Below are 57,394 nucleotides of genomic sequence, written 5' to 3'. Positions count from 1 at the left end.
TTGCATCTCGAATTAACAGCTCAAAACGTAGATCGATAAGATGAATACGGTCAAAAATCTCTTCAAGTTTGGTTGCCTTATCAACTACTGATTCAGGTATGCTGATTTTTCCACAATCGTGTAACCATGCGGAGACCTCTAACTCGTAGAGTTCATCTTCAGTCATTGTAAACTCTTTTAATGGACCTTTATCCACTTCGCAAGCTGCTTTAGCGAGTAGAAGGGTAATCACAGGTACTCTTCTGCAATGTTGGCCCGTATAAGGAGATTTTTCATCGATGGCTTTTGCAATCAGTTGAATTAATGAATTAAACAGTTCTTTTTCGGCATTAATTAGAGCTCGGTTGGTTATTGTAACAGCGGCTTGTGAAGCTAAAGATTCCACAATAGTTTGGTTTAATTTCGAAAAAGAAGAGACTTTATTTGTTAAGGGATCAATCGCATTGATTAGCTGTAGCACTCCGATGACTTCATTAAGGTGGTTGGTCATGGGTACAGTAAGGAAGGATTGTGATTTGTAACCTGTTTTTTTATCGAATTGCTTTGTTCCCGATAAATCAAACTTTCTTGTTGTGTAAGCATCTTTAAGATTTATGGTCTGTCGATTGATGGCAGACCATGGTGCCAACATATGAAAGTTAGGATCTCCGTGTTCATCGTATAAAGGGAGTTCGCTAAAACCAATGGGCGTTTTGCTGGTTCCACCCATATGAATGCCTAGCGATTTGTTGATCATGATTTCAAATTTTAAGGTTTTATTGTCCGTTTTTGTGTATAAAGTTCCACCATCGGCATTTGTAATTTCTAATGCCTTCATAAGAATCAACTCAAGTAAACGAGAATGATTCTTCTCAGTCGAAAGCGCTATCCCAATCTGGGTAAGACTTTGTATTAGACTACTAAATTGGGCTTCATTCGATTTCATGGCTTGAAAACTGAAGAGAACCGTATTCAAATTATAGACAATATTTAGTGAAGACTAGCGATTAAAGACTCGGAGACAAAGGCTCTTTTAGAACCCCTGCTGTGTCAATGGCTTCTTACATTTTCTTGCGGAGACTATCTTCAACTACCTTTTCTGGCCTTTCTTTGTCTTCAAGGAATGCACGTACGTCAGCTATTGAAACATAACGTACTCCTTTCTGTCTGTTTTGTGGGAGCGACTCATTTTATTTCCTAATAATGCTATTATTTAATAAAGGATTTATGTTGAGAGGGAATATGACAAAAATCAGAAGTGGGATCATCCGATTGGTTTTTCTCTTATTGATTGTCTCACCTTGTTATGCAGTAATTAATGTTGGAACAGTTGAGTTTGATCCCCCTTACGTCATTTCTTTGAATCAAGGGTTTGAAATTGAATTAGTAAAATCCATTTGTCATCAGTTAAATCAAGAATGTATCTTTAAGAGAATGGATTATAATAAACTATTCTCAGCATTGGACTCTGGCAGCATAGACCTTGCTATGGACAATATTGATTTTTATGTATCGCCCAATGCATTAAACGGTGATTATCTTTATTCTTTTCCTTATTTGTTAAGTAAGGGGCAATTTTTAGTATTGAAAAGCAGTGGGATTAAATCCGTACATGACTTACCAGCAGGAAGCAAAATAGGGTTGGTACGAGAACAGGCACAACAAAACCAAGGTATTTTTTATAATTTTTTTCTCAATAAATATAAATCTCAATTTAAAGTAGTTATCTTCGATGATTTGGATAGCTTACTGACCAATTTAACTTCAGGCAATATTGATGCTGCATTTTTAGATAGAGGTGAAGTCAATTATTGGGTGCTTGATGAAAGCAAGCAATTTAAGGCGCTTGGAAATCCTATGAAAGTTGCTGATGGGATTGGCTTAATGTCCTTGCCGTCAAATGCTTCCTTGATGGCACAAGTCAATCAAGCATTAGAACAACTAGAGCAGAGTGGGGAGTATTCAGCGTTGTATACTACTTATTTTGGGATAAGTAACTACTAAGTCTAGTCCTAATGCAAAGAAACAAACTTTGGTACAGCGTAAGCCATAACCAAGGATTTCATTGCGTGCAAAGATTGCAAACCTTGTTTATGGCTTCGCCTCCATCTAGGCCACGTTTGCTTGTCTAAGGATTGGTAAATTGATTAATAGATCTTGTTAATCGTACAACCAATTCGTCAATCTCTTCCTCATTAATGATAAGAGGAGGCAATAATCTTACCACAGTTTCAGCAGTTACATTGAATAAAACCTTATTTTGCAAACCAATCGCTCTGATGTCACTAGCAGGCCTATCAAGTTCTATTCCAATCATAAACCCCTTTCCTCGAATTGCTTTTACATGGGGGTGCTTTCCAAGGTTGCTAATGAGTTTATCCATTAGTAGCGCACTGTTTTTAGCCACTTTTTCACAAAGTTTATCCCGTTCAATGACATTCAAAACGGTTAAAGCCGTAGCACAAGCCAAAGAGTTCCCGCCAAAGGTAGAACCATGGTTCCCGGGTTTAAATAGATTAGTAGCCCTTTTGCTCATTAAACATGCTCCAATTGGCATGCCGTTACCAAGTCCTTTGGCGGTAGTTAATACATCGGGTTTGATGTTGTAATGCATGCAAGAAAAAAGTTTCCCTGTTCTTCCATTTCCTGTTTGAATTTCATCGAGTATTAGCATCCAATCATTTTGCTCGCATAGGGTCGCTAAAGCGCGTAAGTAGCTCTCATCAGCGGGGAATATCCCGCCCTCTCCTTGAATGGGCTCAACCATAACAGCAACTACGTCTTCTCTATTGGCAGCAATAGTATGAATAGCCTCAATATCATTAAAAGGTGCTCGAATAAATCCAGGGACTAGAGGTTCAAAACCAGCTTGAACTTTTCTGCTTCCTGACGCAGTGAGTGTAGCCATGGTTCGGCCGTGAAACGCTTTTTCCATGACAATGATTGATGGAGTGTCAATTCCTTTTTTATGTCCGTAGAGACGAGTTAGCTTAATGGCAGCCTCATTTGCTTCAGCCCCTGAGTTTGCAAAGAACACTTGTTCCATGTTGGCCATGGATGTTAATTTTTCTGCAAGAAGCTCTTGTTCTTTAATATGAAAAACATTGGAGGTGTGAATTAGTTTTGCTGATTGCTCTTGTATGGTGCGAGTCACATCGGGGTGTGCGTGACCTAATCCACAAACGGCAATGCCACTTAATCCATCGAGGTATTTATTCCCCTGTTCATCATAAAGCCATACTCCCTCTCCATGGGTAAAGGTTATCGGTAGTGGGTTATAGCTGGTTATTAAAGCCATGACATCTCCTTAAAATATATGCATACCTTATTCAAGTGCTCTTTAAATCCTTTTTACTTAAGATTGCTGTTGGCGAATTCCCAATTGACTAAAGACCAAAATCCTTCGATGTAATCAGGGCGGCGATTTCGGTAGTCGATATAATAGGCATGCTCCCAAACATCACACGTTAAAAGGGCTTTTAAACCTTCAGTCATTGGGGTTCCTGCATTGCTTGTGCTGGTGATTTTTAAATCCCCAGACTGGTCTTGAACTAGCCAAGCCCAACCAGAACCAAAAGTAGTCGCCGCGGCTTGTGTGAATTGTTCTTTGAATGCAGAAAATGATCCGAAGTGTTTGTTGATGGCCTCCGCTATCTTTCCTTTAGGCTCACCGCCGCCATTAGGACTCATGCTATGCCAGTAAAAGGTATGGTTCCATACTTGTGCGGCATTATTAAAGATCCCGCCCTTAGACTTTAGAATAATATCTTCTAGGGACATGGATTCAAACTCTGTTCCTGGGATTAATTTATTTAAGTTAGTCACGTAGGCGTTATGGTGCTTCCCATAGTGGTACTCAAGCGTTTCTTTTGATATATGCGGTTCTAGATCATTTAATTCATAAGGCAATTGTGGGAGGGTAAATGTCATAATTATCTCCAGGTTTTATAACAGGTATTAGTAAATTGGGTAGTTTAGCAGGATAAGTATGATATTCAATGTCGTTTTTGTTACAATGTAAACGTTTTGAGTGTATAATATTAGACCATTAGTGTTAATTCGATGCTTTACTAAGTTGCGGCATTAGGAGGTTTTCTCCATAATGACAGTTTTATTTTAGAGTTAAGGTGCAGACGTGGATACAATTGAAAAAATTAAAAAACAGATTGCGGATAATGTAATAATTCTTTATATGAAAGGCACTCCTAAAATGCCTCAGTGTGGCTTCTCAGCTCGTGCAGTACAATGTATTGAAGCTTGCGGTGTTGATTTCGCATACGTTGATGTATTGGCTAATCCGGATGTGCGCCAAACGTTACCACAAGTCTCTGATTGGCCAACGTTTCCTCAGCTCTATGTGAAGGGAGAGCTGGTTGGTGGTTCGGACATCATTGCTGAAATGTTCCAACAAGGTGAATTAGAGCCTATGCTCCGTGATGCAATTGCTGCATAATAGCTTCTGTTGACAAATTTTACGTATGTTTGTATTTGTACCTACTTTTAAGTAATGGAGAGCATAGAATGAGTGTATTAGTTGGTCGTAAAGCACCTGATTTTACAGTGGCTGCTGTATTAGGAAATGGTGAAATAGTTGATAAATTTAATTTGCATGAGAACATCAAAGGCAAATATGGTTTGGTGTTTTTCTACCCACTAGACTTTACTTTTGTTTGCCCTTCTGAATTAATCGCTTTAGATCATCGTATGGAAGAGTTCAAACATCGTAATGTAGAAGTGGTTGCTGTATCCATTGATTCTCATTTCACACACAATGCTTATCGAAATACATCCGTTAAGAACGGTGGAATTGGTCCGGTTCGCTATACTCTTGCAGCTGATATGACCCATAGTATTTGCCAGTCTTATGGAGTTGAACATCCTGCTGCAGGCGTCGCTTTCAGAGGTGCATTTGTGATTGATACAAACGGTGTTGTGCGCTCACAAATCGTAAATGATTTACCAATAGGCAGAAATATTGATGAATTGTTACGTATTATTGATGCCGTTCAATACTTTGAAGAGAAAGGTGAAGTGTGTCCAGCTGGCTGGAAAAAAGGACAAGCGGGTATGATTGCCTCTCCTAAAGGTGTTGCTGACTACTTGGCCGAACATTCAGACGCTTTATAACAGTCAGGGGACGGACCCATTGTGGTCCGTCCTCACGTTCATCCGCACCTCTCTCCTCTTTTGAACTATTTAAGAGCTAATCCTCTCCATCTATTCACCATCTCACAAAACAAGTCGGCTGTTTTTTCTGCGTCATAAATTGCAGAATGTGCTTCATTCGGGTCAAAGGAAATCCCCGCTGCTTTAGCTGCTTTTGCTAGCACCGTTTCACCAAAGATTAAGCCGGCTAAAGTCGCTGTGTCGAAACAAGTAAATGCGTGGAAAGGCGATTTTACATCGGACCTTTGTATGGCGGCTTTCAAAAACAAGAGGTCAAACCAGGCGTTATGCCCTACTAAAACAGCTCGCTGACAGTGATTTTGCTTTAATGCCACATGAATAGGTTTGAATAATTTCTCTAAGGCTGTGCGTTCTTCAACTGCAAAACGAAGCGGTTGAAATGGGTCAATCTGATTAAATTCAAGTGATTTTGGATCCAGTTCAGCGCCAGGGAAAGGCAAAACATGCTCAAAGTAACTTTCTGTTCTTTTTAGAATCCCCTCGGCATCCATCTGAACAATGACAATACAAATTTCTAAAAGCGCATTTTTTTGGGGATCAATTCCAGCGGTTTCAATATCAACGACTATGGGCAAGAAACCACGAAAGCGCTCTTTCATGGTTTGGGGTATCGCCTTATTTGGTTTGCTCATTGATACTCCATTCGATGGTTTCTCCTGCAGCCATAGGAACTACTTGCGTGGAGCCAAACGGTAGGTGCTGGGGGATTGTTTGTTTAGATTTGATAAGTTCTAACGTTTGCTTGTTGGCCGGTAATTGATAAAACCCACAGCCAAAATGGCTTAAGAAATCATTCAGTCTAGGTAGTTGTCCTAAATGATCAAACACTTGAGCGTATAGCGCTACTGCATAAGGTGCTGAATAAATCCCCGCGCAGCCACAGGCATTTTCTTTGGTGTGAATTTCATGAGGAGCACTGTCTGTACCTGCAAAAAATTTAGGATTACCACTGGCTACCGCATCTTGTAGCGCTTTTTGGTCATTCTCATGCTTTAAAATTGGCAGGCAGTAATAATGAGGGCGAACACCACCCACGAGAAGTTTATTTCGATTGTACAATAAGTGGTGTGGGGTTATGCTGGCTGCCACTTGAGAAGGTGCTTGGCGGATATACTCCACAGCTGCTTGCGTGGAAATATGTTCTAGGACTATTCGTAACTTAGGAAAATTAGCAACAATAGGTTTTAAATACTCATCAATAAATAGAGCTTCTCTCTCGAAGATATCGCTGTGAGTTACCTCTCCGTGAATTTGAAGCACTTTATTGTTCGCTTGCAATGTTTCTAGAAGAGGGTATAAGGCTTTTAACGATTTTGCTCCGGCTTCAGAATTCGTGGTAGCTCCCGCTGGATAAAGCTTGGCCCCAAGGATATAAGGGGTGGTTGCTGATAATTCAATCTCATCACTGGTAACCGATTCATTCAAATAAAACGTCATGTAGGGTTCAAACGAGACACTTTTAGGAATGCAGTCAAGAATTCGAGATCGATATTCATCAATAGCCTTAACCGTGGTTAAAGCGGGTTTAAGATTTGGCATTACCAAAGCCCGAGCAAAATGATGTGCTGTAGCGGAAACAGTATGTGGTAAAAATTCGCCGTCACGCAGATGAACATGCCAATCATCAGGTTGAGTAATGACCAGAGTTTTCATGTAAAGATTCCTATGAATTTGCCGATAAGGAAGAATAACACGAAATAGCATCCCAGGATGAACAAAAAATGACAATTGGTCATGGGTTCAACAGAATAATACTAACAACAAGTGTGTGTTTATGCATTGGGATGAGTATTGGCCGAGCAGCACCACAAATTCACTATGCAAGTCCCATGGGCGACGAAAATTGGCGCGTGAATGGAACGCAGCTACGTTGTGGTCTTGCTTTAACAATACCTAACTATGGCATTGGATATTTTGAACAATATGCCACTAAAAAGCCACATTTTATTTTGCGAAAATGGGATCAAGTAGAAAGAACTCTTCCCGCACAAGTGATTGCAGCTCCTCCTGTCTGGAAACCTGGTCAAAGGCAATCCTATGCAGTGAGTCGAGTTTATATAAAACCAGGTGAGTTCGGGCTATTTTTGGACAGGGAGCCGACCTTAAAGCTATTAACCTTTTTGTCTCAAGGTTACCAAATTAATGTTAACTACATGTCTGAGCAAGGATTTGGTACCAGTGTATCTTTGTCGCCAATTCACTTTCGAAAGGTCTATTCAGCGTATCAAAAATGCGTTGGTAATTTACTGACGTTTGAATATGCTGACGTTAAAGAAAGCGTGTTTCACTTTGGCATAGACGGTAGAACATTAAGCGATGCCGATAAAAATCAGCTCAGAAGAATAGCAAAATACGTCGAAGTAGATGCTCAAATTGATAAAATTGAGGTAATAGGTTATGCGGATGAAAGTGGTCGCAAAGGCTATAACAATGCGATTTCTGAATACAGAGCAAAAGCCGTTAAAAACTATTTATTGTGGTTAGGTGTGCCTCAATCAAAACTAAATGTGACATGGGTTGGTGCTAAATTTCCTGTAGGGAGAAATGATACTGAAGATGGTCGAGCAGCAAACCGACGCGTCACCATCACACTGATTAAAAAATAGCCCCGCTGTGCAAAATAGCATATATCTTAATGAAAATATTCAGTTTTTCAATAAATTTTCTTGACTTATACAAAATCCCTGCAGATACTTTAAGCGTTGCATGCTTCGACCCTAAGCGACGATGCGTGCTATTGACAACTCCAAATGGTGGGTTATCAATAAAATGGAAACTCAATAATAAACAAGTGGAGACAAGGCATGTTTAGTTTGAAAAAAACAGCAGTGGCAGTACTCGCTTTAGGAAGCAGTGCAGTGTTCGCTGGTACCATGGGTCCAGTTTGCACACCAGGTAATGTAACTGTTCCTTGCGAAAGAACCGCATGGGATGTTGGAATCACTGCTCTATATTTGCAACCAATTTATGACGCTGACTGGGGATACCGTGGGTCACATGTAAGCGGTAACTCTGAGTGGTATCACGATGTTGATTTAGATTGGGACTGGGGCTTTAAGCTAGAAGGTTCTTATCACTTCAACACTGGAAACGACATCAACATTAACTGGTACCATTTTGATGGTGATACAAACCACTGGTACTCTACAACTAGATACCATGACATCAACAACAAATGGGATGCAGTGAATGGTGAGTTGGGTCAATTCGTTGACTTCAGTGCTAACAAGAAAATGCGTTTCCACGGTGGTGTTCAATACGCTCGAATCAGCCATGATACAAACGTATACTTAAACAACGCTCACGAAGGTTACCACAACTCTGAGTTCACCGGTTTCGGTCCACGTACTGGTTTAGACATGATGTACGTGTTTGGCAATGGTTTTGGTATTTATGCTAAAGCAGCTGCTGCAATTTTGGTTGGAAGCAGTGACTTTACATATTACAGAACTAACCCAACTTGGGTTCATGGTTCTAAGAACTCTATGGTTCCTGAGTTAGAAGCTAAGTTAGGTGCTGATTACACTTATGCTATGGCACAAGGTGATTTGACTCTAGATGTAGGTTACATGTGGTTCAACTACTTCAATGCATTGCATAACTTCAACATCAATAACGGTAACGCAGGTCTTGCTGAAACTGACTTCGCTGCTTCTGGTCCATACATTGGTTTGAAGTACGTTGGTAACGTTTAATTTGCTAGACAGTTAAACTGATTAAAGCCCATCAACTTTGGTGGGCTTTTTTATTTAGGGAGACAGTATGTTAAATAGGAAATCAACCATTTTACTCAGTTTGATAGCAAGTAATCTAGGATTTGCCGGAACCATGGGGCCAGTATGTACCCCAGGCAGTGTAACAGTTCCTTGTGAAGCAAAAATGTGGGATTTAGGGGTTCAGGGGCTTTACTTGCAACGAGTAACTACCGCCGCACAATCCTACCGCTTACTAGAAAACTCAACCAATGGAGTGCATGATGCACTAGAAGATTGGGATTGGGCATATCGTTTGGAAGGCTCTTATCATTTTAATACAGGGAATGACATAACCATAAATTGGACTCATTTTGATGATTACATAGGTCGAGGATATTTTAGTGGTGTTTATCCTGCCATTAATGGAGCTAATCAACCCTTTACAGAAATTAATACCAGTAATTTCGACCAAGTTAATTTGGTCATGGGGCAACACGCGGATTTCGGTCGCGTAAAAAAGATGCGCTTCTACGCAGGCGTACAATACGCTTCAATAGAAATTAACGTAAATGACTCTTTTGCAAACACCTTGGTTGTTCCATTTCCACCTCCAGTGGGTAACCAATCCGTATCAGGACAACGATTTGATAACACCGACTTTAAGGGCATTGGTCCAGTTTTGGGATTGGATTACTCTTATGATCTGAGTAGTAGTTGGAGTCTTACCGCTAATGCAGCGGCTTCCATCCTCCTTGGGCACTCAAGATACAACATAGGAAATTTGGCCACCCTCCCTGGCTCATCGCCTTTTGTGATAGCAGGTGTATACGGTTCTAAAAGCAGCATTGTTCCTAGTCTAGAAACAAAGCTCGGTGTAAATTATGCTTATCCTTTGTCGCAGGGGGTTCTAAACGTACAAGGTGGTTATGAGGCAATGAACTACTTTAATGCTGTTCAAGGCCAATATAGACAAGTAGTTGGTGGAGTTCGAAGTGGAGATTATGGACTGTATGGACCTTACTTTGGTATTAACTACGTAGGAAACGTCTAACAACAAAATGAATGGTTCGGTAAGTGCTGTAAACACTTACTGCACACTAAACCACAGTCCAAGGCTGGCGGTTAACAAGTAACTGCCAGCATTAGTAGGTCAGCAAACCGAATTTAAAAGAGATAATAAAGTACCTCAAAGCACTATAGCCAGCTCACAAATCCCAAGCTATAATCCTCAAGCTTAGTTGTGGAAGTAAAAATAATAATCAGGAGTACCCCGCATGAAGTTAAATAAAATTCTATTGGCTCTAGCCTGTATCTCAACGCCATTGTATGCGGACCAAGATCAAGACTTAAAACAAGAAATTCGTCTACTAAAGCGTCAAGCAGAAGACCTACAAACTCAGCTTGACCGATTGCAAAGACAATTAGCTTCACACCAGACAGCAATTGAGTCACATAAACATCAAGTTATTGCTAAAAAATCCGTGAAGCCTGAAACGACTCCAGAGGTTAAACAAGCACCCGTTAAAAAAGAAAAATACCATGAGTCACATGTCACAGTGCATTCCATTGATGCTCATCCAGAGTCATTTAGTTTCTACCCGACGGCATTAGTGGCAGATAATCGTGTTGTCACTTATATTGCTGGGACTCCTGTGGTTAGTTCGCCCTATCTGGGTGATAGACCGGCGTTTGATGGTTCTGATTACATAGTCAATATCTCAAGTATTAACCGAGATATTCGCTTGATGCAGCAGAGACGAGCCCTATACCGTGCTTATCAGAAAATAGGGTATCCAGTGCCACAGATGCCAATTATTTCGATAAGTGGTAAAACTGAACCAGTTGCTACAATAAACAACCCATTCCACTCCAAAGGAGATGATGGTGATGTAACACTGGGCTCAAGTGAGTTAGACATAGCCGCAGCACTGAACCAAAATGTAGAGGCCTATATCGCTATCGCTTATGACGAAAGTCCCCCTGCTGCTGGACCACGAGTCGCTAACTCAGCCTTTAATTTAAATTTAGGCTTTGTAAATATCGGTAATTTGGATAGAACGCCTTGGTATTTCACCGCTGGCCAAGTTTATGCCCCATTCGGACGCTACTCTAGCTCGATGATTAGCGCTCCTTTGCCTTTAGTGTTAGCCAGAACTAAAACAAGGCCTGTGATTTTCGGTTATAAATCTCAGGAAGACACTGGGCCATTTGCAGCTGTATATGGGTATAAAAGCGACACCACTTTCGGAAAATCTGGGGTTGGAGGTGTTAATTTAGGATATATTTACGGATTTGGTGAAGTCAACGGAGAAATTGGCGCAAGCTACATTAGCTCCATTGACGATGCTGGTGGCATGCAAAGCACGGGTTCAGCTGTAGGCACAACGTTTGGTGGATTTGGATCCATTACTAATGGTAACGAAAACGTTCGAAAAACTCAGGCTGTCGATGTTCATGCCAACTTGGGCTATGACCGCTACAATTTAACCGCAGAATGGGTCGGTACTACACAGGCTTTTAGGGTGCAAGATTTGAGTTTTAACGGGAGAGGAGCAAAACCTCAAGCGTTACAAACGGAAGCGGGTGTCACTTTTATTGCTTTCAATCGACCGGCATCCCTAGGCGTTGGATATCAATGGTCTAAAGATGCTCTAGCACTTAACCTCCCCAAACAAAGGTACTTAGGTGTATTTAACATATCAATATGGAAAGACACCGTTGAAAGCTTAGAGTATAGGCATGATATAGATTATGGACTCACACAATTTGCGAATGGTGCTGCTCCAGTGGGTGCAGTGAATATGCCAACATTAGGTACAGGTCAAAGTGCTGATACTGTATCTGCACAGATTGGCGTGTATTTCTAAAAGAAAAATGAGGATTTAACGTGTCAATTAAATCAGATAGATGGATAGAGAAAATGGCGGTAGAACATGGGATGATCTCGCCATTTCAACCAGGTCAAGTTCGTGAGAACGAAAACGGTCGGATCATTTCTTATGGAGTCTCTAGCTACGGGTATGACGTTCGATGTTCAAATGAATTTAAAATATTTACAAACATAAATTCAGCGATTGTTGATCCAAAAGCGTTTGACGAGAATAGCTTTGTAGATGTTCAATCCGATGTTTGTATCATACCCCCGAATTCTTTTGCACTTGCAAGAACGGTGGAATACTTCCGTATTCCTCGCAATATACTAACGATTTGCCTTGGTAAATCAACTTACGCTCGATGTGGAATTATAGTCAATGTAACTCCTCTAGAGCCTGAGTGGGAGGGGCATGTTACTTTAGAGTTTTCTAATACAACAACTCTACCCGCTAAAATATATGCCTATGAAGGTGTTGCGCAAATGCTGTTCTTGGAGGCAAGTGAAGTTTGCGCGGTTTCTTACAGAGACCGTGGAGGCAAATACCAGGGCCAAACAGGAGTTACTTTGCCGCGAACCTAGATACATCGAGTAATTACTCGTCTTTAGGTAGAGGGTGTTTCGCGCGAGAAGAATTTACTCGTTCACGAAGCTCTTTGCCTGGCTTGAAGTGGGGGCTGTATTTTGCCTCAGTTACCACTTTTTCACCTGTTTTAGGATTATGAGCATTACGTGGTGGTCGGTAGTGCAGTGAAAAACTACCAAAGCCACGAATTTCAATTCGTTGCTGATTAATCAGTGCGTCGCTCATAAGCTCTAACATTTTATTGATGCAATCTGCCACTTGCTTTTCAGTAAGATGCGTCATTCGAGCAGCGATCTGTTCAATGAGTTCGGATTTAATCATATACCCACCTCGATTATTCGCTTGTTCTAATGTCTGCTACCAAGACACATCAGGCGCTGACAATTACCCTTTTGATTTTATAAGTATAGATCGGGTAAAAAATTATTCAATGTTTTCATACAAGTTAGTATAAATTACTTAGGGCCTATGATGAATATAGGCATTTACAACTCCCCAACTCATTTCTACACAAGTGGCATTAACCATGGTGAAAACCCCAGATTTTAGGGGCTTTGTCGTAGTAATGACAGTGTTAATTGAGCTGGTGCTTTCTAGGCGTTTAATTAAGGAGTTCCAAGAGTTACCGATCAAGGTACTTGCATTTATAAAAACCAAGGTTGCATCAGATATATTAATGTCTAAAAAATTCCCTTGTATAAAGGATATTTTATCCTGAATGCACTGGTATCCATCAATAACCTCTAGCTTAGCAGTCCTATCCCAAGAGGCTTCATGAAGCAATGGAAAGAGTTCAATACCTACGGCTCTTTTAATAGGAAAAACCATTGCACATGCAATAACGGCTTTACCAGTTCCTGAACCCAAATCATAGAAGACAGTATCGGTATTAGGTTTAACCAAAGACAATAAAGAAATAAAAGGCAAAAACTCAATTTCTCCATAGATGTAGTCAATGGCATTACAATTCTGTTTAGAGATCTGAGACAACTGAAATCCATTGACTTCACTAAAGATAGATTCAAAAATAGGTGCGTGTTTATCCAGTTGAAGTTTTGATTTCCATCGGCTTATACGATGTCTATTTTTAATAGGAACACTATAAATTGCAATAAAGCCAAAACTAATTACAAGAATTAATGCAATTAATGTGTTAAATGTCAAAGGTAGTGTCAGTTTATCCTTCCTCAAAAATAGGCTCGTCTAGAATTTTAGCTTTTTCATCTTGAGTCAATTTAGGCCAAGCACGTAATAATACTTTACCAGCTTGTCTTTCATGCATCACCTGCTGATGAGCTTCCCATGGTAATTCATCATTTAGATAAAGAGAATAAAAGAAAGCAGATAGAATGGTGGTACACACCAGCAATAGTCCCAATTTAAGCTTAAAGGTTCTAAGAATTTTTGTACTCTTATAGACGGCATCGCTTGCAACCCGATCAACATGATCGCAACTTTCCGAAGCAATCCGATGAAATTGGTGGGCGTCATACTTCGACAATTGAGCATTCATAGAATGCAGAGTATCACTGCTGTGTTTATCAATTTTAACCAAACATTCCTCAGTTAAATGACTGATCTGTGCTTGGTGTTGTTGGGCTATTGTTGTTAATTGTTGGCACGTTTTTTCTATACCTCGCAGGTGAGCCTCGCCCTGTGATAAAGCGGCTTCGGTAGTCTTCTTAAATTGAACGAGATTCGCTTGTGACAAATTAGTTTGAATGGATGAGAGTTCCCTTTTTATCGATTGAAATTGTGACTCTAATCGAATCGCGTGTTGCTCGATATTTTGCTTCCAGTCTATCATTTTGGCTTCAACTAATTCAAAATAAGCGATGAATTCACTGGAGTGCCTGAGTAATTCTTTGATGCGAGCCAACTCATCTTCTTGATAGTCTTCCATGATCGCTCCAAAAGAAGTCTGTTCAATTAGCCTAACAGTTTATTTGATTATCGGCAATTTTTGCACGCATGCTAAGGAGATACGCAAGGAATTATTGAACAAAATTGACATTAACTATAAATTTGGCACTGAACATGCTTGTAAACATTGGCTTATGCTATAATTGAAAAAACTATGCTTGCTTTAAGTTCAATATGGCCTTATAGTTTTCTGGAAAGAGTACATGCAAGCAACAATTTGTAAAAAATTGGTTAATATTTCCTTAATCTGAATTAGGTAGAATTAAAATATAAACTGGGGTAGGAGAAAGAAATGCCGAGGACTGGTTTTTTTACAGTTGAGAGCACGAATAGAGCAGAAACCAAGCCTACTCATATCAATGTGGGTGGTGGGCAATATCAAGCCCTTGCAGTCGCTTTACTTGATTATTTTAAAAGAACTTCCCGAGTAAATGACGATACTCTAAAAAAAATTCTAGAACGCTTTTACTATCATTTTCCCAAGTTCATTAGCACCCAGCCTTATTTAACAGCGACTGAGCGCATGAACATGTTGGTAAATGGCAATCGAAAATCAGAAATAGTTGAGTGTATGGCCTACGTTTTGCAGCAAATGATGATTGATGAAATTTATGCAAATCCACTGCGATACAAAGAAGTGTTTGCTGATTTGCCTCCTACCACAACGCAAGCTAGTTTACGTCAGCCAAATGTGGGTATTCCAGTCAGTGCACTAGAGGCCTTTACCAAGGTTACTGGAATTAATCTGACTTTATCGATTGTAGAGCATGAAAAAGAGCTAAGAAAACGAGTTACATTTGTTGGTAATCCCAATAATCCACATTCAGGAATTGTCATTCAGTCAAATCAAGGGAGGTATCATCCCTCCGTTAAAAGTAAATCAGACTTTATGTACGTTGGGCAACTAGCAATAAGTCCTGCGAAACCAGTGGAGAAACCTTGCCCTGAAGGGCTTACCATTTCAGAAATGGTCAGTGTAATCCAAGAAGACAATAAGCGCTTGCGTCAAATGCATAACAAGTGGCAACAAAATTTACTGAACATGCTTGAATTAAACGAAATCACTTATGATGATTTACTGACTATGTATACAAATAATCTGCCTAGCGGTCAAAATATGGCAGTTAGTCCTGGGCAGACCTTTGCCAGAATCATGCAGTCTGAGAGCGAAGTGCTCGATGTGAGTGATTCTGTTGACCAGTCAGTGAAAGCGAAATCATTAACTTCTGCTTTAGCGCAATGGATCAGTTTGGGTTATGTCTCACCCGATGATCTCTTTGAGCAAGTTGAAAATAGACCTCCTGCGAAATCTATAACTGCTTAAATCAATTACATCAATAGAACTTATCCGCTCCCTGATGTCTGAGGGATCGACTCATTTTTTAAAATGGGGCATTTATACCAAAGGTCGGGTGTTTCGCCTAATGGTGCTGCCTCAAGCAGCGTCATTAGGTTCTTCTATACGGCCAACATCGCTCCGCTTGCTGACGCGCGCGGCTCGGTTCCTTCTTTGCTGTCTGAATCAAATCCTAGTCACAGCGGGGAAGGAACCGAGTCGCGCGCGTCAGCAAGCGGATACGAAACTATCCGTTTTAACGAATGACCCTGCTTATGGCAGCACCATTTGGCGAAGCGCCGGACCTACGCTTACTAACCATCATAGAAGAGATTAGTTGAGGCAATATAATTTGAGTCGATTCCTCAGCCCTGACGGTCTCGGCTCGGTTTGCTTCCATACGGATCCGAGGCGCGACCGTCAGGGAGCGGATAATAAACAAGGCCTTAAACTATAAAAAACCTTCTTGTTTCATCCATTCATCATGAGGAAATTTGGACATGTAATTACGAATTGAGTCAGGTAAAATAACCAGGCATTTTTGCCCCTTTTTTAACGATTTGGCCGCTTGTAATGCAGCACACATCGCTGATCCACTGGAGCCTCCAACCAATAAACCCTCGTAACGCATAAGCTCACGAGCGAGCCTGAAAGAATCTGCGTCATTGGTTTTTACGTAGGCGTCAATTAAGTGATTATCCAGCACTTCGGGGAAAAAATCATAGCCAATCCCTTCAACCAAATAAGGCTTTACTTCAGTCCCACCACCCAGAATAGAACCCTCAGGATCAGCGCCTATGATTTTAATGGACGGGTTGAATTCTTTTAAGCGACGAGCTGTACCTGTAATGGTGCCTCCTGTACCAACTCCTGCGACGACCATATGTAGATCTTTACCAAAATCATCGATGATTTCCTGGGCTGTACCGTAATAATGGGCATTTGGATTATTCGGATTTGCGTATTGATCAAGAATATGGGAGTTGGGTATCTCTGCTTGTAAGCGCTTTGCTAAAGAAATATGGCTCTCTGGATCATGAGATGCCGCTTCCGTTGGTGTTCTATAAATTGTTGCCCCTAAACGTTCAAGCACTGATTGCTTCTCCTGACTCATTTTTTCAGGCATGGTGATAATGACTTTATATCCTAACACTGCACCTGCTAGAGCAATTCCAATGCCTGTGTTTCCAGAAGTAGGCTCAATCAAGGTATCGCCAGGTTTAATTCTACCTTCCAACTCCGCTTTCATAACCATTTCATAGCCAATTCGATCCTTAATCGAGCCCCCTGGATTAAAAAACTCGCATTTTACGTAGAGTTCACACTCCAGGTCTTTACCAATACGGTTTATCTTTACCACTGGGGTGTGGCCAATCGTGCTTAAGATATTAGGGTATATCATTTGCTTCCTTAGTTTATTCTCTAATCATTCATTATTGTCTGATACCTATAAAAGGGATTAGTCAGTTACCGTTAAATCAAATGATGCTGGTTCGGTATTGCTCCCTCTAATAAATGCTGTCTCTTTACTGTGCGTCAAACCCTCTGTGGCATGTATAACAACAACGCAAGTGTCTCCAGGTAGCAATTCTGCACAAAAGGAATCTTCTACAACATTATCCCACCCCGCTGGTGGGTAAGCATGAATGTCATAGGCAGTAGCTCCCTGGGTAGAGGTATTTTTAATGGTAATGGTTCCAAAATTTCCATCCGAAATACTTAATGAAATACTGCATGTTGCAAGGCGACTGCTACAAGCAATAAACTGCCCTAAAGAGCTTGCAGACTGTTGCGAAGTAAACGTGGCGCTGATCGTCGCGGTATTATTCGAATTAGCCGGTGATTTTGCATAGGTGCAAGATAAAAAAACGATTGAAAAAAATAATGCTAGGCGCTTAAAGGTTTTTAGAGTACACATTGTTCCATCCTTAGTTTTAATATGCTTGAAACGAAGCCGATACGACCATTATTCAACCATTTGATTTGACTTTAACAATATATGGCAACAATATCTAGAACCAACTTAGTTGTCAAATAGGTAGATTGGTCCTTGCATAGGTATGAAAATTCATGTAAAAAATGCAAAAAAAGGAATTTTGAGGAGTTATACAATCAATGAAGTCTATCATTTTTCATGCAATTAAACCGCTAATGGTTTTATGTTTTATAGCATCAATAAGTGCTTGTGCTTCGACACAAACCAAACCAGAAAGCCCAGGTGGAACAGGCACTCCAGGTACTTCTAGTGGTGCCCAGACTCCTGCACAAGCAAATATTGTAGCTGTTGGTGAGGCTGGTGGAGCTGTCGTGCCTAGGGCAATTATAGACATTATTTCCTGTTGAATGTAAAAAATCACCAACAAGTTAAAAAGGAAGTTCCAATGAATAAACTAGTTGTTTTCTGCATGACTTTAATGTGTTCTTCAATCGCTTTTTCAAAAGCCCAATTGAATACAATGAGCGAAGAAAATAGTAATAAAGCTGTTTTACAACAAATGGCTCAAAACTATTTAAAACCTAGGGGAATACTCGCTACTTCTTATGATGAATTTAAGTTTAACTCTCAGCAGGGTACCCTTTTTTATAATTATTCGGGTAACACCAATTTCACGGCAGTTGGAGGAGACCTTTTGCCGTGGAGACAGTTTTATTGGGGAGTTAATGGATACAATATAACGACCGACATGAATTCCTCTCAAAACTTAAACAATTCCTTGACCCTCAGTCACTCTGACATTGAAGACACTGGCATCTATGCTCATGTCATGAAAGACATTGTGTTTCCATTTTATATCGACGTATTTGCTTCTTATGCCCGGGATCGTTATAAAACAACCAATACAGTGCTAACCAATGGCCAAGCGAGCACTGGATTTACAAAATACTATGGCAATGACAAATCAATAGGTGTTCGCACCTTTTTTGGCTATCCATTTAAAAAGTTTTTGCTCCAAGGTAATCTGACGTATTTTCACAGCGAGTTTTATCAACCTACGTACATCATACCATCCCCAGCACAAAATTTGATTGTACCTGAACTAGTTACCAAACTCGGAACAACTCTTGAAAATGCACGCTTGTATTATCAAGTGAATGATCATTTCTCTCCTTTTATTACCGGAGGGTTGATTCAATTACTCTCACGTTCATTCAACCGGCCTTTGATCGCTATGAATACTGCACCGGTTGCTGTTCAACCCCAGATATTATTGGCTAAAACCGGATTTAATGTGGGTGCAGGGCTGGATTATCAATATAAAACGGTGCGAGTGACACCCATGTACGTGTATTCAGAACGAGGATCCACGTTTAAGGATAACTACGTTGGAGTAACGGTTGAACTAACAGGCTTGGCATAATTCGCACCAGGGCCTATGCATTTATTACGTTTTACTCTATATTATCTTGGAGTAGTTTTGTTAATCGACTCTAAATTTAATTTTGCAGGAAGCTAAAAATGAAGAATGATAAGATATTGATGTGGGGAGTTGTTGGTGTTTTAGCTCTAGGGCTTTCTGGATGTAATTTAGATGGTTCAAGCCCACAAGAACAAGGTTACTCCTCCCAAGAGTACTCTGTGCAAATGGATCCAAATGCTACGGTGAATACTCCAAAGAAATCATCTGCCGCTGCAGACTCTGTACAAAAATCACCAGGTCCAAAAAGAACAGCTGCACCCCAGCTACCTGTCATTCAATAGGTGATTTAGTCGATGTGCTGCAATGAGCAGGGCAATGAGCAGGGACGGACCCCACTGGGGTCCGTCCCTATGCCTATTAATTGGGCGAAATCATTTCCTCAGGCTTCACGTATTGAGCAAACTGCTCAGCAGTTAAAATGCCTAATTTGACAGCTGCCTCTTGAAGAGAGATATTTTCATGGTGGGCTGTTTTTGCAATTTTAGCCGCCTTATCATAACCAATATGCTGATTTAAGGCCGTAACCAGCATCAATGAATTGTGCAAATAGTAATTGATCACCGGGAGATTAGGCTCAATTCCTTCAGCGCAAAACTCTTGAAAGGATCGACAGCTGTCTGAAATTAGATTTAACGAATGCAGAACATTCATGATAATGACTGGTTTAAACACGTTTAGTTCAAAATTACCTTGGCTGTCAGCTACTCCTACAGCGGTATCATTCCCTAGCACCTGAGCACAAACCATGGTCATTGCTTCGCACTGAGTTGGATTCACTTTGCCTGGCATAATGGATGAACCTGGTTCATTTTCAGGGATCAAGAGTTCACCAATACCACATCGAGGACCTGATGCTAACCAACGCACATCATTAGCAATTTTCATTAAGGCACAAGCTAACGTTTTCATGGCCCCATGTGCAAACACTAAAGGTTCATGAGAAGCCAAAGCCGCGAATTTATTCGGTGCGGTAACGAAAGGAAGTTGAGTGATTTTAGCAATATGCTCAGCGACTTTAACCGCAAATTGTGGGTGGGTATTTAAACCAGTTCCTACTGCAGTGCCTCCTGCTGCTAGTTCGTAGAGCTCAGGTAAAACTTCTTCTAAACGCTTAATGCAGGCATCCAACTGAGCAACATAACCAGAAAACTCTTGGCCTAAAGTAATTGGGACAGCATCTTGTAAGTGAGTTCTTCCAATTTTAATGATGTCTTTAAATGCTTTAGATTTCGCTGCAAACACCTCCCGTAAGCTTTTTACAGCGGGTAATAACTTTTGATTAAAAGCGATAGCAGCTGCTATGTGCATGGCTGTTGGGAAGGTGTCGTTGGATGATTGAGACATATTGACATGATCATTGGGGTGAATAGGTGATTTGCTGCCCATTACTCCACCTGCCAACTCAATAGCACGATTAGAGATCACTTCATTTGCATTCATGTTGGATTGAGTGCCGCTGCCAGTTTGCCAAACATGCAAAGGAAAGTGTTCATCGAGTAATCCTTGGCTGACTTCCTCCGCCGCTTTGACGATCAAATCGGCTTTGTCTTTTGGAAGCTTGCCTAACTCCAAATTCGTTAATGCAGCTGCCTTTTTTAGGATACCAAATGCATGAGTAACTTCTTTTGGCATGATGTCTTGGCCAATATTGAAGTGATGCAGAGAGCGCTCACTTTGGGCCCCCCAGTATTTGTTGGCGGGAACTTCAATTTCACCCATGCTATCGGTTTCTATTCTTGTTTTTGCCATTTTGCTTGCGTTCCTTATAAAAAATAGGTCAAATTTGAATTCTAGCATAGCAGACGCTCAAACGTCATTTTATGGTATTCAATAGAAGGTGAAAGCAGTGCGAGAAGTTAGAATCTATCAAGCCGGTGATTATCAATCAGGCCAAGTGATCGAATTATCCAGTGAGGCCGGACAGCATGTCGCAGTCGTTTTACGAATGCAGCCAGGATCAAAATTGACTTTGTTTTCAGGAAATAATCAAGAATTCGAGGCCGTAATTCAACAGGTGAAAAAGAAACAGGTTTTTGTCACTATAGGGGAGGCTAAAGAGGCAAATAGAGAGTCTCCGCTCCTGATTCACTTGGCACAAGCAATTTCAAAAGGCGATCGAATGGAGATGGTGATGCAAAAAGCGGTGGAGTTAGGGGTTGCCTGTATTACTCCTATAATCACTGAACGATGCCAAGTGAAGCTGGATCATGATAGAATGATGAAAAAAATGCAGCAATGGCAAAACATTATTATCAGTGCGTGTGAACAGTGCGGTAGAAACAGAGTGCCAGAAGTGCAATTTCCAATGAGTCTGGAGCGATTTCTGAAAGAATCCTCAGCGAAGTTAAAATTGGTTTTACATCCTAATGAACGTAAAACGTGGCGGGACTATACGTTCAGTCATCAGGATATTGCTTTGCTGATAGGTCCTGAAGGTGGTTTGAGTGAAGAAGAAGTGAAGCAAGCCAGTGGGCATGGGTTTTTACCTTTATCATTAGGTCCAAGAATTTTAAGAACAGAAACTGCAGCAATTACCGCATTAACTGTGTTGCAAGCTGTAGCGGGTGATTTATAATTAATTGAATTCATTTTTAATAACAGAGGTTAATTCATGAGTGATCATATTAAAACAGTAACGGATGCAAGCTTTGAACAAGACGTTGTTAAATCAACAAAGCCTGTATTAATCGATTTCTGGGCTGAGTGGTGTGGTCCCTGTCGCGCGCTAACACCCATTCTTGAAGAGGTAGCTGCTGCTCATGGTAAGGATATTACGTTTGCAAAAATCAATATTGATGAAAATCCTCAAACTCCATCAAAATTTGGAGTAATGAGTATTCCAACATTGATGATTTTCAAAAATGGGCAAGTGGAGGCCGTAAAAATGGGGCTATTATCAAAATCGCAACTAAGTGCTTTTGTTGAAAGCCATTTGTAATCACAAACAAGGTTCCCAAAAATATCTTTATTTTTTAGTATAAAACTATTGGATCTTGATATAAAGCTGTGGTAGCCTTTTAAAAAATATGTGGTATACTTTAAATCAAGGATACCACATAGGCAGCAGATTCCTTAGCTGCTATTCCCTAACTTAATTTTTCTTCGGATATTCAATTCGTTTAAACAATAAATCAAGTGAGAAGTATGAATCTTAGTGAACTTAAGCAATTACCTATTGCCGATCTCGTTAACATTGCACAAGAGATGGGTGTAGAAAATACCTCCAGAATGCGTAAGCAGGACATCATTTTCGCAATTCTTAAAGCCCATGCCTTAAAGGGTGAAGACATTCATGGCGATGGTGTTTTAGAAGTATTAACTGATGGCTTTGGTTTTCTGCGCTCGGCCGATGGATCTTATTTGGCAGGACCAGACGACATTTACGTTTCACCCAGCCAAATTAGACGCTTTGGGCTTCGTTCTGGTGATACCATTTCTGGGAAAATACGTCCTCCCAAAGACAGTGAGCGTTATTTTGCTCTACTAAAGGTTGATCAGATAAACTACGACACCCCAGACAGTGCTAAGCGTAAGATTTTATTTGAGAACTTAACACCCTTGTTTGCAACAGAGCGCTTGGTGATGGAGCAAGGAAATGGTAGTACGGAAGATTTAACCGCTAGGGTAGTTGATCTTTGTGCTCCATTTGGTCGAGGACAGCGAGGATTGATTGTATCTCCTCCGAAGGCTGGTAAAACCTTAATGCTGCAAAACATAGCCCGCTCTATAGAAAAAAATTATCCTGAGTGTTATCTAATTGTTCTTCTTATTGACGAACGTCCGGAAGAAGTGACCGAGATGCAGCGCTCTGTAAAAGGAGAGGTGGTTGCTAGTACCTTTGATGAACCTGCTAACCGCCATGTTCAAGTTGCTGAAATGGTCATTGAAAAGGCAAAACGTTTAGTAGAGCACAAGCGAGATGTGGTTATTCTATTGGATTCGATCACTCGCTTAGCAAGAGCTTACAACACGGTAGTACCTGCTTCAGGTAAAGTACTCACAGGCGGTGTGGATGCAAATGCTTTGCAAAGACCTAAGAGATTATACGGAGCAGCACGAAATATTGAAGAAGGCGGTAGCCTAACAATTATTGCTACAGCCTTAGTTGATACGGGTTCTAAAATGGATGAGGTTATCTATGAAGAATTCAAGGGTACCGGTAATATGGAAATTCATTTGAGTCGAAATATTGCTGAGCGACGAGTGTTCCCTGCCATTAATATCAATCGTTCTGGAACCCGTCGTGAAGATCTCCTATTAAGTCCTGAAGAATTACAACGTACTTGGATATTACGTAAGATTCTACAGTCTATGGATGAGTGTGATGCCATCGAGTTCTTATTGGAGCGAATGAAAAATCATAAGACCAATGCCGAGTTTTTTGATGCCATGAAAAGGCAAGAGTAATTCATAGATAAAGGATAAACATACGAGCCGCGCGTGTAAGCAAGCTGAAAATAGATACAGAAAACTCCGCTCTCTCACGGTCGCGGCTCGGATCAATAGTAACATCTATAAAAAGCGAGAAGAATTATCGATGAAGTATTCCGATCTCAGAGATTTTATAGACCAATTAGAGTCTCGCAATTTACTCAAGCGAATAGACTACCCAGTATCCCCTTCCCTCGAAATGACAGTTGTAAGCGATAAAGTGCTTCGTTCCGGCGGACCTGCATTACTATTCACAAATACCCCGAATTACGAGATGCCTGTACTAACCAATTTATTTGGTACAGTAGAGCGCGTAGCAATGGGGATGGGTGAGGAATCGATAGCAGCATTGCGAGAAATAGGATTGCTTTTAGCTGCTTTAAAAGAGCCAGAGCCACCGAAAGGAATTAAGGATGCTTTCAGTAAACTACCCTTATTAAAGCAAGCATTAAATATGGCTCCTAAATACGTCAGTGGGGCGGAGTGTCAAACTCATGTTTGGGAGCATGAAGAGGTTGATTTAACGCTTCTTCCCATTCAAACGTGCTGGCCCGGGGATGTTGCCCCTTTAATTACTTGGGGATTAGTGACCACCAAAGGTCCGAATCAAACTCGTGAGAACATGGGAATTTATCGCCAGCAACTCTTAAATAAAAATCAATTGATTATGCGATGGTTATCTCATCGAGGGGGAGCTTTAGATTATCAAGCCTGGCAACAAGCCTATCCAGGTGAACGCTTCCCAATTGCGGTTACTTTGGGTGCAGATCCTGCAACCATCTTAGCAGCCGTTACACCAATACCTGATACTTTATCCGAATATGCTTTTGCAGGCTTATTAAGAGGACAACGAACTCGCCTAACTCAATGTTTAGGAAATGAACTGCATGTACCAGCCAGTGCGGAAATCATTTTAGAGGGCTACTTAGAACCCGGCGTAGAGGCACCTGAAGGGCCTTATGGCGATCACACAGGGTATTACAATGAGGTGCAATCCTTTCCCGTCTTTACTGTCCAACGAATGACTCATCGAGACAAACCAATTTACCACAGTACGTATACTGGTAGACCACCCGATGAGCCAGCGATTTTGGGGCTTGCTTTAAATGAAGTCTTTATACCCTTGTTGCAAAAGCAGTTTCCTGAAATTGTGGATTTTTATTTACCACCTGAGGGATGCTCTTATCGCTTAGCGGTAGTTACTATGAAGAAACAATACCCGGGTCATGCAAAACGGATCATGATGGCTGTTTGGTCTTTCTTGAGACAGTTCATGTACACTAAATTTGTTATCGTTTGCGACGACGATGTGGATGCAAGGAATTGGCAAGATGTGATCTGGGCAATAACCACTCGCATGGATCCGTCACGAGATACTGTCATGGTGGAAAATACCCCCATTGACTATTTAGATTTTGCTTCCCCTGTGTCTGGCTTAGGTTCAAAAATGGGCCTGGATGCAACCAGTAAATGGCCTGGAGAAACGCAAAGAGAATGGGGTCGACCTATTGAAATGGATGAGGAAATCCTTAAAAAAGTGAATGGATATTGGTCCTTGCTAGGATTAGACGCATGAAGGAATTAAAAACTCAGGCAAAAGTGGTTGAAGTGACCCCTTTGACGGATAGTATTTTACAGCTAGTCTTGGATCCTGTTGATTATGTTGACTATCAGGCAGGACAGTATTTGCAGATTCTGTTGAATAACGAGTCGTTGAGCTATTCAATTGCCAATGCTCCTCTGGGATCACATCGCTACGAGTTGCATATTCGCCATAGCGAGACAAATCCGTACAATCAGTTACTGTTTGCTCAAATTAAACAACAGGGCGTGGTGCAACTTAAACTGCCAATAGGCGAATGCAGCATCAATCATTTGCACCCTGAAAAACCCATTTTGTTTATTGCCGGTGGGACTGGCTTTGCCCCAATTAAAGCAATGATCGAGCAACTTTTGGCCAGCTCTGATAAGAGACCTTTTGAATTATTCTGGGGAGCTAGGTCCCAAAGCGATTTATACATGGATGAAAAAGTAAATAATTGGCAATCTCATGTAAGCCATTTTAAGTATTTTACATTGTGTTCTAATCAAGGTGATGATTCATTGGCTTCATTAGTCCTGTCCAGACATAAAGAAGACATTAAAGACTGGCAAATAGTGATCAGTGGTCCTTTTGATATGGTGTATAGTGTTCGTGATGTGCTTGTTGCATCGGGCGTGTCAAAAAAGGACCTTTATTCAGATGCATTTAGCTTTGAAAGCAAAGGGAGTCAATAAATGGAAACGTTGTATCAAATTCTAGGCCTAATTGGCGCAGGGATGATCATTTTTGTCCTCTATCGATTTATCAAAGGTAGTCCTGGTCAATTTAGTAAAGAAAACATGAGCAAAAGCTTCCTGACAATGGGGCTATTAGCAGTTGTATTGATTGCGTTTGTTGCACTATTGATATTAATGGTAAGAACCACATAGCTGTGTCAACGATGTGGGGATAAGACCCCACCTGAATTTACAGCGTGTTGAGCCCCAACTCATTTGTTGAACGACAAGGTTCTTTGTTTCTGTCGATCAAAATGAGGTTTGTGCGACAAATTCTAGTGGCATTTTTTTGTGGTTTGGAAATTCCCCTCTTTTTCTTTTAGATAAGACCTAATATTTGGATTGTTAATTGGTTCATGACTGGAGTCAGGGATTAACATGCACTCTTCTACGTAGGTGATTTGAGAACTATCATCGACCAATAGACGATACCAAGGGTTGCGTGTAGCAAATTCATGTTGGGGTGCTTGAGGGTTGTATTTTCCTGATGCTTGGAATATAGGGTCAACATCCACGATAATTGCTCTATATCGTATGCGTTTGTGAAGAACTATGTCACCAATATTAAATTTAGCCATTTTATCCATCATCCGCCCCTTTTATTGAGCATCTTGATGGTTATATCGGTTGCTTTTGAGTTAGCTTGAGTTTTGTTAAGTAAGTGCGTTTCCGTCCCTGCTCCTATACAACCGAGCCACGAACCCTGAGGGTTGAGGAAGCGGATAAATTTCAAGCACTAACCCTTAAAGCAAATAAACCGCCAATAGAATCCCTGTCTCATACAATAAACATAAAGGCAGAGCCAACGTGATTTGAGAAAAAACATCGGGAGGGGTAAGTAGCATACCAACTATAAATGCGCCCACGATAACATAGGGCCTGATCTTTTTTAGGGTAGTTACATCTACAAGTTGAGTTTTGACGAGTGTTACGCAGACTAAAGGCACTTGAAAAGACAATCCGAACACAATCAACATATGCGTTATAAAGTCCAGGGCATAGGTCATGTCTGGCATATAGCGTACACCCTCAGGAAGCGCTTTAGCAAAAAATTGAAACATATAGGGAAGCACTAAATAGAAGCAAAAAAGCGCGCCTATTGTAAATAGCAGTGGGATTAATAGCAGAGCGCCACGGAATTTTTGTTGTTCGGCTTTATACAGCCCTGGGCGAATAAATTGCCATAATTGAAAGATTGCAAATGGGGTCGTAAGTAACATTGCTCCATTGGCAGCAAGTTTTAAGGGGGTGAACAAAGGAGAGGTAATTTGTGTTGCCACTAAGCCCTCATGATTGGGTAGTGAGTTCAGTAAAGGCTTTACCAGAGCATGAAATAGATCACCCGCAATGAAAAAAAACACTAAAAACAAGCCACCAAACCACATTAATGTGAAAATGGCACGACGTCGTATTTCAATCAGATGAACTAACATAGAATCCATTAGGATTAAGACGGTTAAACTTATATTAACTCATTCTTAGACGTTGGGCACTAAGCAGATGCAGCTTCTTTTCCTTTGACACCTACTCGTTCTGGTCTTATTTCTTTCAGGCGATTGAATTGATCAACAAAGAGAACGATAGGCTCATGGTTTTGGCATTCTTCTTCCTGTAGTTGGAAGAAAGAAGCAATGATGACAAGGTCTCCTGGAGTGACTAGATGCGCAGCAGCACCATTCACGCAAATATCTGTAGAACCTTTTTCACCAGTGATGGCATAGGTTTCGAATCGAGTCCCAGCGGTAACATTCCAAACGTTGACAGATTCATAAGGTAGTATATCTGCCGCTTTAAGAAGTTCTGGGGATATAGTAATACTGCCTTCATATTCCAAATCAGCCTGCGTTACGCAAGCACGATGAATTTTTGATTTTAACATTTTTCTAAACGACATTGAGTTATTCCTAAAATACGAAAACTGCCCATCGACCTTGGCCACTGTGCTTGAATTTTACCCCAAATTAAAGAAAATGATCTAGATCATTTTCTAAATTAGTAATCATTGACTAATCAAGATATAATTGGCGATTTACTCTTTAAAGGGTGAGATAAAGATTGAAGCACAACCCACGTAAAAGGTTTGGACAAAACTTTTTAAGCAGCCAACCTATTATTCATCAAATTATTCAAGCTATTCATCCATTGAAACAAGATAATATGCTAGAAATCGGGCCTGGCATGGGTGCTTTAACAAAGCCATTACTGAATGCCGTAGATACATTGAATGCGATAGAGATTGATCGAGACTTGTATGAGTATTTGGGGCATTTAGAGAATGCCAAAAACAAATTGCATCTGATTTCAGCGGATGCTTTAACTATTGATTACAGTAGTTTTGGTCAGCATTTAAGGGTAGTAGGCAACCTTCCTTATAATATTTCTACCCCATTACTTATCCATTTACTTCAGTACATCTCATCCATCGATGATATGCATTTTATGTTGCAAAAAGAAGTGGTTGAGCGCATGGCCGCAACTCCGGGAACTAAAGATTACGGGCGTTTAAGTGTCATCTTGCAATTTCATTGCGAAGTGGAGCACTTATTTGATGTGCCACCCGAAGCATTTGAACCCAAGCCCAAGGTCGTTTCCGCGGTAGTTCGCTTAACCCCTTTTCAGTCATCGCCGTACGAGGAAATTGACTGGAGGAGCTTAGAAAAAATTGTTGCAAAGGCTTTTGCCATGAGGCGTAAAACCTTAATAAACAACCTTAAAGGGCTTGTATCTGCTTCACAGCTGCAAGATTTAGGCATAGATGGGGCCAAAAGACCGGAGCAAATATCGGTGTCTGAATATGTTCAACTAGCGAAATTTATTTCCAATTAGTGTAAAATTATAAGATAGGATCTGTGGAGGTTATTTTGTTTCATCGCCAGCGTAAAAAATCGGGGTCTAATCAATCCAAGTCATTGAAAGACTTAACTCAAATGGTTATGCCAGAGCAGTTTCTTGCCCAGGACAAGAGGCAGAGTTTATTAAAAAGAATGAAAGAGTTAAGTGGATTAGAGGCTCCAAGGTATGAGAGCTTATGTTCTGTTCTTGTTGAGAGTATGGTTCGCTATTGCCAAAATCTTCCAGAAACGGCCAATAGTTATTATTCGCAACTTGGCGGTGTAATGGACTATGCATTAAATAGAACCGAAGCCGCGCTGAGCCTATTTAAAGAGTTTACAGTCCAAGAGCAGCCAGATTTGTTATCTGAAGAACAAAAACTATGGCAATATGCTCTATACTCAGCGGCTATGCTGCAAGGGATTGGGAAATTATTTGTTGATTACCGCGTAAACTTATACGATTCAAATGGGATGCTATTAAGCGCATGGAATCCATTATTAGAACCTCTGGCTGATGCAGGCAGTTATTATGAGTTTGATTACCAGAAAGAAGTGGAAGTAGATTTTCGTCGACGTTTAAATTTATTGCTTGCAAAATCGTTGGTCCCTGCGAGCGGTTTCGCTTGGATTGCTTCAAATGCACAGGTATTGGCTGTTTGGTTGGCCCTTTTGAATGAAGACTATCGTTCCGCAGGCACCTTAGGCGCCATTTTAATCCGCGCGGATGCGATTGCAATTCAACGATATTTGTTGGAATTTATGGCTAAAAGTGGAGCTAAACAGGGCGGTCGCTATGGTAGAGCAGTTACCTTTACTGGGGGTGTTCCCGCTAGCGTGGGCGAAAAAGAGCAATCTATTGGTGTTGAATTTATTCAATGGTTAATGAAATCGTTGGATGAAGGCCGAATTATGATCAACAAAGCACCGTTATTTATGGTACCAGGCGGCATGTTAATGTGTGCTGAGATGTACCAATTATTTGTTAGAGAGCATCCGGAGTATAAAAATTGGCAAGCCATTCAAAATGCCTTCTTATCGCTAGGTTTACATGCACGAGGTGCTGATGGCAATGTTATTGGGCGGTTTGAGCAGGCAAATACTCATCAAATGCATACTGGCGTGGTGTTTTCAGAATATGGTGTTGTACTCCCCGACTCGGTTAAAGTCCATAATTTAAATACGGGTAAAGTGGACACGATATCTGCAACAGAGCTGACTCATCGGGCACAATTCACTAGCCATTTCACGCAACAACAAAATGCAGTTGTGGTAGCACCATTGCAAAAATTAACGTCGAATGGGCATTGGCAAAACATAGAAAGCGAGGTGACCCAATTAGTCCCAGGAGCAAAGCGTAGTGTCTGATTATGCTATTGGTGATGTTCAGGGTTGCTATGAACCGTTACAACGTTTATTGGAGTTGATTGACTTTAACGAACGTGAAGATAAGTTATGGTTTGTAGGGGATCTAGTCAATCGTGGGCCAGATTCTCTTCAAGTTTTGCGATTTATTAAAGGCCTACCTTTAAAACCCAACATCACTCTAGGTAATCACGATTTACATTTATTAGGGTCATTGTTTGGACAAAAGCCTTGGAAAGGGCATGATGATACAATTGAACAAGTCATGCAAGCTGACGATGGTGCTGAAATTGGTCATTGGCTAAGGAAGCAATCCATTCTGTGTTTTTCATCCGAGTTCAATTTGGTCATGTGCCATGCAGGCATAGCGCCTATCTGGGATTTAGATCAAGCTACATCCTTAGCTCGTGAGTTGGAGGATGTTCTTTCTGGGGATGATTTCGAAAAATTTCTAGGAAGTATGTATGGAAATAATCCGAATGAATGGTCTAATGAACTCCATGGGGTGGATAGACTTAGACTGATTACCAATTATTTCACCCGTATGCGTTTTTGTGACGCACTGGGACGTTTAAACTTAGACTATAAAGGGGAAATAGCAGGCGCACCACCAAATTTATATCCTTGGTTTAGTGTTCCAGGGCGGAAAGAGATTGAGGTGGATATTGTGTTTGGACATTGGGCTGCCTTGTTGGGTAAAAGTCCCAATCCTCATATACATGCAATTGATACAGGCTGTCTTTGGGGCGGTCAATTAACGGCTTTGCGTTTACAGGATAAGAGACGATTTAGCGTTCCAGGATTAAATGAACTATAGGCGATAATTTTGGTGAACTTGATCAATAAAAACATACGTTCTCTTGGAATTCTAAGTATCCTATGTTTAGGTTGCTTTTATTATGGACCAACGTATTCTGATTCAACAAACAATATAGGATTGTACACTTGGGTCGATGACCCTATTGGTGAAGCACAGCGCGTGGATTTAGCAGGAGCTCGATTAAGGGAAGCGATCAACGATCCTGAGTATATGCTAAAAAATTGGATAGAGTTGCCAACCTCCCCAGAATCAAAAAAGAAAACCATACAGCACTTAAGCATAAGGGAGGCCATACTTCTCGCACTCCGATACAATGCTAATATTCAAAATGCGGAGTTGGATCGGATCATTCAACGATACCAGTTACGCATTGCTAACAATGAATTTGAATTGCAATACGCACTAGCCGCTTCTGGTAATGCGCAAAAAAGCACATTCCAAGGGGTCGGAAGTTCGACTACTCATACATTCTTAGCTAGTCCAGAGCTGGACCTAAAAACAAAATTAGGTACAAAAGCATCTGTTTCTATTGATAATAATGTGTCAGTGAACAACAGTTATAACCCTGTTTTGAATTTTTCCATAACCCAACCCTTATTACGAGGATTTGGCAAATCAGCAAATGAAGCCAATTTATTGAATTCAATTGATAAAGAGTGGTTGAATAAACTAAATTTGCAACAATCAGTCATTGACCAAATTACCCAAGTCATTTCTGCTTACAGGTCTTTAATTTTAAGCGGCAATAATGTACAAAATCAGCGCCTGCAATTAAAAGAGGCGAAAAAGTCCTATCGCATTAACGAAAAAAAGATTGACGCCGGACAGTTAGAACCCACAGCAAACATTCAACAATCCTATCAAATCGAGTCATTAAGTTTGTTGGTTGAACAGGGAGAAAACGACTTTAAGATTGCTACTCAGGATTTGCTGCAGATCATTGGGCTAGATCCAGAAATGCGCTTATCCGTACCCAATGATGTTGCAATTAAAAAGATCATCATTCCAGATCTCAAGGAGTCCATTGAATTGGCTCTCAATCACAATACGCAATATTTAGCCCAACAGATGGCATTACGCGCAGACGAAAGAGCTTATAATGTGGCAAAAAACCAACAACTCTGGCAATTGGACCTTGCTGGAAACGTGCAAGGTGGAACAGCCAATGATTTAACGGGAACTGGGAATGGTTTAAGTGGCATTTACAATGGGAATAATATTACAGAATCGGCGAGAGTAACATTAACTGTCCCTTTGAATGATCTCAATCGACGCAGTCAATTAATTAATGCCAAAGTGCAATTGGAAAAAGACAGGATTAATTTGATAGCGGCTAAAAGAGCACTCATTACCAACATTACTAACACCATTAACAATATTCAAAGCTTGGCAAAACGCTATGAATTAGCACAAAAACAGGTGAAATTAGCTGAGCAATCTTATGCATTGGAAAAGAAAAAACAACAAGCCGGTTTTTCTAGTGCTCTGGATGTGAGCAATACACAGAACCAATTAATTCAGGCTCAGTCAGGGTTAATAGGCGCAAAGATTGCCTATCTTAATCAGCTCTCGGCACTACAACGAACATTAGGAACCACGCTGGATTATTGGCAAATACAATTAAGGTATGGTGGATGAACAACTATTTGAAGATCAGCTCTATAATTATTTTGCTATGCACATTGGCTTCCTGTGGCGGCCAAGATAAATCAGTATCAAGCTCGCAAAATACCTTCAAGGTAAAGGCGCAGCCGATACACAAAACATTGCATTTTACAGGTACAGTACAACCATTGCATGAAAATAGCTTAACCAGTCCCATCGAAGCCGTTGTCGAAAGCATGAATTTCCATTACGGACAGATGGTAAAGAAAGGGGATGTGGTTTTAACTTTAAATTCAACGGAATTACAAAAACAGTACAATGATACTTTGACAGACTATTTAAAAGCCAAAGACAGTTACTCCATTTCAAAAGCTAAATTTGTGGGGACTAAAGAGCTTTGGGAAGCTGGATTAATCTCCAAAAACAATTACTTAAGTGAAAAATCTGGATTAGATACTGCAAGAATGACCCTAATGCAGTCTACTCGAAAATTGACTGAAATGTTGGAAAAGTTGGATGATAAAAGTTCACAAAACCTGTCGAATCTAAGTTTATCAGATTTTGAAAAAGTCAGAAAAATACTAACTACAAGCCATAATTTAATTCAATTAAAAGCACCCAACGATGGAATAATGCTGTATCCACCTAAATCAGGAGAAGAAAAAACAAACCGCATAACCGTTGGATCAGCTGTTAAATCAGGGCAGGTTATTGCTCTAATCGGTGATTTAAGTGGGATTAGCGTTGAAATTGATGTTCCTGAAATTGACATTGATAAGATTAAACCCGGCATGTCAGCGAACATCAGTGGAGTTGCCTTCGGAAAGCAGCAGTTAAAAGGCAAATTAGTAGCAGTAAATGCTCAAGCATCCAACACAAACAACGGAGGCTTACCTTCCTTTTCTGCAGTCGTAGAAGTAAGCTCTTTAACGAAAGAACAGCAATCCTGGATTAAGGTAGGAATGAGTGCCTCAATTGAGCTCAATGCAGATTCAAATGATCAATTAGTGATCCCAATAGCGGCTGTAAAACGAGAAAAAGGAAACAGTGTCGTTCAGGTTCAGTTGGCTCAGGGCGACCTACAAAAACGAGTAATCACTACGGGGCCTGCTCAGGCTGATTCTGTTGTTGTTGAGAGTGGCCTGCATGCAGGTGATGTGGTGGTGTATGACTGATGCCCCGCTGATCCAGCTAAAGGAACTTGTAAAAACGTATCATCTGGAAGGAATTAGTACTACTGTATTAAAGCAAGTTTCATTGGATGTGTATGAGGGGGATTTGCTGGCAATCGTAGGAGCCTCTGGGTCAGGAAAATCAACTTTAATGAATATCATTGGCTTATTGGATAAACCGGATCAAGGCCATTATATTTTAAAGAGCAAGCCTGTTGCGGGTCTAAGTTCTGATGAGGCAGCAGAACTGAGAAACAAGCACATCGGTTTTGTGTTTCAACAATTTAATTTACTTCCTCGATTAACCGCGATGCAAAATGTGGCGTTACCATTGACCTATCGAGGAGTTAGTCAAACTGAAATCAAGGAGAAAGTGAGTAGTGCATTAGATAAAGTCGGCATGTCTAAGTTTCTTCAGCACCGCCCCACGCAATTATCAGGCGGGCAGCAGCAGCGAGTAGCTATAGCTAGGGCCTTAGTCACTGATCCACAAGTTATTTTGGCCGATGAACCGACTGGTGCTTTAGATTCAAAGACTGGGACGGAAGTCATGAATTTATTTTTGGGACTAAATGCTGAAGGTAGAACCATTATTATGGTAACGCATGACGAACAGGTAGCTGCTCAATGCAAGCGAAGAATAACACTTGCTGATGGAGCTGTTGTCTCGGAGAGCAGGCAATGAATTTCTTTAGCCACTGTCAACAAGCGCTCGTTAATCTAACCTCCTCTAAACTACGTTCTGTACTGGCTGTATTAGGTATTTTAGTGGGCACAGCTGCCGTTGTTGCTTTGGTAAGTTGTGGGCAATTAGCTACTGAAAAAGCGCTAGAGCAATTTAAAGCCTTAGGCACTGATTTATTAGCGGTGTCTGTCTATCAAAAAACGCCCAATAAATCGCATAGTGAATCTGATTCTTTATCGATTTCACAATGGCAGCTTGTTGGGGATAGCATTCCCTATGTATTAAATTTGGCGCCCTATAGTACAGCCTATCAGCCCATCAGTTTTAATGGCAGGGTCATGCAGGGAGCTGTTATTGGGGCAGATGAAAGTTTAGCCAGCATTATTCATATTGATCTTGAACGAGGACATTTTGTTTCCTATTTGGATTCTTATGAGCACTACTGCGTGATTGGAAATGGGTTAGCCAATCAAATTAAAGAAATCAGTCAAGATGATCCAATTGGAAAGCAATTGCGCATAGGACAGTCCCTATATACCATCATAGGTGTGGCTGAGCGTTGGAAGGAAAATGGATTTTTTAATGAGGACATTAACCAAGCGGTCATCATTCCTCTTGCAGGAATGAGCCTTGTGAGTAAAGATGCAAAAATCAACAACGCCGTTTTATTATTAAAACCAGACAGTCCGATCGATGAAGTGATTGAGGACATAAAACAAATCATAGGCTCTCAGGCACCCAAATTGAGTGTGTTTCCACGAAGTGCTAAACAAATTATAGCCAGTATGGAAAGTCAAGGGCGCATCTTCACACTGTTATTGGCTGTTATTGGTGGTATTTCTCTCATTGTTGGAGGGATTGGCGTCATGAATGTAATGCTTGTGTCTGTGAGTGAGCGTAAGAAAGAAATAGGGATTCGCAAAGCGGTTGGGGCCAAAAACAAGGAAATTCAGTCTTTATTTTTAGCGGAGTCTGTCATGCTCTCTTTACTAGGGGGCGTGTTTGGAGTTGCCCTTGGATTACTATTTACCAGGATAGTTGCCTATTTTAGTGATTGGACTTTTTCAATTTATTTACTCCCACCCATTGCCGGATTTTTGGTATCAGCAGCCACGGGAATTTTCTTTGGATATTACCCTGCGAAACGAGCGGCTAGATTAGAGCCAATTGTTTCTTTACGAAGCGAATAAGCGAGGATTGAGGGGGCGTAAGCCCTAGCTCTATTCCAGCATGACAGCCAACCCTATCCCCCCCTTCCCAGCATGAAGACCAAGCGCTGTTGAGACGTGTTCTATAAACAGGGGCTCTTTGTTAAAGGACTCTGAAGTAAGCTTAGCAAATTGCTGAATTTTATCGGGAACCCCTGCATGTACAAGCGCATAGTTGTCAATTGCACCGTCTGGTCTTCGTGTTTTTGCATGCTGAATTATTTTATCCCAAGCTTTTAGTTCACTGAATGCTTTATCGAATACGACTGCTTTACCAAGTTCATCAAGAGTAATTATCGGCTTAAGATTGGCAAATTGCGCGATTTTTCCACTTAGCCTGCTGATGCGCCCACTGCGGATTAGAGATTCAAATTGATCCACATACACATAGACGTTGATGTTAGGAATTTTTCGCAGTAGTTGCTGTTTAATGTTGTTTATGTCTAAGCCAGAATCAATCAATTGGGCGGCATGAGACACTAAAAATCCCAGGCCAACTGAGGTAAGGCGTGAGTTTATGACATGAACATTCTTCATCCCTTCCGATGCTTTAACGATTGCATCGTGAGTGCCACTTAGTGATTGTGCGATTGGTAAAACCAATACCTCTTGGTAATGCTTGGCTAAATGACTTATTTGCGTCTTAATGAGTGCGGGTGAAGGAAATGAGGTTTTGGGGTAACTTTTTAGCTTGGGTAGATTGTTGTAAAATGTCTCCTGATTCACGCAAATGCGATCAATTAAATGATGCTCATCAAGATGCATGTTGAGTTGAATGATATGAATTTGATAGTGATCAAGAATGCTCTGTGGAATATCAGCACTGGAATCGGTGACCAAAGCAATGGGATATTTTGCTTGGTGTATAATCTGGAACTGCCTCAACATATCTTCTGCTTTAGCTTGAGTAATTGTTCCTTTCTTCATCAGCGCTTCAAAAACAAGAGAGGGTTGTTTGCAGTGCACATGCACTCTACAGAGAGTGGAGTTACCACTACTCACTACACTGTCACCGAATTGTTCTAAATTTTTGGCAATATCGGTTCTATTAAGATCGTTACCACTGAGCAATATTTCAGTGCAGTAACGTTGGGTTGGTTGTATGCCGTTAGAAGGCGGCTCATGAAGTGTTTCAGTTTGCCCAACTTGCAGGTGTTCTTTGTTAATTTCACGAGGATTATTTAAATAGTCAACAAATCCATTGATAAAGTGATAAAATCCTAAGGCGCCAGAGTCAACGACTTTTGCGTCTTTTAGAACGGGTAAAGTGATGGCTGTACTCTGCAAAGCAAGAGCGACTTCAGACAAAGTTGCAGACAGCATTTTTTTAAAACAATTGAACTCTTTTACTAATTTGTTGATACTGGCTGACCAAGCGTCGATAACCGTTATTATTGTACCCTCTACGGGGTTTAATATAGAGGAGCGGACACTTGCACTCGCTTTTGAGATTAATTGTGCGAAAGTTGGTGGGTCAATCTTTTCTGCACTTACTTCAGCTTCTGTCAGTCCGTTGAAGAACTGAGAAAAGATCATCCCGGAGTTTCCTCGAGCTCCTAAAAGAGCCGAATGGGCAAGTGATTGCAATGTTTCTTTTAAGGATGATTTGCTGCAAGAGTGGGTTATAATAGCCAAGGCAGTTGAGGACATGTTATCTCCGGTGTCCCCATCCGCTACTGGAAATAAATTAATGGCATTCAGGTTTTCGCGGTTGATTATAATTGCTTCACAAGCAGTTAAAAACGCACCATGAATCGTGGAGACATCCAAGTGTTTCATTTCCATATTAGGCTAATTGAGAAGATATGGTCTATCTTATTAGAATACACGGATGAGAATATTTTAAAATAGTGATTTATATAAAAAAAATAAAGTAGTATGGAAGTTGTTCTAAAATTGTAACATTCAAGAGTAAGCAAAATAGTAGAGAATTATAATTATAAAATTAGGGGAAGAGCGATGAAAAAGTGGGGCCTCCTTATTGTTATTAGTTTGTTGTTCAGTGGAATGACTTTTGCGAGTCAAGATTGGGATCAATGGGTTGCTGACGTAAGAGTAGAAGCCTTAAAACAAGGCATCTCTCCAGCTGTTTTTGATCAAGCTTTCGCGGGTATTCGTGAACCAAGTCGTCAAATTAAGAGTTTTTCACATTCTCAACCAGAGCATCGTCTAACATTTATGAAATACAGAACTACTCGTGCGGATAATTACCGAATAGCGATTGGTCGCAAAGAGTACAAGAAAAATAAAGAAATTCTGGATGATGTGGCGCAACATTTCGGGGTTAACCCCTGTTTTATAGTTTCATTTTGGGGCATGGAGACCAGCTACGGAACCTACATGGGCAATTTCCCAGTGATTAAAGCCCTAGCAACCTTAGCCTATGATTCAAAACGCAAAGATTTCTTTAGAAAAGAGTTATTCTTAGCCCTTCATATTTTGAATGATGGTCATGTTAGTTTAACGGATTTCAAAGGAGAGTGGGCCGGTGCTTCTGGGCAACCCCAGTTCTTACCATCCAGTTGGGTCAAATACGCGGTGGATTATGATGGTGATGGTAAAAAAGACATTTGGAGAAGTAAGCCAGATGTTTTTGCTTCCATTGCGAACTACATGAAACAAAATGGTTGGCATACTGGTGAACCCTGGGCAATTCAAGTCAAATTACCTAAAAACTTCGACATGAAGTTGGAAGGAAAGAGCATTATAAAACCAGTGAGCGAATGGAATGCATTAGGCGTGCGAACTGAGAGTGGAGAGCCATTACCTAATCAAAATTTGGAAGCGAGTATTGTTCAGCCATTTGGAGGTCCAACGTTTTTAGCGTTTCCTAATTACAAGATGATTTTGCGCTACAATAATTCCATCTATTATGCAGGCGCGATTGGTTATATGGCAGATAAAATTTGTCAAGCGCAATAAGCTGAGTAAGCCTTATCCGCCCCCTGACGCTCGTAGCTCGGTTATTGGTGTATCTTCCCAATCAAATCCGAGCCGCGACCGTCAGGGAGCGGAAAAATAAAACGTACCTTCGTGCAGGTCCACAGGACCGTAACCTGTGTTTCTCTTCCTAAAAAAGGACTTTATCTTGAACACAAAACTCGATAAAACAAGCAGCTTAACTCCTAGCGCAAAACGAATCATTTGCAATAAAGCCACCGAATACCCACATACAGGTCAGTATAATCAAGTGGTAAATAATGGAACTTACTTATGCAGGCGTTGTGGATTAGCGTTATTCAGGGGCAACAGTCAATTCAGTTCTGGTTGTGGCTGGCCGAGCTTTGACGCCGATATTTCTAATGCCGTCAAACAAGTTCCGGACGCAGATGGGCAAAGAATGGAGATCCTATGCGCTCGATGCGATGCTCATTTGGGGCATGTGTTTACAGGGGAATACTTTACTCCTAATAATTTGCGCCATTGTGTAAATTCAGCATCGTTAGATTTTGTGGCTAATGCCCAGGTAACTGACACTGAAGAGGCTATACTTGCAGGGGGGTGTTTTTGGGGAGTTGAGTATTACTTAAAGCAAATTCCAGGTGTACTAAAGGTGGAGTCTGGTTATACGGGTGGACATGTCGTGGAACCTTCTTATGAAGATGTTTGCACGGGAAATAGCGGGCATTATGAAGCCGTTCGTGTAGTCTATGACCCTTCTAAAACGAACTATCATGATGTGCTGAAGTGCTTTTTTGAAACTCATGATCCGACACAAGTTGATGGTCAAGGGCCTGATATTGGTTATCAATACAAGAGTGCAGTGTTTTATTATAATGAGGATCAAAAGAAAGAGGCTCTGAGTTTAATAAAGGAGCTTACAAACAGAGGGTATCAAGTAGCAACAAAGCTATTAGAAGTCCAGACCTTTTGGCCAGCTGAAGACTACCATCAAGATTATTACTTCAAGCATCAAAAGACTCCCTATTGCCATAAGCCGATAAAGAGATTTGGAGATTGAGTTGTATGAACGATCTAGTCTCTAGTTGGGGACGGACCCCACTGGGGTCCGTCCCCGTGATTCTGCAAACATCAAAAGGCTCCCTATTGCCATAAGCGGATAAAGAGATTTGAGATTGATTTGTATGAACGAAATAGTCTCTAGTTGGTGACGGACCCCACTGGGGTCCGTCACCGTGATTCCTCTATCCTCACAGTTATCCTAACTACACTTGATCGTTATCCTTAATGGAGTATTTCTTATCCCCTTCTTCAGCTTTGCGCTTATTTTCGTGCAATTGAATTTGATTGACTTGCTCTTGCCATAGAGTAGACAGTTGGTCTTTAAACTGATTGATTTTCCTAAATAAAATACCTAGATGGGTTGCTAACATGGGGAGTTTTGTTGGTCCAAACACTATTAATGCTACAATAAGTATCAGAATTAACTCCCCGCTGCTCATGATGGCTTTTGCTCGTCATTTTGCTTTTCACTGCTGCCCTCATCACTCATCGCCTTGCGAAAGTTTTTAATGGCTTCACCTAAATCGGAGCCAATAGTCTTCAACTTCGATGTGCCGAACAGGGCAATAATTATGGCAAGAATGAGTAATAATGATAAAGGACTTATTCCACTTAAACCCATATTAATTATTCCTTATTTTTTTAGTGATGAGTACATATAAACCTGCTAATACAGTACCAGTAATGCTTAAAGATGTTAAATGATTAGAATCCAGTAAGTCAAAATAGTTGATTAGTCCTAATGATAAACTGGTGAGAAATACACCGATACCAAGGCTTCTCCATTGAATGGTTTGACTTTCAAGTTCAGCGTTTAATTTATCTTTTTCTTTCTGAGACAATAGCTGTTCCTTTTTGAACTCAAGTAGTTCGAACAACAGTCTAGGCATGTGTGGAAGTTGTTCTGCAAAAAAAGGTAAGTTTAGCTTTAATTGCTCCATGAAGGATTTAGGTCCAATTTGGTCTTTTAGCCATTGTTCAAGAAAAGGCTTTGCGGTTGCCCACAAATCAAGATCAGGGTAGAGTTGTCTTCCTAAGCCCTCGATAGCGAGTAGTGTTTTCTGCAAAAGGATTAATTGAGGCTGGACTTCCATATGAAATCGCCGAGCGACTTGAAATAGCCGTAATACCACTTGTGCAAATGAAATATCTTTTAGGGGCTTTTCAAAAATAGGCTCACACACTGTTCTTATCGCGCTTTCAAAGTCAGTGATACGTGTATTTCTTGATACCCATCCTGATTCGACATGCAGCTCAGCAACTCGCTTATAATCTCGATTGAAAAAGGCTAGAAGGTTTTCAGCCAAATAGCGTTTATCGCTGTCAGTTAAGGTTCCAATGATGCCGAAATCAATACAAATGTATTGTGGATCGCTAGGATGTTTATAGGAAACAAATATATTGCCAGGATGCATATCTGCATGAAAAAAACAATCGCGGAAAACTTGAGTGAAAAAAATTTCCACACCACGTTCAGCGAGTTTTTTAATGTCTATATTATGATCTTTTAAGCTACTTATGTCCGTAACGGGAATTCCATGAATACGCTCCATGACCATGAGATTTGTACTGCAATAGTCCCAATAAATTTCTGGTATGTACAATAACGGAGAGTTGAGGAAATTCCGTCTTAGTTGGGCGCCATTGGCTGCCTCACGCAATAGATCGAGTTCATCCAGCAATGTCGTTTCAAACTCATCCACAATTTCTTTAGGTTTGAATCGTTTGCTTTCAGACCAGTATCGATGAGCTAAGTTAGCAATGGTGTGCATAATACTTAAGTCTTGTTGTATAATTCGACGCATGTTGGGTCTAAGGATTTTAACAACCACATCTTCACCCGTTTTTAAAGTCGCCGCGTGCACTTGAGCCATTGAAGCAGATGCTAGGGGAACTGGGTCAAATTGAGCAAAGATGTCGTAAGCAGATTGGCCATAAGTCTGCTCAATGATGTTTAAGGCCTTTTCACTGGAAAAAGGAGGTACTTTGTCTTGAAGTTTACTCAACTCTCTTGCTATGTCATCGGGCAATATATCGGGTCTAGTGGATAAAGCCTGGCCAAATTTGATGAAAATTGGCCCTAGTTGTTCGAGGGTTTTACGAAGAGCTTCTCCATTAGAAAGTTTCTCCTTGCGAAACCAATTCCAGGGATTGAGATACACCATAAAACGCAAAGGAGCAAATAATCTCAGCGATACCACGACGTTATCAAGACCATTTTTTGCTAAAATGTAATTGATATAAATAAGTCGAATTAATTGCCTAATTGATTTCATAACAGTTCATCAGTTGTTGAATATGGCCTTCAAGTCGCGTAATTTCTAATGATAAATCATCTAAATCGTGATTAAAATGAGTTAATTGAGCTTGCGTAGCAAATGGCTGTTGAACAATCGGTTCAGCTTCAATGATTCTTGAGCCACTTGAATCTAATCCTAAGCCTTCATTCAGAATCGAATGCAGTTGGTTTGCCATGTTATGAAACTCATGGTCGATTATTTTAGGGTTGGTTTTATCTTCTTTCCTTTGAACACCTTGCTGGATTTTAGTAATCACAGAAGACAATTTGTCATGCAGCAGATCAGGAGATGACATTACTCTATCGATTTCTTGAATAATTGGTTTTAATGAATCAAGAGATTTATGAAGGTGACCGTTATCTTTTTTAAACGAATGAACTTTTGTACGAATAAACCAAAATCCTTGAATTGCTTTTAGCAAAGTTCTAATCAGGTTAATACTTTTCCTTAGAATGACTACACCAATAGAAATTGGCTTTAAGAGTAATTTAATTTTTTTCATGCTGTTTTCTAAACCAAGATACTTGGGCGTCTAGGCGTTCAACTTGCATTGCCAGCTCATCAACGTCATTGTAAAAATCAACCAGTTCATTTCTTGGTGGAAATGCACGCAGCTCTTCTTGCAGATACTCGGTGACATTTTGTTGCATTGATTGAGTCAATTTTTTCTGAAACTCCCATCCTCTTCGCAAAAAACTTCCGATTTGATGGGCAACCACATCCCCAGTAAATTGAGCTAAATGACCTTCCCAATCGATATCGATTTCATCAAATAGCTTCTTTACCGCTTGGCCAAGTTCAATATCACCTGACATGCGAATTTTATCATTAAACAAGGAGCGCGCTTTCGACGCAGGTAGCACACTAAGGCGAATTAAGCCGAGAGGATTGCTATGAATGGTGGTGTTTGCTGACCCATCAAACTCATCCAGAAGGAGTAGTTTTCCATGATGGAAGTGAATATAAAATCGCACATTTAATGGAGAAACCACCATTTCAATTACTTTTTCATTGAGCTGCTGAAGTTTTTCCGGCATGTTCTCATCAAGACTGAGAGTTTGGTTTATGGCAATTTCTAAAGCTTTTAAGGAGTATTTTTTCAGCATAATCAACTCAATATTTATAGGCTACATGCAATGCTACAATGCCACCACTTAAATTGTGATAATGGCAATCTTCAAATCCTGCTTTTTCAATCATGTTTTTTAATTGCGATTGATTGGGATGCATGCGAATTGATTCAGCAAGGTATCGATAACTTTCTTCATCATTGGCTATCCATTTTCCTACTTTAGGCAGTATATTGAATGAATACCAATCGTAGAGCGGTTTTAATCCTGGAAAACTGGGTGTTGAAAACTCCAAGACCATTATCTTGCCACCTGGTTTACAGACATTGTACATAGAGCGTAATGCGGCTTCTTTATCCGTTACATTTCTCAATCCAAAGCCCATGGTAATGCAATGGAAACTGTCATGGAGGAATGGGAGGTATTCTGCATTTCCTTGGACAAAACGGATGTTTTTAAATAGGCCCTCATCGAGCAAACGATTACGACCAACATTCAGCATGGCTGAATTAATATCGGCTAAAACCACTAGCCCCGTATCACCTACTTTCCGAGAAAAAAGTCGTGTTAAATCTCCGCTTCCACCGGCTAAGTCCAGAATGACCTGTCCTGGTCGTACGTTGCTGAGTTCGCTGGTTATTTTCTTCCATAAATGATGGATACCAAAAGACATAATATTGTTCATTAAGTCATAGTTTTTTGCAACGGAGTGAAAAACATCCGCTACCTTTTTTTCTTTATCATCCCAAGCTACGGATTGAAATCCAAAGTGAGTTGTTTCTTCTTGATTTTCCATAGTTCATTCAAACGCATCAATAATTGTCTCATCTTAACTGAATATCAAAGTTTGCTCAAAAGATTTAGATAATTGGCTTCATCAGGAGGGGTATTATTTTTCTGGGATAGCCACAAGCATTCAGCCAATTGCTCCATAATCATATGCTCTACTGAGTGGGAGTCCTGATACTTTGCAAGGAGTTGGTTATAGCTAGCCTGAATTCCATCAGGGCGATTTGTAGCAATCTGTTCTCTTACAGCCAGATGCAGACCCATGTGTAAAAAAGGGTTCGTTTGACCTAGTTCAGGGTAATAGGCTTGTTCTATAAATGGTTCTTTTTTATTAAAAATGAAATGGTATTCGGGGTGTTCTTGAATGACTTGCGCAATTTGGTTTTCTAGAGCAGAAAGCTGCATTTTGCCATTAAATTTTTCCCAGCTACTAAAGAAAAGCTGCCTTGTGTCTTGTATGGTATCGCCGTAAAACATGATGGACTCATCAGCTTAAAAATAAATCATTTTAAACAAATATGGGCAAGACAACAATGGGGGTATGAAATTAGGCAAAATGATTGACATTAAATGCTTATCTATGAGATAGTTTGCCTGCGAGGTTGGACTTGCTATGTGTCAATCCACTGGGTCAATTGGCGACACACTGATTGGCCCTTTCTACTTTATTTATAATCCAGTTAACAGAAGTTTACAACCTATATAAATCATCAGCACTCCACTAATCAATTCAATTCCCTGCCATATTCTCTCTTTGCTTAGAACATTAGAGAAGTATTTTGTCGTGAATGTTAGTGAGCAGAACCAAATAAAACTCGCGCAAATTACTCCCATCATGAAAGCTATTTGATGATCAGGATATTGACTGCTCCCGCTTCCAACAATAACTACGGTATCAATGATGGCATGTGGGTTAAGTAAACTAAACCCCAATGCAAATAAGACGATTTGCAGACGGGTATGGGAATGGGCAGGCTCTTGATTATTGCTGCCGCGCTTAGAAAAAGCACTTCTTAAGTTCTTGTAGGCGTAATACAACAAGAAGGCTGAGCCTAAGTAGAGCATCCAAATTTGTAAAGAAGGATGCTTTTCTAGCAGCTCATGCAAACCAACAATGCTTCCGCAAATTAGTATAACGTCGCATATAAAGCATACTACAGCGGATAAACCAGCATGGTTCTTTTGGGCTCCTTGTTTAATTAAAAATAGGTTTTGTGGCCCAAGGGCCATAATTAAAGAAAGCCCTAACAATAATCCATTTAAGAAAATGAACATGGTATTTGTCGATGTGATAAAAGGTTAAATTATAACATATCTGAAAAACAATGAGCTTTAATGACTGTGGTTGTGGCAAATTTTTTCTAAAGTTTCCTGAAGCAATGGGGCTACATTGACGTTGGAGTAATGTTGTACTCTCTGAAATGCATTTTTTGCCAGTTCTTTAGCTAAGTTTTTATCGCGGATAACTAGTTCTAAAGCGTTTGCTAACTGAATAGGATCTTCCGGAGGAACCAAAACAGCACTCTTTGAATTACCAACAATATCAATTGGACCAGACAATTTACTGAGTACCATTGGTAAAGAATGAGTCATGCTCTCTAAAATGACTAAGCCAAAGGCTTCTTCTCTTGAGGGTAGACAGAAAATATCGATATTCTTATAAAACGATTCTCTATCATCGACCCAGCCTAATAATGAAATCTCTTGTTGCAAGTCCAGTTCGTTAATCAGTTGAAGGTATGCATCACGCTCCTTGCCATCCCCCGCGATATGAGCTTTGAATGAAAGCCCCCTATTTTTAAGTTCCTTAATCGCCTTTATGAACACATCAACGCCTTTGATGTGAGCTAGACGTGCACAAACTCCAATAATGGGGGTTTTGGTTTCTCTTGGTTCTCTTTGGGTTAAGTGCTCGGGAATATGGATAAGATTAGGTACTGTATAGACCTTGTGCTCAGGTATTCCTGACGCAATGATATCATCCCTCATTTGATCGGTGAGGGCAATGATAGCATCTGCTCCAAATTCATAATGACCTTTGACATGACATACTGAAATTTTGGGGATATGGGTTCTTGTCTTTTTGAATAAATAAGCGGCTCTGTAGCTATGGGTTACAACACAATCGGGCTGATGTGCCTTGAGGAGTTTTTTTAATCGATAAATAGCAAAGACATCGTGTTGGTTAAAGTTGTGAACTGTGACTAAATTTTCTTTAGGACAGCTGTTTAAAATTTGCGCTTTAGGGTGAATGATGGAGATAACTTGATTTCCTTGTGAGTTTAATGCCGGAATAAAATTTAAGAAAACTTGCTCTAAACCGCCATTGACTTTTGAGAACATCGCATTAAATATCTTCACTTCAATTTTCCTATCTTTATGCCATCTGAACGAATACCTGTCCATTTTCAACTTGAGTTGGATAAACGTTCAAGTTTTTTTGTTTTGAAATCATACCCAATACATTGCCAACAACAGGTGGCCATGGTGACCAACATTTAGCTTCACCCGTATTCAAATCAAATTCGCTTTTATGAAAAGGACAGACAATTGAACAAGACTCCGTAATTTTACCTTTCGCCAAAGGCAATTTTAAATGGGGGCACTGAGATTGAATGGCGAATACTTGATTATCATGCCAAATAAATAGGATCTTACGGCCCTCAATTTCTTTAACAATTCGATTATTTTCTTGTAACTCAGCTAATGAAATCGCGGATATGAATGTCATTATTAAACGTCTCTTAAATTAAAGAGATGGGATTATAGCAGTGATGCGTATAATCTGTTAGTAATTAATTGGTTGCCCTGAATTCAGCAGTTAAAAGCACTGTGAACACATCAAGTGCCGAATTTAGGTATAAAGGGCATTGCAACTTAATGCTTGAGGAGTATAAAATGCTTCAATTATTCTGTCTCCTTAAGAGATCGTGCAAAATAAGAACAAATAGGAGGGGGCGTGCGCTCTTTGTTAAAATTCAACTTTATTGTGACGGCATTTATCCTTTCGGTGGCTGTTACAGGAAATCAAGCACTCGCTGAAGGCGAACAACCAAAAGGTAACGATTTGTTTTCTCCTGTTGAGCAGATCATGAATCCGTATTACCCAAAGTACCCTCCAACTACTTCTTCATCTCCAGAGCAGGCAGAGTTAATCAAGCGAGGCGAATACCTAGCAAAAATGGGTGACTGTATTGCTTGTCATACTGATGTAGAGGGAAAAACACCTGCTTTTGCTGGTGGATTACCGATAAATACCCCATTCGGAACATTTTACAGCCCTAACATTACTCCGGATAAAGAGACGGGGATTGGTAACTGGACTGAAAAAGATTTCATTAGAGCACTGAAAGATGGGCGTGATCCCAAAGGAAGAAATTATTTTCCGGTATTTCCCTTTGTGTATTTTTCTAAAATGACTTATGAGGATGCAAAAGCATTGTATGCTTATTTTATGAGCATTCCACCGGTTAAATTAGAGAACAAAGCCCTACCATTCCCCTTTGGCGTTCCGGGAGCACGGTTCTCGCTTTGGGGATGGAACTTGTTATTTTTCTTCCCTCAAGAGAACTCCATCGAATACGACCCAGATCAATCTCCACAATGGAACCGTGGTAAGTATATAGTTGATACTTTAGGCCATTGCAGCATGTGCCATACGCCAATGAACATCTTTGGCGCTGCTAAAAACAGATATTATTTAACAGGTGCCTTTATCGATGGATATTGGGCGCCAAATATCACTAAATATGGATTAGAGTCAGCTTCTACTCAGCAAGTTGCTGACGTTTTCAAAGCAAGTACATTAATCAATAATGCTGGTCCAGTAGCGGGTCCAATGGCGGAAGTAAACCATAACAGCTTAAGCCGACTCAGTTCAGAAGATCAGCTTGCAATTGCTACCTATCTAAAAACGGTGGAAAGTGAGGAGTATTTGGGAGTCTCACCCTCTGAACAACCCCCATCAATAGCGCGTGGACGGCAGGTGTATTTGAAGGCTTGTGAAATATGCCACCAAGACAATAAGATGGGCGCTCCAGTAATCGGCGACGCTGCAAACTGGTACTCCAGATTGCAGAGCAGCGGTTTAACTGGATTATATCGACACGTAATACATGGTTACAACCAAATGCCCGTTAAAGGAGCTTGTGTAACTTGCTCTGATAATGACATCATTTCATCTGTTGATTACTTACTAAATGCCTCTCTGACAAGGGCACAGTGGATAGACTTAAGCAAAGGCGGTTATAAGAAATTCCCGTCTAATGGCCGAAATATATACAATGAGAATTGTGCAGTTTGTCACAGTGAAGGTAAATTAGGTGCACCAAAGGTTGGGGACAAAGAAATATGGAAACCATTGATTGCCCAGAACATGGATGTCTTGTTTGAAAATACGATTAATGGGCCGAAGCACCTTAAAAATGGAGGTTGTGACCATTGCTCAACAGACGAGGTCATTGAGGCGATCAAATACATGGTCAGTCAATCGAAAACCAAAGGTAATTACACCTTGTGGTAGAGCAATTCTTAAAATAATTGAGAAGGTTAAGATATTGGCCGGGAAAGCCGGCCATTTTAATAGATGAGGGATTGGGATGTTAAACAGGTTAAAGATCTGTAAATTGATAGTGACACTTTCTACTCTGGCGATGACGCAGCCTTTACTTGCAGCAGCTGATTACTGGCAAGTGAATATGTATAGAGGAGTTACTCCTTTAAGCAAGGATATGTATTACTTACATATGGTATGCATGGCAGTTTGTGCTGTCATCGGTGTTGTAGTATTTGGGGTCATGATTTACTCGCTGATTCATCATAGGAAGTCTAAAGGGTACGTCCCGGCAAAATTCCATGATAATCCACGCCTAGAAATTGTATGGACTATAATCCCATTTTTAATTTTAGTTGGACTTGCAATCCCTGCTACAAGAGTATTAGTCCGTATGAATGATAGCGCGGAGTCAGATGTAACGATTAAAGTAGTGGGATCTCAATGGAAATGGCAATATCAATACCTTGATCAGGGTATTAGCTTTTTTAGTAATATGTCGACTGCTTTTGATCAAAGAGAAAATAAAGAAAAAAAAGGCCAATGGTATTTATTAGAAGTGGACAAACCTCTAGTAGTTCCCGTGCATAAAAAAATTCGCTTTTTAGTGACTTCTACGGATGTTATTCATTCCTGGTGGGTGCCTGAGATAGGTGTAAAAAGGGATGCTATTCCTGGGTTTATGTATGAAGCATGGGCTAAAATTGATACCCCAGGTGTGTACCGCGGGCAGTGCGCTGAACTTTGTGGCATCAATCACGGATTTATGCCCATTGTAGTGCGTGCGGTTGAAGACGATGAGTTTAATGACTGGGTAAGCAAACAAACCCAAGTAGAAGACAGCTACGCAACTACACAAGGCAGCCCTAAAGCGCAAAAGACAATGACGCGAGATGAGTTAATGACTTTAGGAAAACAAAAATACGAGTTAATTTGCGCTGCTTGTCATAAGTCAGATGGAACAGGAATGCCGCCCATGTTCCCCCCTCTTAAAGGTAGCTCGATAGCAGTGGGTAAACCAATCTCAAGACACATAGAACTGATACTTAACGGTGTAACAGGGTCTGCGATGCAAGCTTACAAAGACCAATTAAGTGATGAGGAAATTGCTGCTGTAGCGACCTACGAGCGTAATTCATGGGGTAATAATACAAACGATATAGTGCAACCCGCAGACGTTGCGGCAGTGCGGAATGGTAACGATACAAAACCGACCATGGTCAATAAAGCTAAAGCTGGAGGTTTTCAATGAAATACGGATTAGCACATGCAGAAGAGGCTCATGAGGATCATGGCCCAGAGCAAGGTAAAGGATTTATGGGTTTTATAAAAAGATGGTTATTTACAACCAACCATAAAGACATTGGTACTTTGTATTTATGGATTGCTATGATTAGCTTCTTTGTCGCAGGTGCAATGGCTCTTGTGATTAGAGCCGAATTATTTCAGCCTGGGCATCGCTTTGTGGATCCAAACTTTTTTAATCAGATGACCACCATGCATGGTTTAGTGATGTTGTTTGGTGTCGTTATGCCTGCATTTACTGGAATGGCAAATTGGCAGATACCGATGATGATAGGTGCTCCTGATATGGCTTTGCCAAGATTAAACAACTGGAGCTTTTGGATATTGCCATTTGCCTTTTGTCTATTATTTTCTACCATGTTTCATGGTGGCGGTGGTCCAAATTTTGGTTGGACTATGTATGCGCCGCTATCTACAAAATTTGCCCCTCCAAGTACGGACTTTATGATCTTCTCGGTGCATATGATGGGTCTTTCGTCCATTATGGGGTCTATTAACATTATTGCAACGATATTGAATTTAAGAGCGCCTGGAATGACGCTGATGAAAATGCCTCTTTTTGTTTGGACATGGTTAATTACCGCTTTTCTATTGATTGCAATCATGCCAGTTTTAGCGGGCGCTGTTACTATGATGTTGGCGGATAGACACTTTGGCACAAGCTTTTTTAGCGCGGCTGGTGGTGGCGATCCCATACTGTTTCAACACATATTTTGGTTTTTCGGGCATCCAGAGGTTTATGTCTTGGTTCTACCTGCTTTTGGAGTAATCTCTGAGATCATACCAACTTTTAGTCGTAAGCCTCTGTTTGGATACCACTTTATGGTGTATGCAACTGTAAGTATTGCCCTACTTTCATTTATTGTATGGGTTCATCATATGTTTACAACCGGTGTGCCTTTGGGGGCTGAGCTTTTCTTTATGTACACAACCATGCTCATTGCAGTCCCAACTGGTATTAAGGTGTTTAACTGGGTTGCAACCATGTTTAAAGGTGCAATGACCTTCGAAACACCCATGTTATTTGCTTTGGCATTTGTCTTTTTATTCACGATTGGTGGATTTACGGGTTTAATGTTGTCACTAGTTCCAGCAGATTTTCAATATCAAGACAGCTATTTTGTGGTAGCTCATTTTCATTATGTACTTGTACCAGGAGTTATTTTCGCGTTAATGGCTGCTACCTATTACTGGCTTCCTAAGTGGACTGGCCATATGTACAGCGAAAAAATTGGAAAATGGCATTTCTGGCTTTCAGTATTCTCAGTGAATTTAACATTCTTTCCTATGCACTTCTTGGGGCTTGCCGGTATGCCTCGTCGAATTCCAGATTACGCGTTGCAATTCACTAATTTTAATATGATGGCTTCTATTGGTGCGTTTATATTTGGATTTTCGCAATTGCTGTTCTTATACAACGTCATTAAAACAATTCGAAAAAGAGGCACTGACAAAGACATTGCGACTGCTAGAGTATGGGAAGGGTCTCATGGTTTAGAGTGGACATTACCTTCTCCTCCTCCTTACCACACATTTACTACTCCGCCACATGTTCACTAAGGCGCTGTAAATGGTAGAAGAGAGGAAGCAGAGAAAGTTACTTGTTCTTTTAGCCTTAATTGTTCTAGGAATGTTTGGTTTTGGTTTTGCTTTAGTCCCAATCTATAATAGCATTTGTAGTAGCTTGGGAATTAATGGCAAAACCAGCATGAAGGCCGTTGATTATGATGAAAGCAAAGCAAAAATAGCAACAGATAGAGAAATACTGGTTGAGTTTATTGCAACAAACAACAGTGGAGTTCCATGGGCTTTTTACCCAAAGGTAAATAAGATAAGAGTGCACCCCGGGAAGATAGTGAAATTAGCATTTTATGCTGAAAATAAAACGGATCACCCAATGACAGTTCAAGCTATCCCTAGCGTTACCCCTGGAATTGCGGCAAAATATTTAAAGAAAACAGAGTGCTTTTGTTTTACACAGCAAACACTAAATGGGCATGAGGCGATGAATATGCCATTATTATTCCATCTGGATACGGATTTGCCTAAAGACATTAAAACGGTAACATTGTCCTATACTCTGTTTGATGTCACGGGTAGAACAATGAATTAGTCACTTTTGGCTTAAACAATACATGTAACAGGAGATTAGAATACAATGGGAGCTCAAGGCAGTTATTACATCCCTAAACCTAGTCATTGGCCTTTAGTAGGCTCTATTGGTCTGACTACTACCTTGGTGGGAGCAGCTTCGTGGGTACACCATGATTGGTACGGTCCCTACGTGTTTACAACAGGCTTATGCATTTTAATTTTCATGATGTTTGGTTGGTTTGGACAAGTCATTTATGAAAATAGTAAAGGCGTGTATGACATGCAAGTGGATAAATCATTCCGATGGGGGATGTGTTGGTTTATCTTCTCAGAGGTGTGCTTTTTCGGTGCCTTTTTTGGAGCCTTATTTTTTGCGCGATATTGGGTTATACCTTTACTGGGTGGGGAAATGCATCCAATCACTCACTATACACTTTGGAGTGATTTTAAATCGACCTGGCCTTTGTTAACTAACCCAGACAATCAAATTTTTGCGGGTGCTCATGAAGCGATGGGAGCTTGGGGGTTGGCTGCGATTAACACGCTTATTCTCTTAACATCTGGTGTGACGATTACATGGGCTCATTGGGCGCTAAAGTTGCAAAAGCGCACTCAATTACTGACTGGAATGTCTCTTACGATTGCTTTGGGTATTTTGTTCCTAATGTTACAAAGTTACGAATACCATGAAGCTTACACAGAAATGAATTTGACGTTAGGTGCTGGTATTTATGGCACGACATTTTTTATGCTCACTGGATTCCATGGACTTCATGTGACGATCGGTACCATTATGCTTATCGTGATCCTAATTCGATGCAAACGCGGTCATTTTACTCCAGAACGCCATTTTGCTTTCGAAGGAGTTGCTTGGTATTGGCACTTTGTGGACGTTGTCTGGTTGTTCCTCTTTATCTTTGTCTACTGGCTTTAATCCGTTTCAGTTCACAACCGGGTATTAATCAATAAACCCGGTTGAAACTGAATGTTCATGATTTCTAATTTATAGATAAAACTTGAATTAATAAAGTGTATTTCTTTGATCTCAGCTAGGCCTCTAAAATATTTCGCCAGAAAATGAATTTGAGTCTCTTTTTCAAAATAATGATTCGTTGTGAGTTCAATTTCTGTTTCTGAGAGGCTTACCAATCTACTTTCAAACTGGTTTCTACCAATTTGAATCCTAATTGCTATGGGGGTAGTTGGTTCAATTAACACCATTTTCTCATATAATACTATCCATATGTATAATAATAGTCCAAGCCTGGGATTAATGTGAACAATAACTAAAGCCAAATAACCTATGAAAAGTTTAAGTAACCGTACACCATAATTAAGCAAGCACTATTGCGTACGCTGACCTTAGGGGACGGACCCCAGCACTGACCTTAGGGGACGGACCCCAGTGGGGTCCGTCCCCACCGATTGTTGTTGCCTGCTGCTATCATAATTTAGCATGAACCAATCCGAGCAGCGACTGTTAGGGAGGCGAGCAGTTGGCGGAACTATGTGCACTATAAGCAGTTCCGCTCCTTTACAGTCGCGGCTCTGATTGATGTTGAGTAATAGGGTGAATAGTTATGACTTTAATTTATCAATTGATCGACAATCAGCTGTAAATCCTGTGGTGTTTTATAATGTATAACTAATGATCCTTTTCCTTTATTATCCTGTTTGATGCTAATTTTAGTTTTTAGCTGTTGTCCTAGATGCTGAATTCGTTGCTGAACCACGGTATCTATCTCTGATAAGTTGGGTTTTGATTGATGTAAAGCTGGTTTACCCTGTTTTATTCGTTCTACGAGTTGTTCAGTTTCACGAACAGATAGAGACTTTACGACTATCAGTTGTGCAACTTGATTTTGTTGTTCTTCATCAAGTGTAAGAAGCGCACGAGCATGCCCCATGTCTAAATCACCGTTTTCCAAAAGCTTCTTCACGCTGTTTGCTAAAGACATTAAACGTAGAAAATTACTAACAGCTGTTCTTGATTTACTTAAGAGATCAGCAACTTGTTGATGAGTCAATGCGAATTCCGTGGTCAAACGGTGCATGGCTCTTGCTTGATCCATAGCATTTAAATCTTCCCTTTGTAGATTTTCAACCAAGGCCATGGCCATGGCAGTTTCGTCATCAACTTGCTTGAGAATTACAGGGACTTCTGTAAGTCCAGCAAGTTGACAGGCTCTCCAACGGCGTTCTCCCGCGATTATTTCATATCGTCCACTTTCAAGTTCGCGCACCACGATGGGTTGTATAAGCCCTTGTTTTTTAATGGATTCTGCAAGCTCAATTAATGGGGCTTCTTCTATCTCACCACGTGGCTGGTATTTACCTGGTTGCAGGCAAGTTACAGCGAGTTTCAGCTGTTCATTGTTAGGTCTATCCACAAATAGGTTACTACTTGATGGGCCTAATAAGGCAGATAAATTACGTCCTAAGCCGCCGCGTTTTACTGTCATATTTCAACCCCAATCTAACCTGCTACTGTTTGTTTGCTTAATACTTCAGATGCCAAAACCATATAGGCAGCTGCTCCTTGAGAACTTTTATCGTATTGCAGTGCCGATAATCCATGGCTTGGTGCTTCTGCCAATCGAACATTACGAGGAACTACAGTTCTATATACTTTAGATGGAAAATGTTCCAATAATTGCTTTGAGACTTCTGCGCATAAGCGATTGCGAGCATCATACATGGTGCGGAGAACTCCCTCAATATGCAATCGAGGGTTTACTGTGGATTTGACTTGATCTATGGTAGACAGTAAAGCTGCTAAGCCTTCAAGTGCATAGTATTCACATTGCATCGGGATTAAAACGGAATCCGCAGCAACAAAAGCATTGATCGTTAGCGTATTTAAAGCAGGAGGGCAATCGATAATAATATAATCATAGTTTCTTTGAATAGGTTGCAGTGCCTTGTACAAAAAGGTTTCTCTATGATTGCGCTCCATCAAACTGACTTCAGCAACCGTTAAATCCTGATTTCCGGGCAGTAAATCATAACCACAAGATGTAGAAAGGCATGCTTGCTCTGCAAGGGCATCATGCAATAGTACATCATTGGTCGTATGAACCAATTCGTTCTTATTGACCCCACTACCCATTGTGGCATTGCCTTGAGGGTCGAGATCAATCAACAGCACTTGTTGTTTACTAGCAGCGAGTGATGCGGATAAATTGATGGCTGTAGTTGTTTTACCTACTCCACCTTTTTGGTTGGCAATGGCTATGACTTTCGCCATAATTATTCCTTGTTCTTGTTATCAATCAGGACACAGCAGCGCTCACCAGCGATGCCTTTGACCGTATATTCCTCTACTTTAAAAGGGTATTTAATGCTGCTTAATTCGTCTGTTGGGACCTTGCCTTTCATCGCAAGCCATATCCCTTTAGGAGCAATAAGGTGTTGTGTCCAAACCGTCATTTGTTCAAGACTGCTAAATGCTCTGCTTAATACTGTATCAAAACCTAGCCCAGGTTGGTAGTTTTCGACTCGATTTTGTACAATTTCAACGTTATTTAGATGAAGCTGTCTTTTGACTTCAAGAAGAAAACGAGTTTTTTTACCATTGCTATCAAGGAGTACAAATTGCAAATCTGGCTTAGCTATGGCAAGAGGGATCCCTGGCAAACCTGCACCAGTTCCGACATCGATGATTCGTTTTCCTTTTATCCAGGGTAAAATAGCTAAGCTATCCATTAGGTGCTTATTGATCATTTCAGACATGTGGCGAATGGCGGTTAGATTATAGGCATCATTCCACTTATGAAGGAGTTGTAAGTATTGCAATAAAGTCTCGCTGATTGAGCTTAAATGCAATGAATTTACACCGTCTTCAATTTGACTTAGAAGTTGTATATCGTGTTCAAGCATAGTCCCGATTTTTCTTTAGATGAACTAATAACAGGGATAATGCGGCGGGTGTGACCCCCGATATCCTTCCAGCTTGTGCAATACTTGTAGGCTTAATTCGATTTAACTTTTGCACCACCTCACTGGACAGACCAATGACTTGTGAGTAATCCAGCGAATCTGGTAAAGCCGTGTTTTCGTATTTACGTAATTTATCAATTTCTTGTTGTTGTCTTTCAATATATCCAGCGTATTTACTTTGAATTTCGACTTGTTCCATGACATCCAAAGCTAAACTAGGTAGATTTAATTCTTCAACAAGTAATAAGTGCTGATAATTGATTTCTGGGCGCTTTAGGAATTCTGCGGCTCTGCAGTCATGTTGCATAGGGTTTTCTAATAAATCACTAAACACATCATTATGGCTTACTCTAACCCAAGTATTTTGCAATAAGTTCTGAGTCGACTTGATGGCTTCACGCTTGAAAGAAAAGGCTTCCCAGCGTCTATCTCCCACTAGACCGAGTTCGCGCCCCTTTTCTGTTAGGCGGAGATCGGCGTTGTCTTCGCGTAATAAGAGTCTATATTCCGCTCTGGAGGTAAACATTCGATAGGGTTCCTGTGTGCCACAAGTAATTAAATCATCAATAAGAACTCCAATGTAGGCCTCATCACGTCGTGGGCACCACAGTTCTTTGTCTTGAACTTGTAAAGCCGCATTCATTCCAGCAATGATGCCTTGTGCAGCCGCCTCTTCATAACCAGTTGTTCCATTGATTTGACCTGCAAAAAACAAATTAGGTATGGGTTTAGTTTGTAAAAAAGTAGTTAAACCACGAGGATCAAAATAATCGTATTCAATGGCATAGCCAGGTCGAGTAATGTGCGCGTTTTCAAAGCCTTTAATACTACGAACGAATTGTACCTGCACATCAAAGGGTAGGCTGGTTGAAATGCCATTAGGATAGATTTCCTCAGTAGTGAGTCCTTCAGGCTCTACAAATATTTGATGAGAATTTTTATCAGCAAAGCGGACAATCTTGTCTTCAATCGAAGGACAATACCTTGGACCAACTCCTTCAATGATGCCGGCGTACATAGGAGATTTGTCCAAATTATTACGAATAATTTCATGAGTCCTTTCTGTGGTATGCGTAATATGGCATGGAACTTGTTCTGGATGATCTTCAGCAGTACCTAAGTAAGAAAATACCGGCAGGGGAGTATCCCCTGGTTGGACAGTCATTTGGCTAAAATCAATCGTTCTTCTGTCTATGCGTGGTGGAGTACCTGTTTTTAAACGTCCAACGGGCAGATCAAGATCACGTAAACTGTTTGCTAAAGCAATTGATGGTGGATCGCCTGCTCGGCCTCCAGCATATTGACTCATGCCGACATGAATTTTTCCACCCAAAAAGGTACCAACGGTCAAAACCACTGCTTTCGCTTTTAGGGTTATACCCATTTGGGTGACTACACCGGTGACTCGACCATTCTCAATGAACAAATCATCAACGGCTTGCTGGAATAGAGTTAGATTGGGTTGGGCTTGTAATTGGGAGCGTATTGCTTGGCGATAAAGAACTCTATCGGCTTGAGCTCTAGTTGCTCTAACGGCCGGGCCTTTGGATGCATTTAAGATCCGAAATTGAATGCCCGCTTGGTCTGCGGCTTTTGCCATGATGCCATCCAATGCATCAATTTCTTTAACCAAATGCCCTTTCCCAATACCTCCAATTGCAGGGTTGCATGACATTTGACCAAGCATGTCAATATTGTGAGTTAGCAAAAGAGTTTGAACTCCCATACGTGCTGACGCTAATGCAGCCTCAGTACCAGCATGTCCACCCCCTACTACAATGACATCGTACAATTTTTCAAGATTCATGTTTAAATTTTGTGTAACAAAAACTGGGATTATACACTTTTTTAGCAATTCACCCAATCTTGTTGCTGAAATTAAGTGTTGTGAATCAGATTATCCACTCCCTTACGGTCGTGGCTCGGTTTGTACTGTACAAAACCGAGGT

62 protein-coding genes (1 of these 62 running past the window's edge) are annotated in these 57,394 nt (G+C 40.6%); 32 read left to right on the top strand and 30 right to left on the bottom strand.

Going from position 1 to position 57,394, the window contains the following annotated elements; genetic code table 11:
- On the bottom strand, positions 1-925 hold the 5' portion of the coding sequence (locus Lwal_RS10835) for an HD domain-containing phosphohydrolase (protein WP_058480813.1). 704 nt of this gene lie to the left of the window's left edge; 925 of the gene's 1,629 nt are visible here — the first part of the coding sequence; its start codon is at positions 923-925; its stop codon lies beyond the left edge, outside the window.
- Positions 926-1,221: 296 nt separating this feature from the next.
- On the opposite strand from Lwal_RS10835, the gene Lwal_RS10830 reads away from it, so the two are divergent.
- Positions 1,222-1,983 carry a transporter substrate-binding domain-containing protein gene (locus Lwal_RS10830; protein ID WP_058480812.1) on the top strand — a complete coding sequence of 254 codons (762 nt, stop codon included), beginning with the start codon at positions 1,222-1,224 and terminating at the stop codon, positions 1,981-1,983.
- A 124-nt stretch (positions 1,984-2,107) separates the two neighbouring features.
- On the opposite strand, the gene Lwal_RS10825 is transcribed toward Lwal_RS10830, so the two are convergent.
- Positions 2,108-3,277, bottom strand: coding sequence for an aspartate aminotransferase family protein (locus Lwal_RS10825; protein ID WP_058480811.1), 1,170 nt, complete (start codon positions 3,275-3,277; stop codon positions 2,108-2,110).
- Between the two features lie 53 nt (positions 3,278-3,330).
- Positions 3,331-3,909: a superoxide dismutase [Fe] gene (gene sodB, locus Lwal_RS10820; RefSeq protein WP_058480810.1), complete on the bottom strand. Its 579-nt coding sequence runs from the start codon at positions 3,907-3,909 to the stop codon at positions 3,331-3,333.
- A gap of 205 nt (positions 3,910-4,114) precedes the next feature.
- Here sodB and grxD point away from each other — a divergent pair, with 205 nt between their 5' ends.
- Both grxD and Lwal_RS10810 read left to right on the top strand, forming a co-directional pair.
- Positions 4,115-4,432, top strand: coding sequence for a Grx4 family monothiol glutaredoxin (gene grxD, locus Lwal_RS10815; protein WP_058480809.1), 318 nt, complete (start codon positions 4,115-4,117; stop codon positions 4,430-4,432).
- Positions 4,433-4,500: 68 nt separating this feature from the next.
- Positions 4,501-5,106 (top strand): peroxiredoxin, encoded by a 606-nt coding sequence (locus Lwal_RS10810; protein ID WP_058480808.1) that lies wholly within the window; start codon positions 4,501-4,503, stop codon positions 5,104-5,106.
- A 65-nt stretch (positions 5,107-5,171) separates the two neighbouring features.
- Here Lwal_RS10810 and rnt read toward each other — a convergent pair whose 3' ends face one another.
- Both rnt and pyrC read right to left on the bottom strand, forming a co-directional pair.
- Positions 5,172-5,798 carry a ribonuclease T gene (gene rnt / locus Lwal_RS10805; RefSeq protein ID WP_058480807.1) on the bottom strand — a complete coding sequence of 209 codons (627 nt, stop codon included), beginning with the start codon at positions 5,796-5,798 and terminating at the stop codon, positions 5,172-5,174.
- Complete coding sequence (pyrC, locus tag Lwal_RS10800) at positions 5,782-6,819, bottom strand: dihydroorotase (protein ID WP_058480806.1); 1,038 nt, start codon at positions 6,817-6,819, stop codon at positions 5,782-5,784. The genes rnt and pyrC overlap by 17 nt, the downstream gene beginning before the upstream one ends.
- Positions 6,820-6,950: 131 nt before the next feature.
- Between pyrC and Lwal_RS10795 the strand changes: the two genes are divergently transcribed.
- From Lwal_RS10795 to dcd, 5 genes are all read left to right on the top strand, one after another.
- Positions 6,951-7,772 (top strand): flagellar protein MotY, encoded by an 822-nt coding sequence (locus Lwal_RS10795; RefSeq protein WP_408607325.1) that lies wholly within the window; start codon positions 6,951-6,953, stop codon positions 7,770-7,772.
- A 198-nt stretch (positions 7,773-7,970) separates the two neighbouring features.
- Positions 7,971-8,861 carry an Lpg1974 family pore-forming outer membrane protein gene (locus tag Lwal_RS10790; RefSeq protein ID WP_058480804.1) on the top strand — a complete coding sequence of 297 codons (891 nt, stop codon included), beginning with the start codon at positions 7,971-7,973 and terminating at the stop codon, positions 8,859-8,861.
- Positions 8,862-8,928: 67 nt separating this feature from the next.
- Positions 8,929-9,912: an Lpg1974 family pore-forming outer membrane protein gene (locus Lwal_RS10785; RefSeq protein ID WP_058480803.1), complete on the top strand. Its 984-nt coding sequence runs from the start codon at positions 8,929-8,931 to the stop codon at positions 9,910-9,912.
- Between the two features lie 223 nt (positions 9,913-10,135).
- Complete coding sequence (locus tag Lwal_RS10780; protein WP_058480802.1) at positions 10,136-11,728, top strand: LbtU family siderophore porin; 1,593 nt, start codon at positions 10,136-10,138, stop codon at positions 11,726-11,728.
- A gap of 20 nt (positions 11,729-11,748) precedes the next feature.
- Positions 11,749-12,315, top strand: a complete 567-nt coding sequence (gene dcd / locus Lwal_RS10775; protein ID WP_058480801.1) for a dCTP deaminase — start codon at positions 11,749-11,751, stop codon at positions 12,313-12,315.
- A 13-nt stretch (positions 12,316-12,328) separates the two neighbouring features.
- On the opposite strand, the gene Lwal_RS10770 is transcribed toward dcd, so the two are convergent.
- The 3 genes from Lwal_RS10770 to Lwal_RS10760 all read right to left on the bottom strand — a co-directional run bounded on the left by Lwal_RS10770 (position 12,329) and on the right by Lwal_RS10760 (position 14,222).
- On the bottom strand, positions 12,329-12,640 hold the full coding sequence (locus Lwal_RS10770) for an integration host factor subunit beta (RefSeq protein WP_058480800.1): 312 nt from the start codon (positions 12,638-12,640) through the stop codon (positions 12,329-12,331).
- A gap of 138 nt (positions 12,641-12,778) precedes the next feature.
- Positions 12,779-13,483, bottom strand: a complete 705-nt coding sequence (locus tag Lwal_RS10765) for a class I SAM-dependent methyltransferase (RefSeq protein ID WP_157737801.1) — start codon at positions 13,481-13,483, stop codon at positions 12,779-12,781.
- 13 nt (positions 13,484-13,496) lie between these two features.
- Positions 13,497-14,222 carry a hypothetical protein gene (locus Lwal_RS10760; protein ID WP_058480798.1) on the bottom strand — a complete coding sequence of 242 codons (726 nt, stop codon included), beginning with the start codon at positions 14,220-14,222 and terminating at the stop codon, positions 13,497-13,499.
- A 312-nt stretch (positions 14,223-14,534) separates the two neighbouring features.
- Here Lwal_RS10760 and Lwal_RS10755 point away from each other — a divergent pair, with 312 nt between their 5' ends.
- Positions 14,535-15,566 carry a hypothetical protein gene (locus Lwal_RS10755; protein WP_058480797.1) on the top strand — a complete coding sequence of 344 codons (1,032 nt, stop codon included), beginning with the start codon at positions 14,535-14,537 and terminating at the stop codon, positions 15,564-15,566.
- A 463-nt stretch (positions 15,567-16,029) separates the two neighbouring features.
- Here Lwal_RS10755 and Lwal_RS10750 read toward each other — a convergent pair whose 3' ends face one another.
- Positions 16,030-16,980, bottom strand: coding sequence for a pyridoxal-phosphate dependent enzyme (locus Lwal_RS10750; RefSeq protein WP_058480796.1), 951 nt, complete (start codon positions 16,978-16,980; stop codon positions 16,030-16,032).
- A 57-nt stretch (positions 16,981-17,037) separates the two neighbouring features.
- Positions 17,038-17,496: a hypothetical protein gene (locus Lwal_RS10745; RefSeq protein WP_058480795.1), complete on the bottom strand. Its 459-nt coding sequence runs from the start codon at positions 17,494-17,496 to the stop codon at positions 17,038-17,040.
- Between the two features lie 197 nt (positions 17,497-17,693).
- On the opposite strand from Lwal_RS10745, the gene Lwal_RS10740 reads away from it, so the two are divergent.
- The 3 genes from Lwal_RS10740 (at position 17,694) to Lwal_RS10730 (ending at position 19,278) form a co-directional block, all read left to right on the top strand.
- On the top strand, positions 17,694-17,921 hold the full coding sequence (locus Lwal_RS10740; RefSeq protein WP_058480794.1) for a hypothetical protein: 228 nt from the start codon (positions 17,694-17,696) through the stop codon (positions 17,919-17,921).
- A gap of 38 nt (positions 17,922-17,959) precedes the next feature.
- Positions 17,960-18,937 carry an autotransporter outer membrane beta-barrel domain-containing protein gene (locus Lwal_RS10735; protein WP_058480793.1) on the top strand — a complete coding sequence of 326 codons (978 nt, stop codon included), beginning with the start codon at positions 17,960-17,962 and terminating at the stop codon, positions 18,935-18,937.
- 98 nt (positions 18,938-19,035) lie between these two features.
- Entirely contained in the window at positions 19,036-19,278 is a 243-nt protein-coding gene (locus Lwal_RS10730; RefSeq protein WP_058480792.1) for a hypothetical protein, read from the top strand.
- Between the two features lie 76 nt (positions 19,279-19,354).
- Here Lwal_RS10730 and fumC read toward each other — a convergent pair whose 3' ends face one another.
- Positions 19,355-20,746 (bottom strand): class II fumarate hydratase, encoded by a 1,392-nt coding sequence (gene fumC, locus Lwal_RS10725; protein ID WP_058480791.1) that lies wholly within the window; start codon positions 20,744-20,746, stop codon positions 19,355-19,357.
- A gap of 97 nt (positions 20,747-20,843) precedes the next feature.
- Between fumC and Lwal_RS10720 the strand changes: the two genes are divergently transcribed.
- The 6 genes from Lwal_RS10720 (at position 20,844) to Lwal_RS10695 (ending at position 25,900) form a co-directional block, all read left to right on the top strand.
- A complete protein-coding gene (locus Lwal_RS10720; protein WP_058480790.1) occupies positions 20,844-21,572 on the top strand; it encodes a 16S rRNA (uracil(1498)-N(3))-methyltransferase in 729 nt (242 codons plus the stop codon).
- Positions 21,573-21,608: 36 nt separating this feature from the next.
- Positions 21,609-21,935, top strand: a complete 327-nt coding sequence (gene trxA / locus Lwal_RS10715; RefSeq protein ID WP_058480789.1) for a thioredoxin — start codon at positions 21,609-21,611, stop codon at positions 21,933-21,935.
- A 206-nt stretch (positions 21,936-22,141) separates the two neighbouring features.
- The gene (gene rho, locus Lwal_RS10710; protein ID WP_011216778.1) at positions 22,142-23,404 is read left to right on the top strand and encodes a transcription termination factor Rho; all 1,263 of its coding nucleotides are present in this window, start codon (positions 22,142-22,144) and stop codon (positions 23,402-23,404) included.
- Between the two features lie 130 nt (positions 23,405-23,534).
- On the top strand, positions 23,535-25,004 hold the full coding sequence (gene ubiD, locus Lwal_RS10705) for a 4-hydroxy-3-polyprenylbenzoate decarboxylase (RefSeq protein WP_058480788.1): 1,470 nt from the start codon (positions 23,535-23,537) through the stop codon (positions 25,002-25,004).
- Complete coding sequence (locus Lwal_RS10700; RefSeq protein ID WP_058480787.1) at positions 25,001-25,705, top strand: NAD(P)H-flavin reductase; 705 nt, start codon at positions 25,001-25,003, stop codon at positions 25,703-25,705. The genes ubiD and Lwal_RS10700 overlap by 4 nt, the downstream gene beginning before the upstream one ends.
- On the top strand, positions 25,706-25,900 hold the full coding sequence (locus tag Lwal_RS10695; protein WP_058480786.1) for a hypothetical protein: 195 nt from the start codon (positions 25,706-25,708) through the stop codon (positions 25,898-25,900).
- Between the two features lie 122 nt (positions 25,901-26,022).
- Here Lwal_RS10695 and hspQ read toward each other — a convergent pair whose 3' ends face one another.
- The 3 genes from hspQ to panD form a co-directional block, all read right to left on the bottom strand.
- Positions 26,023-26,334, bottom strand: a complete 312-nt coding sequence (gene hspQ, locus Lwal_RS10690; RefSeq protein ID WP_058480785.1) for a heat shock protein HspQ — start codon at positions 26,332-26,334, stop codon at positions 26,023-26,025.
- Positions 26,335-26,490: 156 nt separating this feature from the next.
- Positions 26,491-27,180: a twin-arginine translocase subunit TatC gene (tatC, locus tag Lwal_RS10685; RefSeq protein WP_058481003.1), complete on the bottom strand. Its 690-nt coding sequence runs from the start codon at positions 27,178-27,180 to the stop codon at positions 26,491-26,493.
- A gap of 59 nt (positions 27,181-27,239) precedes the next feature.
- A complete protein-coding gene (gene panD, locus Lwal_RS10680) occupies positions 27,240-27,641 on the bottom strand; it encodes an aspartate 1-decarboxylase (RefSeq protein ID WP_058480784.1) in 402 nt (133 codons plus the stop codon).
- A gap of 161 nt (positions 27,642-27,802) precedes the next feature.
- Between panD and rsmA the strand changes: the two genes are divergently transcribed.
- From rsmA to Lwal_RS10645, 7 genes are all read left to right on the top strand, one after another.
- The gene (gene rsmA / locus Lwal_RS10675; RefSeq protein WP_058480783.1) at positions 27,803-28,573 is read left to right on the top strand and encodes a 16S rRNA (adenine(1518)-N(6)/adenine(1519)-N(6))-dimethyltransferase RsmA; all 771 of its coding nucleotides are present in this window, start codon (positions 27,803-27,805) and stop codon (positions 28,571-28,573) included.
- A 35-nt stretch (positions 28,574-28,608) separates the two neighbouring features.
- Complete coding sequence (locus Lwal_RS10670; RefSeq protein WP_193787230.1) at positions 28,609-29,946, top strand: conjugal transfer nickase/helicase domain-containing protein; 1,338 nt, start codon at positions 28,609-28,611, stop codon at positions 29,944-29,946.
- A complete protein-coding gene (locus Lwal_RS10665; RefSeq protein WP_058480781.1) occupies positions 29,939-30,760 on the top strand; it encodes a symmetrical bis(5'-nucleosyl)-tetraphosphatase in 822 nt (273 codons plus the stop codon). Before Lwal_RS10670 ends, Lwal_RS10665 begins: the two co-directional genes overlap by 8 nt.
- A 114-nt stretch (positions 30,761-30,874) precedes the next feature.
- Entirely contained in the window at positions 30,875-32,401 is a 1,527-nt protein-coding gene (locus Lwal_RS10660) for a TolC family protein (RefSeq protein WP_408607324.1), read from the top strand.
- Complete coding sequence (locus tag Lwal_RS10655) at positions 32,398-33,543, top strand: efflux RND transporter periplasmic adaptor subunit (protein ID WP_058480779.1); 1,146 nt, start codon at positions 32,398-32,400, stop codon at positions 33,541-33,543. Before Lwal_RS10660 ends, Lwal_RS10655 begins: the two co-directional genes overlap by 4 nt.
- A complete protein-coding gene (locus Lwal_RS10650) occupies positions 33,536-34,225 on the top strand; it encodes an ABC transporter ATP-binding protein (protein ID WP_058480778.1) in 690 nt (229 codons plus the stop codon). The genes Lwal_RS10655 and Lwal_RS10650 overlap by 8 nt, the downstream gene beginning before the upstream one ends.
- Entirely contained in the window at positions 34,222-35,415 is a 1,194-nt protein-coding gene (locus tag Lwal_RS10645) for an ABC transporter permease (protein WP_058480777.1), read from the top strand. Before Lwal_RS10650 ends, Lwal_RS10645 begins: the two co-directional genes overlap by 4 nt.
- Before the next feature lie 30 nt (positions 35,416-35,445).
- Here the strand turns inward: Lwal_RS10645 and Lwal_RS10640 are convergent, their stop codons facing one another.
- Positions 35,446-37,212, bottom strand: coding sequence for a DegV family protein (locus tag Lwal_RS10640; protein WP_238584291.1), 1,767 nt, complete (start codon positions 37,210-37,212; stop codon positions 35,446-35,448).
- 180 nt (positions 37,213-37,392) lie between these two features.
- On the opposite strand from Lwal_RS10640, the gene Lwal_RS10635 reads away from it, so the two are divergent.
- Both Lwal_RS10635 and Lwal_RS10630 read left to right on the top strand, forming a co-directional pair.
- The gene (locus Lwal_RS10635) at positions 37,393-38,355 is read left to right on the top strand and encodes a lytic murein transglycosylase (protein WP_058480775.1); all 963 of its coding nucleotides are present in this window, start codon (positions 37,393-37,395) and stop codon (positions 38,353-38,355) included.
- A gap of 166 nt (positions 38,356-38,521) precedes the next feature.
- Positions 38,522-39,394 (top strand): bifunctional methionine sulfoxide reductase B/A protein, encoded by an 873-nt coding sequence (locus Lwal_RS10630; protein ID WP_058480774.1) that lies wholly within the window; start codon positions 38,522-38,524, stop codon positions 39,392-39,394.
- Positions 39,395-39,599: 205 nt separating this feature from the next.
- On the opposite strand, the gene Lwal_RS10625 is transcribed toward Lwal_RS10630, so the two are convergent.
- From Lwal_RS10625 to Lwal_RS10580, 10 genes are all read right to left on the bottom strand, one after another.
- Positions 39,600-39,836, bottom strand: a complete 237-nt coding sequence (locus Lwal_RS10625) for a twin-arginine translocase TatA/TatE family subunit (RefSeq protein ID WP_058480773.1) — start codon at positions 39,834-39,836, stop codon at positions 39,600-39,602.
- On the bottom strand, positions 39,833-40,018 hold the full coding sequence (gene tatA / locus Lwal_RS10620; protein ID WP_058480772.1) for a twin-arginine translocase TatA/TatE family subunit: 186 nt from the start codon (positions 40,016-40,018) through the stop codon (positions 39,833-39,835). The genes Lwal_RS10625 and tatA overlap by 4 nt, the downstream gene beginning before the upstream one ends.
- Before the next feature lies 1 nt (position 40,019).
- Positions 40,020-41,672: a ubiquinone biosynthesis regulatory protein kinase UbiB gene (gene ubiB / locus Lwal_RS10615; RefSeq protein WP_058480771.1), complete on the bottom strand. Its 1,653-nt coding sequence runs from the start codon at positions 41,670-41,672 to the stop codon at positions 40,020-40,022.
- Positions 41,659-42,198, bottom strand: a complete 540-nt coding sequence (locus tag Lwal_RS10610) for a hypothetical protein (protein ID WP_058480770.1) — start codon at positions 42,196-42,198, stop codon at positions 41,659-41,661. The genes ubiB and Lwal_RS10610 overlap by 14 nt, the downstream gene beginning before the upstream one ends.
- Entirely contained in the window at positions 42,185-42,802 is a 618-nt protein-coding gene (locus Lwal_RS10605; protein WP_058480769.1) for a ubiquinone biosynthesis accessory factor UbiJ, read from the bottom strand. Before Lwal_RS10605 ends, Lwal_RS10610 begins: the two co-directional genes overlap by 14 nt.
- 7 nt (positions 42,803-42,809) lie before the next feature.
- Positions 42,810-43,562, bottom strand: a complete 753-nt coding sequence (gene ubiE / locus Lwal_RS10600) for a bifunctional demethylmenaquinone methyltransferase/2-methoxy-6-polyprenyl-1,4-benzoquinol methylase UbiE (RefSeq protein WP_058480768.1) — start codon at positions 43,560-43,562, stop codon at positions 42,810-42,812.
- A 44-nt stretch (positions 43,563-43,606) separates the two neighbouring features.
- Positions 43,607-44,032 carry a DUF1841 family protein gene (locus Lwal_RS10595; protein WP_058480767.1) on the bottom strand — a complete coding sequence of 142 codons (426 nt, stop codon included), beginning with the start codon at positions 44,030-44,032 and terminating at the stop codon, positions 43,607-43,609.
- 192 nt (positions 44,033-44,224) lie between these two features.
- Entirely contained in the window at positions 44,225-44,830 is a 606-nt protein-coding gene (locus Lwal_RS10590; protein ID WP_058480766.1) for a LysE/ArgO family amino acid transporter, read from the bottom strand.
- Positions 44,831-44,887: 57 nt separating this feature from the next.
- Positions 44,888-45,916, bottom strand: a complete 1,029-nt coding sequence (locus Lwal_RS10585; protein ID WP_058480765.1) for a glycosyltransferase family 4 protein — start codon at positions 45,914-45,916, stop codon at positions 44,888-44,890.
- 16 nt (positions 45,917-45,932) lie between these two features.
- Positions 45,933-46,286 carry a Rieske (2Fe-2S) protein gene (locus Lwal_RS10580; RefSeq protein WP_058480764.1) on the bottom strand — a complete coding sequence of 118 codons (354 nt, stop codon included), beginning with the start codon at positions 46,284-46,286 and terminating at the stop codon, positions 45,933-45,935.
- Between the two features lie 360 nt (positions 46,287-46,646).
- Between Lwal_RS10580 and Lwal_RS10575 the strand changes: the two genes are divergently transcribed.
- The 5 genes from Lwal_RS10575 (at position 46,647) to Lwal_RS10555 (ending at position 52,440) form a co-directional block, all read left to right on the top strand.
- On the top strand, positions 46,647-48,077 hold the full coding sequence (locus tag Lwal_RS10575) for a c-type cytochrome (RefSeq protein WP_231951065.1): 1,431 nt from the start codon (positions 46,647-46,649) through the stop codon (positions 48,075-48,077).
- Between the two features lie 76 nt (positions 48,078-48,153).
- Positions 48,154-49,359, top strand: a complete 1,206-nt coding sequence (gene coxB, locus Lwal_RS10570) for a cytochrome c oxidase subunit II (RefSeq protein ID WP_058480762.1) — start codon at positions 48,154-48,156, stop codon at positions 49,357-49,359.
- The gene (gene ctaD / locus Lwal_RS10565) at positions 49,356-50,972 is read left to right on the top strand and encodes a cytochrome c oxidase subunit I (protein WP_058480761.1); all 1,617 of its coding nucleotides are present in this window, start codon (positions 49,356-49,358) and stop codon (positions 50,970-50,972) included. The genes coxB and ctaD overlap by 4 nt, the downstream gene beginning before the upstream one ends.
- Before the next feature lie 10 nt (positions 50,973-50,982).
- Positions 50,983-51,525: a cytochrome c oxidase assembly protein gene (locus tag Lwal_RS10560; RefSeq protein ID WP_058480760.1), complete on the top strand. Its 543-nt coding sequence runs from the start codon at positions 50,983-50,985 to the stop codon at positions 51,523-51,525.
- Between the two features lie 45 nt (positions 51,526-51,570).
- Positions 51,571-52,440: a cytochrome c oxidase subunit 3 gene (locus tag Lwal_RS10555; protein ID WP_058480759.1), complete on the top strand. Its 870-nt coding sequence runs from the start codon at positions 51,571-51,573 to the stop codon at positions 52,438-52,440.
- 11 nt (positions 52,441-52,451) lie between these two features.
- Here the strand turns inward: Lwal_RS10555 and Lwal_RS10550 are convergent, their stop codons facing one another.
- The 5 genes from Lwal_RS10550 to mnmG form a co-directional block, all read right to left on the bottom strand.
- Positions 52,452-52,727, bottom strand: coding sequence for a hypothetical protein (locus Lwal_RS10550; protein ID WP_331712946.1), 276 nt, complete (start codon positions 52,725-52,727; stop codon positions 52,452-52,454).
- Positions 52,728-53,092: 365 nt separating this feature from the next.
- The gene (locus Lwal_RS10545; protein WP_058480758.1) at positions 53,093-53,968 is read right to left on the bottom strand and encodes a ParB/RepB/Spo0J family partition protein; all 876 of its coding nucleotides are present in this window, start codon (positions 53,966-53,968) and stop codon (positions 53,093-53,095) included.
- A 14-nt stretch (positions 53,969-53,982) separates the two neighbouring features.
- Complete coding sequence (locus tag Lwal_RS10540; protein ID WP_058480757.1) at positions 53,983-54,753, bottom strand: ParA family protein; 771 nt, start codon at positions 54,751-54,753, stop codon at positions 53,983-53,985.
- Positions 54,754-54,755: 2 nt separating this feature from the next.
- On the bottom strand, positions 54,756-55,385 hold the full coding sequence (rsmG, locus tag Lwal_RS10535; protein ID WP_058480756.1) for a 16S rRNA (guanine(527)-N(7))-methyltransferase RsmG: 630 nt from the start codon (positions 55,383-55,385) through the stop codon (positions 54,756-54,758).
- The gene (gene mnmG / locus Lwal_RS10530; RefSeq protein WP_058480755.1) at positions 55,378-57,252 is read right to left on the bottom strand and encodes a tRNA uridine-5-carboxymethylaminomethyl(34) synthesis enzyme MnmG; all 1,875 of its coding nucleotides are present in this window, start codon (positions 57,250-57,252) and stop codon (positions 55,378-55,380) included. The genes rsmG and mnmG overlap by 8 nt, the downstream gene beginning before the upstream one ends.
- Positions 57,253-57,394 lie beyond the last annotated feature (142 nt).

The organism is Legionella waltersii (assembly GCF_001468085.1).
GTDB lineage: Bacteria > Pseudomonadota > Gammaproteobacteria > Legionellales > Legionellaceae > Legionella > Legionella waltersii.
This window is presented reverse-complemented; position numbering and strand designations above follow the sequence as displayed.

Coding starts and splice junctions, on each gene's coding strand:
- Lwal_RS10830 (WP_058480812.1), top strand. CDS start 1,222: ATGACAAAAATCAGAAGTGGGATCATCCGATTGGTTTTTCTCTTATTG.
- Lwal_RS10825 (WP_058480811.1), bottom strand. CDS start 3,277: ATGGCTTTAATAACCAGCTATAACCCACTACCGATAACCTTTACCCAT.
- sodB (WP_058480810.1), bottom strand. CDS start 3,909: ATGACATTTACCCTCCCACAATTGCCTTATGAATTAAATGATCTAGAA.
- Lwal_RS10810 (WP_058480808.1), top strand. CDS start 4,501: ATGAGTGTATTAGTTGGTCGTAAAGCACCTGATTTTACAGTGGCTGCT.
- rnt (WP_058480807.1), bottom strand. CDS start 5,798: ATGAGCAAACCAAATAAGGCGATACCCCAAACCATGAAAGAGCGCTTT.
- pyrC (WP_058480806.1), bottom strand. CDS start 6,819: ATGAAAACTCTGGTCATTACTCAACCTGATGATTGGCATGTTCATCTG.
- Lwal_RS10795 (WP_408607325.1), top strand. CDS start 6,951: ATGAGTATTGGCCGAGCAGCACCACAAATTCACTATGCAAGTCCCATG.
- Lwal_RS10790 (WP_058480804.1), top strand. CDS start 7,971: ATGTTTAGTTTGAAAAAAACAGCAGTGGCAGTACTCGCTTTAGGAAGC.
- Lwal_RS10785 (WP_058480803.1), top strand. CDS start 8,929: ATGTTAAATAGGAAATCAACCATTTTACTCAGTTTGATAGCAAGTAAT.
- Lwal_RS10780 (WP_058480802.1), top strand. CDS start 10,136: ATGAAGTTAAATAAAATTCTATTGGCTCTAGCCTGTATCTCAACGCCA.
- Lwal_RS10770 (WP_058480800.1), bottom strand. CDS start 12,640: ATGATTAAATCCGAACTCATTGAACAGATCGCTGCTCGAATGACGCAT.
- Lwal_RS10760 (WP_058480798.1), bottom strand. CDS start 14,222: ATGGAAGACTATCAAGAAGATGAGTTGGCTCGCATCAAAGAATTACTC.
- Lwal_RS10755 (WP_058480797.1), top strand. CDS start 14,535: ATGCCGAGGACTGGTTTTTTTACAGTTGAGAGCACGAATAGAGCAGAA.
- Lwal_RS10750 (WP_058480796.1), bottom strand. CDS start 16,980: ATGATATACCCTAATATCTTAAGCACGATTGGCCACACCCCAGTGGTA.
- Lwal_RS10745 (WP_058480795.1), bottom strand. CDS start 17,496: ATGTGTACTCTAAAAACCTTTAAGCGCCTAGCATTATTTTTTTCAATC.
- Lwal_RS10740 (WP_058480794.1), top strand. CDS start 17,694: ATGAAGTCTATCATTTTTCATGCAATTAAACCGCTAATGGTTTTATGT.
- Lwal_RS10735 (WP_058480793.1), top strand. CDS start 17,960: ATGAATAAACTAGTTGTTTTCTGCATGACTTTAATGTGTTCTTCAATC.
- Lwal_RS10730 (WP_058480792.1), top strand. CDS start 19,036: ATGAAGAATGATAAGATATTGATGTGGGGAGTTGTTGGTGTTTTAGCT.
- fumC (WP_058480791.1), bottom strand. CDS start 20,746: ATGGCAAAAACAAGAATAGAAACCGATAGCATGGGTGAAATTGAAGTT.
- trxA (WP_058480789.1), top strand. CDS start 21,609: ATGAGTGATCATATTAAAACAGTAACGGATGCAAGCTTTGAACAAGAC.
- rho (WP_011216778.1), top strand. CDS start 22,142: ATGAATCTTAGTGAACTTAAGCAATTACCTATTGCCGATCTCGTTAAC.
- ubiD (WP_058480788.1), top strand. CDS start 23,535: ATGAAGTATTCCGATCTCAGAGATTTTATAGACCAATTAGAGTCTCGC.
- Lwal_RS10700 (WP_058480787.1), top strand. CDS start 25,001: ATGAAGGAATTAAAAACTCAGGCAAAAGTGGTTGAAGTGACCCCTTTG.
- Lwal_RS10695 (WP_058480786.1), top strand. CDS start 25,706: ATGGAAACGTTGTATCAAATTCTAGGCCTAATTGGCGCAGGGATGATC.
- hspQ (WP_058480785.1), bottom strand. CDS start 26,334: ATGGATAAAATGGCTAAATTTAATATTGGTGACATAGTTCTTCACAAA.
- tatC (WP_058481003.1), bottom strand. CDS start 27,180: ATGTTAGTTCATCTGATTGAAATACGACGTCGTGCCATTTTCACATTA.
- panD (WP_058480784.1), bottom strand. CDS start 27,641: ATGTCGTTTAGAAAAATGTTAAAATCAAAAATTCATCGTGCTTGCGTA.
- Lwal_RS10655 (WP_058480779.1), top strand. CDS start 32,398: ATGAACAACTATTTGAAGATCAGCTCTATAATTATTTTGCTATGCACA.
- Lwal_RS10650 (WP_058480778.1), top strand. CDS start 33,536: ATGACTGATGCCCCGCTGATCCAGCTAAAGGAACTTGTAAAAACGTAT.
- Lwal_RS10645 (WP_058480777.1), top strand. CDS start 34,222: ATGAATTTCTTTAGCCACTGTCAACAAGCGCTCGTTAATCTAACCTCC.
- Lwal_RS10640 (WP_238584291.1), bottom strand. CDS start 37,212: ATGAAACACTTGGATGTCTCCACGATTCATGGTGCGTTTTTAACTGCT.
- Lwal_RS10635 (WP_058480775.1), top strand. CDS start 37,393: ATGAAAAAGTGGGGCCTCCTTATTGTTATTAGTTTGTTGTTCAGTGGA.
- Lwal_RS10625 (WP_058480773.1), bottom strand. CDS start 39,836: ATGAGCAGCGGGGAGTTAATTCTGATACTTATTGTAGCATTAATAGTG.
- tatA (WP_058480772.1), bottom strand. CDS start 40,018: ATGGGTTTAAGTGGAATAAGTCCTTTATCATTATTACTCATTCTTGCC.
- ubiB (WP_058480771.1), bottom strand. CDS start 41,672: ATGAAATCAATTAGGCAATTAATTCGACTTATTTATATCAATTACATT.
- Lwal_RS10610 (WP_058480770.1), bottom strand. CDS start 42,198: ATGAAAAAAATTAAATTACTCTTAAAGCCAATTTCTATTGGTGTAGTC.
- Lwal_RS10605 (WP_058480769.1), bottom strand. CDS start 42,802: ATGCTGAAAAAATACTCCTTAAAAGCTTTAGAAATTGCCATAAACCAA.
- ubiE (WP_058480768.1), bottom strand. CDS start 43,562: ATGGAAAATCAAGAAGAAACAACTCACTTTGGATTTCAATCCGTAGCT.
- Lwal_RS10595 (WP_058480767.1), bottom strand. CDS start 44,032: ATGTTTTACGGCGATACCATACAAGACACAAGGCAGCTTTTCTTTAGT.
- Lwal_RS10590 (WP_058480766.1), bottom strand. CDS start 44,830: ATGTTCATTTTCTTAAATGGATTATTGTTAGGGCTTTCTTTAATTATG.
- Lwal_RS10580 (WP_058480764.1), bottom strand. CDS start 46,286: ATGACATTCATATCCGCGATTTCATTAGCTGAGTTACAAGAAAATAAT.
- Lwal_RS10575 (WP_231951065.1), top strand. CDS start 46,647: ATGAATCCGTATTACCCAAAGTACCCTCCAACTACTTCTTCATCTCCA.
- coxB (WP_058480762.1), top strand. CDS start 48,154: ATGTTAAACAGGTTAAAGATCTGTAAATTGATAGTGACACTTTCTACT.
- ctaD (WP_058480761.1), top strand. CDS start 49,356: ATGAAATACGGATTAGCACATGCAGAAGAGGCTCATGAGGATCATGGC.
- Lwal_RS10560 (WP_058480760.1), top strand. CDS start 50,983: ATGGTAGAAGAGAGGAAGCAGAGAAAGTTACTTGTTCTTTTAGCCTTA.
- Lwal_RS10555 (WP_058480759.1), top strand. CDS start 51,571: ATGGGAGCTCAAGGCAGTTATTACATCCCTAAACCTAGTCATTGGCCT.
- Lwal_RS10550 (WP_331712946.1), bottom strand. CDS start 52,727: ATGGTGTTAATTGAACCAACTACCCCCATAGCAATTAGGATTCAAATT.
- Lwal_RS10545 (WP_058480758.1), bottom strand. CDS start 53,968: ATGACAGTAAAACGCGGCGGCTTAGGACGTAATTTATCTGCCTTATTA.
- Lwal_RS10540 (WP_058480757.1), bottom strand. CDS start 54,753: ATGGCGAAAGTCATAGCCATTGCCAACCAAAAAGGTGGAGTAGGTAAA.
- rsmG (WP_058480756.1), bottom strand. CDS start 55,385: ATGCTTGAACACGATATACAACTTCTAAGTCAAATTGAAGACGGTGTA.
- mnmG (WP_058480755.1), bottom strand. CDS start 57,252: ATGAATCTTGAAAAATTGTACGATGTCATTGTAGTAGGGGGTGGACAT.